Source organism: Cellulomonas marina (genome assembly GCF_900111925.1).
In the GTDB taxonomy this organism is placed as follows: Bacteria; Actinomycetota; Actinomycetes; order Actinomycetales; family Cellulomonadaceae; genus Cellulomonas; species Cellulomonas marina.
The window spans coordinates 115,343-172,117 of sequence record NZ_FOKA01000001.1 but is presented as its reverse complement, the minus strand read 5'-3'; the positions used below and the strand labels follow the sequence as shown (position 1 = coordinate 172,117).

Below are 56,775 nucleotides of genomic sequence, written 5' to 3'. Positions count from 1 at the left end.
CCCAGCGTCACCGGCGGGTCCCCGTCCTCGTCCACGACGACGTCCAGGTCGTCGTCCTCCAGCCGCTCGAGGTACGCGGCCGTCGCGCGCGCGACCTCCTCCGCGTAGCCGACCAGCAGGTCCGCCGGCGCGTGCACGCGCCCGACCTCCTCCGGCCCGTGCCCGTACCCCGTGTCGTCCGCGGGCAGGTCCAGCCCGAACCGCTCGGCCCAGCCCGCCGACGTCCACACCTCCTGCGTGCCGGCCAGCGGCGCCACCTGCGCGTCCTGGACGCGCGCGGCGTGCCAGACCAGCCACGCGACGGTGTTCGCCGCCGGGTCCGGCCGGTGCACCAGCTCCTCGTCGGACAGCCCGTCCACCGCCGCCCGCAGCAGCGGCAGCACCCGCCCGAACCCGTCCTGCAGCACCTCACCCGCGCGCATGGGACCTCCCGTCGTCGTGCCCTGACGCCCTCACGCTCGCACGCGCCCCCCGGCCGTGCATCCCGCCCGCCGCGAGGGGGCCCTGCCGGCCCACGTGCGTCAGCCCTGCACGACGAACCCGGTGACGCCCTGCTCCTCGTCGTCCTCCACCCGCAGGTCGTCGACCCGGGCGCCGGGCGGCCCGGTCCGCAGCCACGCGAGCATCTGCTGCACGGCACGCCCGTCGCCCTCGATCGACGCCTCGACGGAGCCGTCCGGGCGGTTGCGCACCCACCCGGCCAGCGCGAGCCGCTCGGCCTCGCGCGCCGTCGACCACCGGAAGCCCACGCCCTGCACGAGCCCCGAGGCGACGACGCGCCGCCGCACCACGCCGCCGCCCGCTCCCCCGCCGGCCCCTGCCCCCGCTGCCGTCCCGTCCACCGCGACCTCCTCGTCCGGCCCGTCGTGGGCACCCATCCTGGCAGCCCGTCCCCCGCCCCGGCAGGCATGCCGACAGGTACGGGGCTGGTGCGACGGCCGAACGGCTGCCACGATCTGGCCACGCCGTCCGAGGGCGGGCGCGAGAGACCGGGCCGGCGCGCCGCCGTCCTGGGGGCCGGGGGACCTGCGCGCGACGAGGCGGACGACGAGCGTGGGCAGCGCGACGCGGTGGAGGCCGCCTTCGACGTGAGCCCGGTCGGCATGTCGGTCTTCGGCGCCGTGCGCGACGCCGAGGGGACCGTCGGGCCTGTGGGACGCGCTCGTCGCCACCGTGACGTCCGGCCGGCAGCAGACCCTCCTGGTGCACGCCGACTCCGCCGCCGGCTGGCGGGGCGTGTTCGAGAACGTGCTGGTCCCGCTCGGCCAGGACCGCGTCCTGTGCGCCTTCCGCGACGTCACGTCCGCGCGGTCGGAGGAGCAGCAGCTCCTGCACGCCCCACGCACGACGCCCTCACCGGGCTGCCCAACCGCGCCCTGCTGCAGGACCGCCTCGAGCACGCCCTGGCCCGCGCGCGGCGGCACGACGAGGCGTTCACGGTCGCCTTCCTCGACCTCGACGGGTTCAAGGCGGTCAACGACACCTTGGGCACCTCGTCGGGGACGGGCTGCTGCGCGTCGTCGGGCAACGCCTGGGCGACGTCGTGCGCGGCGAGGACTGCGTCGCGCGCATCGGCGGCGACGAGTTCGTGCTCCTGCTCGAGGGCTGCGGCGACGAGGTCGAGTGGCGCGTCGTCGACGCCCGGCTGCGTGACGCGCTCGCGCGACCGGTCCGCGTGGACGGCCGCACCCTGCACGTGCGGTGCAGCATCGGCGTCGTCACCAGCGCGGGCGAGGAGGACGTGCCCACGCTCCTGCGCGACGTCGACATGGCCCTGCACGCCGCCAGGCGCCAGGGCCGCGGCGGCTACGCGATGCTGTCCGAGCCGCACCGACAGCAGATCCTGCAGGACCACGCCCTCGAGCTCGACCTGCCGCACGCGGTCGCGGCCGAGCAGTTCGTCCTGCACTACCAGCCCATCGTCGCCACGGCGACGGGCGAGGTGCTGGGGCACGAGGCGCTCGTGCGGTGGCAGCACCCCGAGCGCGGGCTGCTGGCGCCGGGCGCGTTCCTGCCCGCCGTGCAGGCCGGCGGACTCATGGTCGAGCTGGGGGCCTGGGTGCTGCGCACGGCCGTGCGGGCCGCGGCCCGGGGCTTCGGCGGGGCCGCCGGGCGGGACGACGCCGCCGTCAGCGTCAACGTCAGCGCGCAGCAGCTCGTCCGCGGCGACCTCGTCGCCACCGTCCGGGAGGCGCCGGCCGAGACGGGCCTGCCGCCCGCGCGCCTGCTGCTGGAGCTCACGGAGTCCGAGCTGCTGCCCGGCACCGTCGACGTGGCCGGCGTCCTGGCGGAGCTGCGCGGGCTCGGGGTGCGCCTGGCGGTCGACGACTTCGGCACGGGCTGGTCCAACCTGGCGCACCTCGCGCGGCTGCCGCTGGACGTGGTCACGGTGGACCGCAGCTTCCTGCTGGCGCTGCCCGACGAGCACCGCCGTGACGTCCTCGCGGCGACGGTGGCGATGACGTCGGCGCTCGGCGCGCGGTGCCTCATCGAGGGGGTCGAGACGCCCGAGCACCTCGCGCTCGCCCGCGCCGTCGGCAGCGACTACGCGCAGGGCTACCTGCTCGGCCGGCCGGTCCCGCTGCCCGACGAGGCCTGACGCGCACGGCGGGACCGCGACCCGGGACGCGTCACCGCGCGAGCCGCTCCACCGCCGCGGCGAAGACCGGCGGCAGCCGCACGGCCGCGGGCACGAGCGCGGGCCGCAGCGGCGACGTCGCCACCGCTACGAGCGTCCCCGTGAGCAGCCGGTAGTCCCGCGTCGCGGCGGCCCAGGCGCGCTCGTACCCGGCGGGGTCGCCGAGGTGCGCCACCGCGGCGGCGGCCTGGGCGAACCCCAGCCGCAGCCCCTCCCCCGTCAGCGCGTCGACGTACCCGGAGGCGTCCCCGACGAGGAGCACGCGCCCCGCCGTGCGCGCCCGCGTCCCCTGCCGCAGCGGCCCCGCCCCGCGGTCCGGCCCGTCGACCTCGGCGCCGGCGAGCCGGCCGGCCAGCGCGGGCATCGCGGCGAGCGCGCGGTCGAGGTCGAGCGGCGCGGGTCCGAGCAGCGCGACGCCGACGAGGTCGTCGGCGACGGGCGTCACGTACGCCTCGACGTCGTCGGCCCAGTGCACCTCGACGAGGTCGGTCCACGGCGCGCGGCGGTAGTGCCGGCGCACGCCGTAGCGCCGCCGGCTCCGGCGGGACCGGCCCGACGCGGCCGGCCCCTCCAGGCCCGTCAGCCGCCGCACGGTGGAGTGCAGCCCGTCGCAGGCGAGCAGCCACCGCGCCCGCACCCCCGCGGCGACGACCCCCGTCGCGTCCTGCTCGACGGCCGTGACCCGGCCGTCGCTCCGCTCGACGCCCATGTCGGCCGCCCGGGCGGCGAGGGCCGCGTGCAGGGTCGTCCGGCGCACGCCGCGTCCCGACGGCCCGCGGAACCGGTGCTCCGCGCGCAGGTCGCCGCGCACGTAGGCGATGCCGGCCAGCGGCCGCCCGGGCGGGTCGACGCCGAGCCGCGCCAGGGCGTCGACCGCTCCCGGCATGAGGCCCTCCCCGCACGCCTTGTCCACCGGCGTGCCCCGTGGCTCGACGACGAGGGCCGTCAGCCCGGCCGTCCGCGCCTCGACGGCGGCCGCCAGACCCACCGGTCCCCCGCCGACGACGAGGACGTCGACGTCGGCGCCGCCGGCGGTCACGGCGTCCTCGTGGCCCCGACCGCCGCGGCCAGCGCACGCTCCTCGGCGGGGATCCGGAACCGCAGCAGCAGCACCGCGTTCAGCACGGTGAACACCAGCGCCGTCACCCAGGCGGTGTGCACGAGCGGCAGCGCGATGCCCTCGACGACCACCGCGACGTAGTTGGGGTGCGGGATCCAGCGGTAGGGCCCACGGGAGACGAGCGGCAGGCCGGGCACGACGATGACGCGCGTGTTCCACCGCGGCCCGAGCGTCGCGATGCACCACCAGCGCAACGCCTGGCTCGCGATCACGAGCGCGAGCGCCGCCCACGCCAGCGGCGGCACGAACGGCCGGTCCGCCAGGTGCACCTCGAGCACGCAGGCCAGCAGCAGCCCCGTGTGCAGCGCGACCATCGGCGGGAAGTGCCCGCGCCCGGACTCGACGCCGCCCCGCTCGAAGGACCACCGCGCGTTGCGCGCCGAGACGACGAGCTCGGCCAGCCGCTCGAGGCCCGTGCCGAGCACCAGCAGGTCGAACCACAGCACGCTGCTCACGCGGCGACCGTCCTTCCGTCGTGCGAGTCGTCGTGCGGGCCGTCGTGCGGGCCGTCGTTCCGGGCGTCGTGCGGGCCCGACCGGTCCTCGTCGCCCCCGGGCCACCGCAGCGCCAGGAGCTCCGCGCTCACGCCCGGACCGTACGCGACGAGCGCGCCGAGCGCCCCGGCCGGCGGTGGCGGGCCCGCCAGCGTGCGCGCCAGCACGTGCAGCACGGCGGCCGACGAGAGGTTGCCGACGGCCGCGAGCGTCGCCCGGCTCGTGGCGACCTCCGCCTCGTCGAGCCCCACGGAGTCCCGCACGGCGTCGAGGATGCGCGGCCCGCCCGGGTGCACCACCCAGCGCGCCACGTCGGCGGCCGTGACGCCCAGCGGCGCGAGCAGGGCGGCGACGTCGTCGTCGGCGTGCGCGGCGACGGTCTCCGCCATCTCCCCGGACAGGACGATCCGGAACCCCGACCCGCCCACGTGCCACCCCAGGTCGCCCTCGGTCCCCGGGTACAGCACGCTGTGCGCCCCGACGACGGCGGGCCCGTCGAGCCCCAGCGCCGCCGCCCGGGCGTCGCCGACGAGCACCGCGGCGGCGGCCCCGTCGCCGAACAGCCCGCTCGCCACGAGGTTGGCCGTGGAGTCGTCGTCCTGCTGCAGCGTGAGGGAGCACAGCTCCACCGACAGCAGCACCGCCACCTCGTCGGGGTGCCCGACGAGGTGGTCGTGCACGCGCGCGAGCCCCGCGGCCCCCCCGGCGCACCCGAGCCCGAAGCTCGGCACGCGCCGCACGTCCGGCCGCAGCCCCAGGCGCCCGACGAGCAGCGCGTCCAGCGACGGCGCCGACACCCCGGTGACCGTCGTGAAGAACAGGTGGTCGACGTCCCGCGGACGCAGCCCGACGGCGTCCAGCGCCTCCTCGACCGCCCGCGCGCCGAGCTCGAGGCCCTCGCGCAGGAACAGGTCGTTCGTCTCGCCGAAGGACGACAGCCCCGCGTACTTCTCCAGCGGCAGCACCAGGTGCCGGGTGTCGATGCCGCTCGAGGCCTGCACGCGCCGCAGGAGCGCGAGCCGGCGCGGGTCCGTGGTCACGAGCCCGCCGATCTCGGCGGTGATCTCCGCCTGCGGGTAGGCGTGCGGCGGCAGCACCGGTGCGACCGCGACGATCCGTGACATGATCGGGATCGTCACACGCGGCCGCGCCCGACGCGACCCCCCGTCGGTGCGAACGCCTCGTCGGGCCCTCAGCCCGTCGCGACGAGCAGCACGACGACGAGCGTCGCCACCGCCATGGCGGCGCTGAAGGGGAACCGGCTGGACGGCCGCCGCAGGGCGACGACGGCGGCGGACCCGGCGAGCGCCGCCGCCCCGACCAGCGCCGCCGTCCCCGCCGTCCCGGGGCTCCCGGGCGGCCCGAGGACGACGACGAGCACCGCGACGAGCAGCACGAGCGCCGCCCCCACCGCCGTGACCCGCCGCCCCAGCCGGTGCGGCAGCCCCCGCACGCCGGTCGCCGCGTCGTCCTCGAGGTCGGGCAGGACGTTGGCCAGGTGCGCCCCGACGCCCAGCAGCGCGCCGCCGGCCGTCGCCCACACGGGCGCCCAGGCGCCTCCCGGCCCGGCGGGCGGACCCGGCACCGCGAGCGTCGCGACCGACGGCAGGATCCCGAACGCGACGGCGTACGGCAGCCAGGACCCGACGGTGGCCTTGAGGGGCCGGTTGTAGACCCATCCCGCGGCGACGAACACGGCGTGCGCGAGCGCGGCCCGCGCTCCGAGCGCCAGCGACAGCGGCACGCACGCGACGAGCGCGACGAGCGCCGCCGTCCGGAGGGCACCCGGCGTGACGGCCCCCGTGACGACGGGCTTGTCCCGGCGCCCCACCGCGCGGTCCCGGCCGGCGTCGAGCCAGTCGTTGGACCACCCGACCGAGAGCTGCCCGGCCAGCACGGCGAGCGTGACGAGCGCCGCGCGCGCCGCCCCCGTGCCCGCCGCCCCCGCCGCGTAGGCCCCGGCGAACAGCGTCACCGCCGCCGCGGGCGGCGCGTGCGCGGCCCGCACGAGCGCGAGCGCACGCCGCCCGGCCGACGGACGGACCGGCGCGGGGCCCGCGGACGGCACGCCGCTCACAGGACCGTGTACCCGGCGGGCAGCGGCCGACGGCCCGTCGCAGCGAGCAGCAGGGGTGCGGCGCGCCCCGTCGCGGCGGCCACCTGCCCGACGAGGGCCAGCGCGTGCGCCGCGGGCAGCGGCGGCACGTCCGCGCCCACCCCGAGCGCCGCCGCGAGGTCGGCCGTGTGGACGACGAGCTCGAACGTCCGGGTCGGCAGGTAGTCGGCCAGCCGCATCCCGCCGGCGATCGTCGTGAGCAGCTCCGACCCGTCGCAGGCCGCGACCAGCGGCACCACCCGCGCCGCGACCGCCGCCACCTCCGCGGCCGGACCCGCACCCAGGGCCGCCCCCGCCGCGCGCCCGCGCTCGCTCACGGCCGGCCCGGCGGCGATCGCGCTCGTCGCCACGAGGTACTCGGCCGCGGAGTCCACCTCGACGGCCGGCGCGGGGGCGGCCAGGTAGGCCTCGACCGTCAGCAGCGAGCGGCTCGTGTGCCCGACGAGGGCGCGCACGTCCCACTCCCCCAGCCCGGGCGACTCCCAGCGGCCGCCGACGCGCCCGACCACCGCGACGAACCAGGCCGCCGCCTGCGCGAACGCCTCCTTCTCGGCGGCGAACCCGCCCACCGGAGGGTCCGTCGACACGGCCGGCGCAGCCGTGCCGCCGTCGGGCTGCGGCGTCGGCGAGGTCCTCACGTCGGCACCGTACCGGCCGGCGCCGGCCCGTACGCGGCCCCGGGGTACGCGGCGACGCCTACGGTGGTGCTGCCCGTCGCGCCGACCCCGGAGGTCCCCCGTGCAGCTCACGCTCCCCCTCACCGAGGCCCTCGCCGTCGCGCGCGGATCCGGCCGGGTGCCGCCGTTCGTCGTCGACCTCGCGCCCACGGCGGACGGCGTCGCGGTCCGCGTCGACCTCAGCCGCATGCCGGAGGCGTCGTCGGCGCTGCGGTGGGCGGCGGCGCTCGCGGGGCCGGTCGACGTGGTGGTCCGCTACACCGGGCTCGTCGACGGCACGGCGACCTTCGCGGTGACGTCGCGCGCACGGGCCGTCCCGCTGCACGTGCTCGTCAACTCGCTGACCAGCACCGCGACGAGCGTGCTGCGCCAGCGGGGGCTCGGCGACCTCGTCGAGGTCCGGCGGGGCGAGGAGGAGCCCGTCGTCGCGGTGCGGGTCCAGCACGCGATCGACCAGCGCGCCCCGGGCGCCCGTCTCACCGCCCTGGAGCTCCGCGACGGCGTCGCCCACCTGACCCTGGACATCACGGGCCTGCGGGTGTCCTGACCGGCGGCCGTCCTGACCGGCGGCCGTCCTGACCGGCGGCCGTCCTGACCAGCGGCCGGGACCCGCACACGACGCCCGCCTCTCCCGCGCACGCCACGCGCCCTCCCCCGCCGGCAGGTGGCGCGTCGGTGCGGTGTACGCCACCGGCGCCCGCCGGTGACCGGCGTGTCGCCACGGACACGCCGGGCAGCGCGACCCACGCCGCACCGACGCGCCACCTCGCGGGCCGACCCGGCCGGAGCCGGCGCGGCGGCCGCCGGGCGGGCGCTCAGGCGACCCGCAGGACCCCCGAGTCGAGGGCCAGGCGCGTGTCGAGCGTGACGTACCCGTGCTCGTCGAACAGGACCGTCATGCGGTCCTCCTCGACGACGGTCACCGAGCCCGTGCCGAACTCGTCGTGCTCCACCTGCTGCCCCGGGTGCACCCGGGCGTCCTCCGTGACCTCCACCGAGGTCCCCCGGTCGCAGGAGTCGCAGCGGCCGCAGGGGTGCGGGTGCTCCTCGCCCAGCAGCTCGAGCAGCAGGCGCCGGCGGCAGTCCGTCGTATCGGTGTAGGTGCGCACGAGCTCGACCCGCGAGCGCTCCAGCTCCGCGGCGCGCTCGTGGTGCTCGGCGACCGCCCGCAGCACCGCCTCGACCCCGCGCTCGTCCGTGCGCACGTAGCCGGCGCCCTCCGCCCGCGCCGCGTCGACCTGGAGCAGCACCGTCAGCGCCCGCCCCGCCGTGCGGTCGGTGAGACCCGACGCCTCCACAAGCGCCGGCCGGTCGACCGGCTCCGCGTCCGCGGCCGGCAGCGCCTTCAGCACCGCGCGCAGCGTCGCGGGCTTCGGCCCGGCCCCGCCGCGCAGGTAGTGGTTGAGCCCGTAGTCGTCGGGCCGGTGCACGACGATCGCCCGGGCCGGCTCCTCGTCGCGCCCCGCCCGGCCGACCTCCTGGTAGTAGGCGTCCAGCGACGGCGGCGGCCCGGCGTGCACGACCCAGCGGACGTCGAGCCGGTCGACCCCCATGCCGAATGCGCTCGTCGCGACGACGAGGTCCGCGTCGCCGCCGAGGAAGGCGTCCTGGACCTCCGAGCGCCGCTTCGCGGACAACCCCGCGTGGTAGACGAGCGCCGGCCGCCCCTCGCGCTCGAGCACCTCCGCCAGCGCCTCGACGTGCGAGCGGGTGCGGGCGTAGACGATGCCCGCACCCTGCGACGCCAGCACCTCCTCCACGACGGCGCGGTCGCGGTCGTCGGCCTCGGCGGTCGGCCGGGCGCCGAGCCAGATGTTGGGGCGGTCCGCGTCGTGCACGAGCACGTACGGGTCGGACATGCCCAGGCGCTCGCTGATCTCCTCGCGCACGCGCGGCGACGCGGTCGCCGTCAGCGCCAGCACCCGCGGCGACCCCATGCGCTGCACCGCCGGCGCGAGCAGCAGGTAGTCCGGCCGGAAGTCGTGCCCCCACTCCGACAGGCAGTGCGCCTCGTCGACGACGACGAGGCCCACGTCGGCGCCCTCGAGCACCTCGAGGACCCGTTCCTTCTGGAGCTGCTCGGGTGCCAGGAGCACGACGTCCAGCTCGCCCGCCGCCGCCGCGGCCAGCGCGTCCTTCTGCTGGCGCGGGGTGAGCGCCGAGCTGACCGAGGCCGCCCGCAGCCCCGCCTCCTCCAGCGCCCGGACCTGGTCGCGCTGCAGGGCCACCAGCGGGGACACCACGACGGTCAGCCGTCCCGCGACGAGGGTCGCGACCGCGTAGACCGCCGTCTTGCCCGCGCCCGACCGGGCGACCAGGAGCGTGTCGCGGTCCGCGATCGACGCGAGGGCGTCCTCCTGGGCGTCCCGCAGGTGCGCGTCCGGCCCGAGGACCTGCGCGACGGCGGAGGCCACGTCGTGGCGCGCGCCGCGGGAGGCGGCCGGCGGGACGGCGTGGTCCGTGACGTCCGGGGCGTCGGTCACCTCGGACGCAGGGGTCGGCGGGGTCATGGCTCTCCTGACGGTGCCCGACGGCGGCGGGGCCGGCGGCACGACCGGACCACCCGGGACGGCGGTGGGGGGCTCCGCCGTTCTCTGGGCGGTCGACCGACGCTACGACGGCGCTCCCGGGGGCGCACGGGCAGCCTCGGACGCACGCTCAGCGGCCCGGGTCGGGCAGGGGCTACGGTGCGCGCGTGCCCGCACCCGTCACGCCCGACCCCGTCCGCCCCGGCCAGGAGTCCGTCTGGGACTACCCCCGCCCGCCGCGCGTCGAGGAGTGCCGCCGCCCGCTGACGGTCGAGCTCGGCGGCGTCGTCGTCGCGCGCACGGACCGGTCGTGGCGCGTGCTGGAGACCGGCCACCCGCCGACGTACTACCTGCCCGTCGGGGCGTTCGTGCCCGGCGCGCTGCGCGACGCCCCCGGCTCGTCCGTGTGCGAGTGGAAGGGCCGCGCGCGCTACCACGACGTGGTCGGCGGCGGGCTCGTCGCCGAGCGGGCCGCCTGGTCCTACCCCGAGACCAGCCCCGGCTTCGAGGTGATCGCGGGCGCGGTGGCGGTGATGGCCGGGCAGGTCGACCGCTGCACCGTCGACGGCGAGACCGTCGTGCCGCAGCCAGGAGGGTTCTACGGCGGGTGGATCACCGCGGACGTCGTCGGGCCGTTCAAGGGCGTGCCGGGCTCCTGGGGCTGGTGACCGCGGCCACCGCGGCGCCCGACGGCTGTCAGCGCGCGAGCTGCGCGGTCAGCTCGGCCGGATCCGTCGTGGGGCGGTCGCAGACGAAGCCCCGGCACACGTAGGCGGCGGGCCGGCCGTCCAGGAGCGGCCGGTCGGCGAGCAGCGGGACGGCGGGCGCCGCGTCGGCGCCGTCGCCGCCGTCCCCCCACGCCAGCACGACACCCGGCGCCCGCGCGGCCCGTGCCGCGGCGAGCAGCGCGCGCGTGGCGGGGTCGTCGGGCGGACCGACGACGGCCACCTCGCGCGGCCCGTCGACGAGCGCCTCCGTCACCGCCAGCGCCCAACCGGCCGCGCGCGGGTGGCGCTCGGCCAGCAGCAGCGGCTCGACGAGGGCCCGCTCGGCGGCGACCCGGTGGGCCGTGGACCCCGTCAGCGCGGCCAGGGTCAGCAGCGCCCCGGCCGCGGCCGCCTGCCCGGACGGCGTCGGCCCGTCGACGACCTCGCGCGGTCGGCGGATCGTCGCCAGCACCGGGTCGGTCGCGTCGTCGCCCGTGTCGTGGAAGCCGCCCGCGCCGTCGGCGAACCGGGTGAGCACCGCGTCGAGCAGGTCGCCCGCCGCGCCCACCCACCGCGCCTCCCCGGTGGCCGCGTGCAGCGCCAGCAGGCCCTCGGCCAGGTCGGCGTAGTCCTCGAGCACCCCCGGCGCACCGCCGACGACCCCGTCCCGCGACGCACGGGTCAGGCGCACGCCGCGCCCGTCGTCGCCGGTCGTCACGTGCAGCCGCAGCAGCAGGTCCGCCGCCGCCCGCGCCGCGTCCACCCAGTCCGGGCGCCCGAGCAGCGCCCCCGCGTCCGCCAGCCCGGCGACCGCGAGCCCGTTCCAGGCGGCGACGACCTTGTCGTCCCGGGCCGGGCGCGCCCGGCCGGCCCGCACCTCCAGCAGGCGCGCCCGCACCCGGTCCCAGCGCGCGGCGTCGTCGGGCCCGGCGGGCTCGTCGGGCAGCTGGAGCACCGAGGCCCCGTGCTCGAACGTCCCCTCCGCCGTCACGACGAGCAGGTCCGCCGCCCACGCCGCGTCCGTCTCGCCCAGCGCCGCGACGAGTTCGGCGCGCGACCAGGCGTAGAAGGCCCCCTCGTGCGGGTGGCCGTCGGGCCCGGGGCTGTCCGCGTCGAGCGACGCCGCGAACCCGCCCTCGGGCGTGCGCAGCTCGGCCAGCAGGAAGTCGGCGGTCCGCTCGACCGTCCGCCGCCACAGCGGGTCCCCCGTCAGCCGCCACGCGTCCGCGTACACGCGCAGCAGGAGCGCGTTGTCGGACAGCATCTTCTCGAAGTGCGGCACCACCCAGGCGGCGTCGACGGAGTACCGCGCGAAGCCGCCGCCGAGCTGGTCGTGGATCCCCCCGCGCGCCATGGCCCGCAGCGTCCCCTCCGCCAGCCGCAGCGCCTCGTCGTCGCCGGTGCGGCCGTGGTGTCGCAGCAGCCATGCGAGCAGCATCGCCGGCGGGAACTTCGGCGCCCCGCCGAACCCGCCGTGCGCCTCGTCGTACGTGCGGGCGGTGTCACCGACGAGAGGCGCCAACCCCTCGGGCGCCAGCGCGGTCCCCGGCGGCACGACGAGCGGCTCCGGCGCGGCGAGGGCGTCCCGCACGCGCCCGGCCTGCGCGACGACGTCGTCGCGCCGCTCCGCCCAGGTGGCCGCGACGGCCGCGAGCACCTGCGGGAAGGACGCCATGCCCTGCACGGGCACCGGCGGCAGGTAGGTGCCGCACCAGAAGGGCACCCCGTCGGGCGTGGTGAGCACCGTCATGGGCCACCCGCCCTGGCCCGTCATCGCCTGCGTGGCGCTCATGTACACCGCGTCGACGTCCGGCCGCTCCTCGCGGTCGACCTTGACGTTGACGAAGTGCTCGTTCATGAAGGCCGCGGTCCGCCCGTCCTCGAACGACTCGTGCGCCATGACGTGGCACCAGTGGCAGGCGGCGTACCCGACGGAGACGAGGACCGGCACGTCGCGTCGCCGCGCCTCGGCGAAGGCCTCGTCGCCCCACTCCCACCAGTCGACCGGGTTGTCGGCGTGCTGCAGCAGGTACGGGCTGGTGCTCGCGGCCAGGCGGTTGGGCATGCCCCCAGCGTCACCCGGTCGGAGGACGGGGGCGACCGGACGCGGGTGACGTCGGGCGGTCCCGTGCACCTGCGGCCGGGTCCGCCGATAGGACCGGCATGGGCATGGCGGCGGCCTGGGGGCCGGGGTGGACGACGTTCTGGCGACGCCACACCCGGATGGGCGTGGCCCTGACGTTCCTCGTCGCCGCCGGCGTCGGCCTGCGCTCGCTCGCCCGGCCCGAGACGGTCGACGCCGCCCAGCTCGCGGTGCTGGTGGTCGTCCCCGCCGCCACGTGCCTGGTGCTGCTCGTGCCCGTCGACCGGCTCGTGCAGCACCCCCGCGGCTGGGCCTTCTTCGTGTCCTGGGAGGTGGCCGGGATGCTGCTCGTCGGCTGGCTGGTGTGGCGGGACGGGGGGCTGGCCAGCCCGCTCGTGCTGTTCTGGTACGTGCTGCTCACGCACGCCGTCTCGGCGTACCCGCCCGTCTGGACCGCGCTGGCCGGGGCGCCCGTGCTGGCGGTGCACGCCGCGCTGCTCATCGGCGCGTCCCCCGCCGGACGGCTGCACGGGCTGGAGCACCTCCTGGCCGCGGCGGGGGCGGTCGGGGTGGCGGTGTGGGCCTCGCGCAACCGCTACGCCTACCTGCGCCGCGTGGCCGACCAGGCGCAGCGCGACGACCTGACGGGCTGCGCGAACCGCCGCACGTTCCACGAGCGGCTCGCCGTCGAGCAGGGACGCACCGACCCGGACCGTCCGCTGGGGGTCGTCCTGCTGGACCTCGACCACTTCAAGGCGGTCAACGACGGTCACGGCCACGCCGCCGGCGACGCCGTGCTGATGACCGTCGGGCGCACGCTCGGGCGGGTCGCCGCCGACGACGGCGGGCCGTCGGGACGCGTGGCCGGGCGGCTCGGCGGTGACGAGTTCGGGCTCGTCCTGCCCGGTGCGGACGCAGGCGCCACCGCCCGGACCGCGGAGGCGCTGGCCGCCGCCCTGGCGGACGCCCTGGCGCCCACGGGGGTGACCGCGAGCATCGGCACGGCGACGGCCCGCACGCCGGCCGAGGCGACCCGGCTGCTCGCCGACGCCGATGCGGCCCTGTACCGCGCCAAGCACGCCGGGCGGAACCGGGTCGTCCCGCACGGCGCCTGACGCCGGGACCCGCCGCTACCCTGTGCCGGTGCTCGAGGTCATCGGCTGGCTGGGGACCGTCCTCGTCGTGGCGTCCCTGACGGTCGCGGGCGTGTGGCGGTTCCGCGTGATGAACCTCGTGGGCGCGGTCCTGGCCACGGCGTACAACGCGGCGATCGGCGTCTGGCCCGTCGTCGCGATGAACGGGGCGATCGCGCTCATCGACGTCTACTGGCTCGTGCGGCTGCAGCGGGAGCGGCACGACGCCGCCGCGTACGAGGTCCTCGACGTGGACGCCGACGACGCCTGGCTCGGCCACCTCCTGCGCGTGCACGGCGACGACGTGCGCCGGTTCCACCCCGGCGTGGACCTCGCCCCGGCCCCGGGGCGCTCGGCCCACCTCGTCGTGCGCGGCGACGAGACCGTCGGCGTCGTGCTGGTCCGCGACGTCGGGGGCGGCACCGGCCTCATCGAGGTCGACTACGTGACGCCGCGCTTCCGCGACTTCACCCCGGGCGAGTTCGTGTACCGGCGGTCGGGGCTGTTCGTCGAGCGCGGGCTCCGGCGGCTCGAGGTGCACGCCGTCCCGCACGCGGGCACCACGTACCTCGAGCGCATGGGCTTCCGCCCCACCGGCACCGGCGGCTGGGAGCGGCCCGTGGAGCCCGTCGCCGCCTGAGGCCGCCCGAGCGCCGGACGCGCGGTCACACCGGCGTCGTCGCGACCTCCTCCGGCCCGCCGACCCCCGACCTCGCCCGGGCGATCCCACGCCTCGCACGCCGAAGAACGCCACCACCCCGCGCTCCCGGTGTCCGGTCCGGCCCCGGGCGAGCCCGGCGAGCCCGGCGAGCCCGGCGAGGGGCCGCACCAGGAGCAGGACCACCGCCGCGAACAGCGGCTCCCGCCACGTGATGCCGGCGAGGACCCCGCGGGCCAGCGCTCCGCCGAGCAGCAGCAGGACCGCGACGGTGAGCAGCCGCTCGACCTGCTCGACGAAGGTGTGCAGCACCCGGTGGTACTCGTGCCCGCGCTCCGCCGCCCGCAGGGTCACCGCCGCGACGAAGACCGCCACGAACCCGTACCCCTCCACCAGCTCGACGAGCCCGTAGGTGAGGAAGGTGGCGGCGAGCGCCACGAACCCCTGAGCGTGCTCGGTCAGCTGCGTCCGCTCGCCGAACGAGGAGAAGAACAGCCGGCCGAGCAGCCAGCCGACGACGAGACCGCCGACGACCTCGGCGGACAGGCGCCACAGCACGTCGACCAGCACCCAGTCCGCCAGCCAGCCGCCGGGCGCGACGCCCGCGAGGCTGACGGCGATCGCGGCGTACGTGAACGGGAAGGCGAGGCCGTCGTTGAGGCCGGCCTCGGAGGTCAGCGCGAAGCGGGCCTCGTCGTCGACCACACCCGGTTCGTCGACCGGTTCGCTCACCTGCACCTCGGTGGCGAGCACGGGGTCGGTCGGCGCGAGCGCGGCCGCCAGGAGCACGGCGGCGGCGGCACCGAGCCCCAGCAGGGTCCCACCCAGCAGCCCGACGGCGAGCATCGTCAGCGGCATGGTCACGCCGAGGAGCCGCCACGTCGAGCCCCAGCCGCGCAGGGTGGGCCGCCGGTTGATCGCGAGCCCCGCGCCCATGAGCGAGACGATCACGCACACCCCCGTGAGGTGGAGGGCGACCTGCGGGTGCGCCAGGGGGTCGGGGTCCGGCAGCCCGGGGAGGAGGGCGAACACCAGGGCCCCCGCCGCGACGATCACCGTGGGCATGGACAACGGCCGCCCGCGCAGCGCACGTGGCAGCACGGCGGCGGCCAGCGTCGCCGCGCCCGCGGCGGCGAAGACCGCGGAGGGGCTCTCGAGGTCGATCACGGGCGCACGCTGGACGGGCGGTCCCGCGCCCGCCGGTCCAACCGGGTGCGGAGCACGGGGAGGCCCACAGCAACCCGGCGCACGCGTCCGCGCGGTCACGGGTGACGCCCCCGCGCACCACGGGGGCGCCGTCAGGAGGTGGGCAGGTGCTGGCGCTCGGGCGAGCCGGCGCCCGCGGGGGCCGCCCAGACGCCGTCCGGCAGCTCGCGCGGCAGGTCGAGGTTGGCGTCCGTGCGGAACACGGGGTCCAGGCCCGCCCGGCGCTGGCGCTCGAAGTCGCGCAGCGCCCCCAGCGCCCACGGGGCCAGCAGCACGAGGGCGACGAGGTTCACCAGCGCCATCAGGCCCATGGCCACGTCCGCCAGCGCCCACACGGCCACGAGGTCCGCCACCGCCCCGAACCCGACGCAGGCGACCACGACGACCCGGAACACGGTGAGCACCGCCGGCCGCGCCCGCAGGAAGCCCATGTTCACCTCGGCGTAGGAGTAGTTGCCGAGCACCGAGGAGAACGCGAAGACGAACACGAGCACCGTCATGACCGGCGTGAACACCGACCCGAGCTGGTCCACGACGGCGGCCTGCGTGAGCGAGGCCCCCTCGGTGGTCTCCCCCGGCACGTACACGCCCGACCCGGCGAACAGGATGATGAAGGCGGTCGCGGAGCACACGACGATCGTGTCGACGAACACCCCGAGCGACTGGATGAGGCCCTGCTTGACGGGGTGGGTGGTGGTCGCCGTCGCGGCGGCGTTGGGCGCGCTGCCCATGCCGGCCTCGTTGGAGAACAGGCCGCGCCGGGCGCCGTTGAGCAGCGCGGCCGCCACGCCCCCGGTGATGCCCGCGGCCGCCTCGCCCACCCCGAACGCGGACTGCACGATCGTGCCGAGCACGCTGCCCACCGCCGTGACGTTCATGGCGATGATGACGAGGGCGAGCAGGACGTAGGCCAGGGCCATCGCGGGCAGGAGGACCTCGGCGACGCGGGCGATGCGTCGGACCCCGCCGAAGACCACGGGCGCGGTCAGCACCATGAGCCCCAGCGCGGACAGCGCGGGTGCCACCCCGTGCCCGCCGTCCAGCACGTCGGCGATCGTGTTGGCCTGGACCATGTTGAACGCGATGCCGAAGGTGAAGATGAGCAGGACCGCGAAGAGGATGCCGCCGCGCCGGGAGCGCAGCCCGCGCTCGATGTAGAAGGCCGGCCCGCCGCGGAAGCTGCCGTCGCCGGCCGGCACCTTGAAGATCTGCGCCAGCGTCGCCTCCACCAGCGCCGTCGCCATGCCGACGAGCGCCACGACCCACATCCAGAAGATGGCGCCCGGTCCGCCCAGCGTCAGCGCGATCGCCACCCCGGCGATGTTGCCCGTCCCCACGCGGGAGGCGAGCCCGACGCAGAAGGCCTGGAACGACGAGATGCCGTCGGCGGAGCCGGACCGCGACGAGGCGACCTCCCGCATCATCGTGCCGAACATGCGCACCTGCACGAACCGCGTCCGCACGCCGAGGTAGAGCCCGACGCCCAGCAGCACGTACACGAGCACGTACGTCCACAGGACGGTCGAGACCGGGTCGATCAGGGTCTGCTGGATCCAGTCCATGCCGTCCTCCGGGGGGCTGTGCCGGCCTGCGTGTTCGCACAGTGTTCACCTAGGAGGGGGACGGGGGCACGCCGGGGCGGCGGGCGGCGCCCGGCGTGCCTCGACCCGGCGCGCTCAGCCGACGCGGAACCGCTCGACGAGCTCGTCCATGAGCCGGTCGTGGTGCGGGTCGACCGTGCGACGGGAGGCGTCCTCGTCGTGCCACGCGACGATCTCCCGCGCCCCCTGCTCGAAGGGGATCGTCGCGACGTAGTCCGGCACGAGCGAGCGGACCTTGCTGTTGTCGAACACGCTCGAGTGCGTCTTGTCGCCCAGGAGCGAGGCGCCCCACTGCTCGTCGACCGCGGCGATGGCGTCGGACGGCACGTGCACGATCCGCGCCTCGGACCCCGCGGCCCGCGCCAGCGCCTGCGCGATCTGGTCCCAGGTGAGCACGTCGTCGGAGGTGAGGTGGAAGGCCTCGCCGATCGTCCTCGGGTGCCCCAGCAGCGGCACGAAGCCCTTCGCGAAGTCCTCGTGGTGCGTCAGCGTCCACAGGCTCGACCCGTCGCCGTGCACGACGACCTCCTTGCCGGCGCGCATCCGCTCGACGAACGTCCAGCCCGCGTCGAAGGGCACGGACGTGCGGTCGTAGGTGTGGGAGGGCCGCACGATCGTCACCGGTGCCCCGCGATCACGGTAGGCGGCGACGAGCAGGTCCTCGCACGCGATCTTGTCCCGGCTGTACTGCCAGTGCGGGTTGCGCAGCGGCGTCGACTCCAGGATCGGCAGCCGCGCGGCGGGCGTCTGGTACGCCGACGCCGAGCTGATGAACACGTACTGGCCGGTCCGGTGCTCGAACAGGTCGAGCCCCGTGCGGACGTGCTCGGGGGTGAAGGCGACCCAGTCGACGACCGCGTCGAACTCGCGGTCGCCGAGCGCCGCGCGGACGGACCCGGGGTCGCGGACGTCGGCGACGAGCTGCTCCACCCCCTCGGGCACGGGCCGCCGGCCGGTGCCGCGGTTGAGGAGCGTCAGCTCGATCCCCCGCTCCACGGCGAGACGGGTGCTGGCGGAGCTGATGGTGCCGCTCCCGCCGACGAACAGGACGCGCAGTGCCGACACGGGTGGTCTCCCTCGGTGCAGTGGTGCCGGACGCCCGGCCGGGCACCCGCGCGCGACCACCCTCGTCTCACGCGACGCGGACCGCCACCTCGTGCCAGCCCGTGGCGCCGTCGGGCACCGCGCCGACCCGGTCCCCGGTCTGCGGCCCGTCCGGGTCGGAGGCGCGGACCCGCAGGAGGTGGTCGCCCGGGGCGGCGTGCCACGCGAAGGACCACTGGCGCCACGTGTCGACGGAGATCTCGCCCGCGAGGGTGGCCGGCTGCCACGGCCCGTCGTCCACCTGCACCTCGACGCCCGTGATGCCGCGGTGCTGCGCCCAGGCCGTGCCGCCGACGGCGACCGTCCCGGCCGGCAGCGTCGCCCCCTGCCGCGGCACCTCGATCCGCGAGGCCGTCTTGACCGGCCCGCGCTCGGACCAGCCGCGCTGGGTCCAGTAGGCGGAGCGCTCCGCGAACCGCGTCACCTCGAGGTCGACGACCCACTTCGTCGCGGAGACGTACCCGTACAGCCCCGGCACGACCATGCGCACCGGGAAGCCGTGCGCCGGCGGCAGGGGCTCGCCGTTCATCCCGACGGCCAGGAGGGCGTCGCGGTCGTCGGTCAGCGCCTCGAGCGGCGTCGACGCGGTGAACCCGTCGGAGCTGGTGGACAGGACCATGTCGGCGCCCGGCAGCGGCCGCGCGCGGGCCAGCACCTCGCGGACCGGCAGCCCGAGCCAGCGCGCGTTGCCGGCCAGGTCCCCGCCGACCGTGTTCGACACGCAGGTCAGCGTCACCCACGCCTCGACGAGCTCGGAGGCCAGCAGCTCGTCCCACGTGAGCCGCACCTCCTGCTCGACGAGCCCGTGCACCCGCAGCTCCCACCCGGCGGGGTCGACGTCGGGCACGACGAAGGCGGTGTCGATCCGGTAGAAGGTCTCGTTCGGCGTCACGACCGGGACCACCCCGTCGACCGGTGCCGCCGCCTCCGGCGGCAGCGCGACCGCGGCCTGGGCCGGGGCAGGGAGGCGGACGAGGGCCCGCGCCGCGGCCGCCCCGCCGCGGGCGGCTCCCGCCCCCACGCCGCCCAGGGCGGTGATCGCCGCGAGCCCGCCGACGACGAGCGCGCCGCCGAGGAACGACCGCCGGTCGACGCCCCCGGCACCCGGGCGGCCCGCGGAGGTCCGCCCGGTGGTGCCTGCGGGTGCCGCCGCGCGCGGGGCGAGCCGGCCCAGCGCCACGACACCCGCCGCCGCGCCGAGCAGCGCGGGCAGCGGCGCCAGCGGCCCGGCGTCCGCCCGCGTCGCGGCGGCCACCGCGCCCACGGCCCCGAGGGCGACGACGGCGAGGGTCCCGAGCCGCGGGCGCCGCACGGCGACGACCCCGACCAGCGCGGCGAGCACCGCCAGGACCAGCACCGCGCCGACGAGGAGTGCCGTCTTGTCGTGCACCCCGAACACCGCGATGGCGACGTCCTTCAGCCAGGCGGGGGTCAGGTCGATGAAGGCGTCGCCGACCGCGGACAGGGGCGCCGACGACGCGTCGGTCAGCCCGGCGAGGAGCTGCGCGACCCCGAGGGTCAGCGCCGCCGCGAGCACGCCCGCCAGCGCACCGCGCCACCGCTCGGCGCGGGACGGGTCCGCGGCGCGCCGTCCCCGGTCCGCGCCGGGACCGGCCGGCGGCGGCGACGCCGGGCCCCGGCGCTCGGGGAGGTCGTCGGCCACCCCCCGAGCGTGGACCACGCACGGGCGTCCGTCACCTGCCGGCGCGGGTCCCCCGGGTGGGAGGGCGCGGGCTACCTCTCAGGAGGGTCGCGCCACCCGCGGCGACGGCACGGCCGCCGCCCGCTCGGCGAGCCGGGAGCGCAGCCGGCTGGCCGGGGTCACGCGGTAGCGGGCCCGCAGCGCGTCGACGTCGAGGACCGGGGGCTCGGCGGGGAGCGGGAGGGCACGCGCCGGCTCGGCCGGACGGGTGACGGTGGGGGTCGTCATGCCCCCGCCATCGGCGGTCGTCGGTGCCGGTCCGAGGTCACGGCGGGGTGATCTCCATCACCCGCTCGGGTGGTCTTCCGCGTCCCACCCGTCCGGCGGGCGCGCGGCTCCGGACGATCGTGCGACGGGCCCGACCCCCCGAGGCCCCTCCCCGACGCCGACGCGGACGGCGACGGCCTCATCTCGCTGGAGGAGGCCGCGCCGTACTACGGCCCGATCGACGTCTCGCTGACGACCACCGGCGACACGAGCCCTGCCAGCGGCCTGGCCCTCGAGCGCTTCCCCGTCGCGGACGCGAACGGCGTCATCGACTACCACCGCACGGTGACGGTCCCCAAGGACGTCTCGAAGCGGCTCGGCGAGCTGCACCTGGTCCTGCACGGCGCCGACGTCGACGGCGACGGCACCTCGCAGACCACCCTCATGGAGGCGGTCCTCCCCGTCGCCTGCGGCGAGATCGACCGCGCCCAGGGCGGCGGCCACCGACACTGACGGCACCGGTGCCCGGTGACCGGCCCCGCTCGGGCTTCCCGCCGAGCACGGGCGGGGCCGTCCTGCGCCGCGGGGAAAGGGCTGGACGGCACGCGCCAGGTCTGCCTACGGTCGGGCGTCGCGGCGGTGCCCCGGAGGTCACGGCCGCGCGACGGACGCAGCACGAGGAGCGAGCATGACGGGTGGACCCGCGGGGGGCGAGGTGGCCGTGACGGCCTGCTCGGGCGACCCCGGCAGCCGCGCCCGTCGTCGTCCCCGTCGCACGCACCGCCCCTGAGGGCGTCGCCCCGGCGACGACGGCGGTGCGGACCGACCTGTCCGTCCACCCACCGCCGCCGGAGGCTCCCCCGTGCATGCCCTCACCGAGCAGCAGGTCCGCGCCTGCTTCGTCAACGCCAGCCGTCGCGAGGCGGCGAGCGCCACCCTGCCCGACCTGACGGCCCAGCGCTGGGACGCCCTGGACCTGCTGGGCTGGCGGGACCGGAAGGCGCCGCTGCTCGCCTACGTCGTCGTGCCCGTGGACGACGAGCCCGTCGGCGTCCTGCTGCGGGCCGCCGACCCCGGCACGGGCCGGGCCCGCCGCCGCGGTGTGTGCGCCTGGTGCGCCGACGTCGTGGCGACGGAGGACGTGTCGCTCTACGTCGCGAGGCGGGCCGGCGCCCCGGGCCGCCGCGGCGACACCGTCGGGACGCTCGTGTGCACCGACCTCGCGTGCTCGCGGCACGTGCGGCGCACGCCGCTGCTGTCCGAGGTCGGCACCGCCTCCGGGCCGGAGCTGCCCGCCGCGCGGACGGCCGTCGTCGCCCGCCGCACCGCCGGGCTGCGCGAGCGGTCCGCCCGGTTCGTCGAGGAGGTCCGCCGCACGGCGTGAGGGGACCTCAGCCCGGCGCGCGCCTCTCGAGCGCGCGCCGGACGACCTCCGCCGTCGCCCGCCCGCCCCGGGCGCCCGGCGCGCCGACCGCGACAGCCCCGGCGACGAGCCCTCAGGCGACCGCGCCGTCGAGGTCCTCGCCCGCGGCCAGCCCCGCCGCCAGCGCCCCGACGAACGCGTCGCCCGCCCCGGTGGTGTCGACGACCTGCGCCGCGGGCACGGGTGCCGCCCGCCGGACGCCCCCCGAGGACGCGACGACGGCGCCGGCGGCACCCGCCGTGACGACGACCGCGGCGCCGGTGCGCCGGCACAGGCGCTCGGCCCGGTCCGCGGCCTCGCGCCCGGACGGGTCGAGGAGGGCCGCCTCGCGCTCGTTGAGCACGAGCACGGCCGGCGCGGCGGCGGCGAGGTCGACGTCGACGACCGGCGCGAGGTTGAGGACGAGCAGCGCGCCGGCGTCGGCGGCGCAGCGGCCCGCCTCCTCCACCGCGGCCGGCGGCACCTCGCCCTGCGCCACCACGACGTCCCCGGGGGCGAGCGCGCCCAGCGACGCCCGCACGTGCGCGGCGCCCAGCGACGCGTTGGCCCCCGCAACCACGACGATGCGGTTCTCGCCGTCGTCGTCGAGGGTGATGAGCGCCAGGCCGGTCGTCGACCCGACCCGCTGCACGCAGGACGTGTCGACACCCTCGTCGACGAGCCCCGCGAGCAGGCGCGTGCCCGCGTCGTCCCGGCCGACCGCGCCGACCATGACCGTCCGGGCGCCGGCGCGCGCGGCCGCCACCGCCTGGTTCCCGCCCTTGCCCCCGGCGCCCCGTGCCACGTCCCGGCCGAGGACCGTCTCCCCGGGCCCGGGCGCCCGGTGCGTGGTCACGGTGAGGTCCTCGTTGAGCGACCCGACCACCCGCACGACGCCGCCGCCGCCACCGTCCACCGGTGCTCCCCGCACGGGCCGCCCTCCGCCCTACCCCTGGGCCAGGCGGTCGAGGGCGAGGCCGGCCAGCACCGCGGCCGAGACGGGCAGCGCGGAGTCGTCGAAGCGGGCCTGCGGCGCGTGGTTGTAGGGCGCGGTCGCCGGGTCGAGGCCGGGAGCGGTGGCGCCGACGAACGCGAACACGCCCGGGACCTGCTCGAGCACGTAGGAGAAGTCCTCCGAGCCCGAGACGGGGTGCGGGGCCCGGGCGAAGGGCTGCTCGCCCAGCGCGGCGGCGACCCGCTCGAGCCGGTCGACCTCCGCGGCGTCGTTCACCGTCACCGGGTAGCCGCGCCGGTAGTCGACGTCGGCGGTGAGGCCGTGCGCGAGCGCGACGTGCTCGACGACGCGCGTCAGCCGCTCGGCGACGACGGCGCGGTGGTGCGGGGAGAACGTCCGGACGGTGGCCTCGAGGTGCGCCTGCGCGGGGATGACGTTGTCGGTGGTCCCGGCGGCGATGCGCCCGACGGAGACGACGACCGGGTCGTGCGCGTCGAACTGCCGGGTCACCGCGGTCTGCAGCGCCAGCACGATCTCGGCGGCGACCGTCACGGGGTCGGCGGCCCGGTGCGGCGCCGAGCCGTGCCCGCCGCGGCCCTGCACGGTCACGACCATCTCGTCGGCCGCCGCCATGGCGGTCCCCGCCCGGGCGGTGACGACCTGCAGCGGCACCATCGACGCGACGACGTGCACGGCGTAGGCGGCCACCACCCGCTCGCCGGCCGCGTCGAGCACGCCCTCCTCGAGCATGACGCGCGCGCCGTGCGGCCCCTCCTCCCCCGGCTGGAACATGAGGACCACGGAGCCCGGGAGCTCCTCGTGCCGTTCCGCCAGCAGCCGTGCGGCGCCCAGGAGCCCGGCGACGTGCAGGTCGTGCCCGCAGGCGTGCATCGCGCCCGGGTGCTCGCTGGTGAACGGCTCGCCCGTGTCCTCGGTGACGGGCAGGGCGTCCATGTCCCCGCGCAGCAGGACCGCCGGGCCCGGGCGGCCGCCGCGCAGCACGGCGACGACGGAGGACAGCGCCGTGCCGGTGGTCACCTCGAGGGTCGCGCCCGTCGCCGCGCGCAGCTCGTCGAGCGCGGCCAGCACGCGCGCCTGGGTGAGCGGCAGGTCGAGCCCGATCTCCGGGATGCGGTGCAGGTCGTGCCGCAGCGCCGCCAAATCCGGCAGCAGGGCCTCCGCCCGGGCGCGCAGGTCGGTGTCGGGGACGAGGGCGTCGCTCACGGGGGTCCTCACGGTGGTGCGGTCGGTGCGTGCCGACGCTACCCCGCGGCCCCGGCCGTCAGAGCCGCCGGGCGCTGCTCAGCGCCGCTGCAGCAGGACGAGGACCTCGTCGTGGTGGGTCTGCGGGAACATGTCGAGCAGCCGCGCCCGGGTGGGCCGCAGGGACGGCATGGCCTCGAGGTCGCGGGCCAGCGAGACGACGTTGCAGCTCGAGTAGACGACCGTGCCGACGCCCGACCGCTCGAGCCAGCCTGCCAGCGCGTCGCCGATCCCGCGCCGCGGCGGGTTGACGACGACGAGGTCCGGCACGTCCGTGGCCGCGAGCGCGAAGGCCGTCGCGTCGCCCGCGAGGAACCGCGCCCGGTCCAGGCCCCGCTCGGCCGCGCTGGTCCGCGCGCTGGCGACGGCCTCGGCGCTCACCTCGATGCCGGTGACCTCGCGGCGCCCGTCCGGCGGGCCCGCGACGTGGAGCGCGAAACCGCCCACGCCGCAGTACAGGTCCCACACGGTGGCGGGCGCGGCCTCGTCGACCCACGCCGCCGCCTGCCGGTACAGAGCGGCGGCCACGGCGGTGTTCGTCTGGAAGAAGCTCTGCGGCCGCAGGTGCAGCGTCACGTCGTCCAGCCGCATGCGCAGCGTGGCCTGCGGCGTGAGGACGACCTCCTCGTCCCCCTCGACGACCGCCCGGTGCTCGGGCAGCAGGTTCACGGACACCACCCGCAGCTCCGGCAGCTCGTCGAGCAGCCACGGCAGGTGCTTGCGCACGCGCGGCAGCGCCTCGGTGGACCGCAGCACGAACCGGACCATGAGCTCGCCGTCCGGGGAGACCGTCGCCAGCACGTTCTTCAGCTCCCCGCGGCGGGCGGGCACGTCGTAGGGCGTGAGGCCGGCGCGGGAGACGAACGAGGCCAGCACGGGGAACGCCGCCGACAGCCCCTCGGGGTAGAGCCCGCAGCCCTGCAGGTCCACGCCGCGGCCGGCGTCGTCGAGGATCCCCAGCGTCGGCGCCGCCACCGTGCCGCCGACGACCATCTTGGCCTTCGTGCGGAAGCCGGACTCCCGCCCGGCGACCGGCGGCAGCCACGTCAGGCCGGTGTGGTGGGCGAGGAGCTGCCGCGCGCGCTGCTCCTTGCCGGCCAGCTGCACGGCGTAGGGCTGCTCGATGAGCGTGCAGGAGCGGCACCGACCCGCGTCGTAGTAGTCGCACCGCACCGCACGAGGCTACGGTGCGACGAGGGCGTGGACGGCACCGGCGAGGGGGACGGCGATGGACACGACGACGACGGGCACGACCGGCACGACCGGCACGACGACGCAGCCCCCGCGGCCCCGGACCGTCACGTGGTGGGAGCTGCCCGTCGACGACCTGGACCGGGCGCAGGCGTTCTACGGGCCCGTGCTGGGCTGGACGTTCTCCCCCTTCGGCGACGAGGCCGGCGACTACCTCGGCGTCTCCTCCGGGGGCGAGCTCGTCGGCGCGGTGTTCCGCGCCCCGGACGCGCCGCGGGAGGTCGGCGTGCGCGTGTACGTGCTGGTCGACGACCTCGAGGCCGTCCTCGCCGCGACCGTCGAGCACGGCGGCACGGTGAAGGTGCCGCGCTCGGAGGTCGGCGGGGACATGGGCTGGTGGGCGGAGGTCCTGGACCCCGACGGCCGCTGGCTCGGTCTCTGCACCGACGACGCCCCGAGCGCCGCCTGACCGCCCCGCCACCACGTCGGCGACGGCGCACGTCGGCATCGCACACCCCGCCGGACGACGAGGACTGCACCCGTGCCCGACCGTCCCCCCGCCCGCGTCCGCGGGGCCGTCGACCTGCTGGCGCCGGCCCTCGTCGAGCGCCCTCACGCCCGCGTCCTCGAGGTCGGATGCGGCGTCGGGCACGGCCTGGCCCTGCTGTGCGCACTCCTGCCCGACGGCCACGTCACCGGGCTGGACCGCTCGTCGAGCGCCCTGGCCCACGCCGAGCGCCGCCTGGCCCGGCCCCTCGACGAAGGCCGCGCCGACCTGCAGCACCGCGACCTGACGGCCTTCCGCCCGGACCGCCCCTACGACGCCGTCCTGGCGGTCGACGTCAACGCCTTCTGGACGGACCAAGCCGGTCCGGCCGCGCCGGCCGTGCGCGACCTCCTGGCCCCCGGCGGCGTCGTGCTGCTGGCGTTCTCGTCGCCGGCCGGGGCGCCCGACGAGCGCAGCGCCGACGCGGTGGCCGCCGCCGCCGAAGCGCTCCTGCGGACCGGGCTCGACGTCACCACGGGGACGGGCGACGCCATCGGCTGGGTGCGCGGCGTCAGAACGCGTAGCGCACCCGGCAGGACGGCAGCCGCTCGGCGATGAGATCGGTCAGCGCGGTGACGTACCGGCCCTTCTGCCCGGTGCGGTACCGGACGTTGAGGCCGCCGGTCTCCGAGCGCTTGGGCTGCTGCAGGTCGGGGCGCCACAGCACCTCCTCGGCCTTCGGGTGCCAGCCGAGGTTGACCTCGTGGAGCCGGTCGTTGTGCGTGAGCATGATGACCTCGCACGCGAGCTGCGCCTTGGCCCTCGCGCCGATGCCCGCCTCCACCTGGTCGAGGAGCTCCGCCCACTGCTCGAGCCAGCCGTCCTCGACGATGACGGGGCTGAAGTTGAGGTGGACCTCGTACCCGGCCTCGACGAAGTCGTCGATCGCCGCGATGCGGTCGGCGATGCGCGACGTGCGCACGTCGACGAGGCGCGCCATGCGGTCGGGCATGAGCGAGAAGCGGATACGCGTGCGGCCCTGCGGGTCCCAGTCGAGCAGGTCGCGGTTGACGTGCTTCGTCGCGAACGACGCCTTCGCCGTCGGCAGGCCGCGGAACAGCTCGACGAGGTCGCGCACGTTGTCGCTGACGGTCGCGTCGACCGAGCAGTCGCTGCTCTCGCCGATGTCGTAGACCCAGGCGTGCGGGTCGCACTGGTTGGGCTCGGTCTTGACGCCCTGCCGGCCGACGTGCCGGGCCAGGTACCCGGAGATCTTGTCGATGTTGGCGAACACCGTGATCGGGTTGGAGTAGCCCTTGCGGCGCGGGACGTAGCAGTACGCGCAGGCCATGGCGCAGCCGTTGGCCGTCGAGGGCGCCACGAAGTCCGACGAGCGCCCGTTGGGGCGGGCGGTCAGCGACTTCTTCACGCCGAGCACGAGCGCCTCGGTCTTGATGCGCACCCAGCGGTCGACGTTGCCCTCGTCGCCGTGCAGCTCGGGGATGTTCCAGTGCGAGGCGACCTCGACGCGCTCGGCGTCGGGCCAGCGGGCGAGCACCTCCTGACCGCGCGGGAGGGCGGCGGCCTCGGGCTCGAGGTAGATCTTGCGGACGTCGAGGAGGGGGCGGACGGGACGCGTGGCGGGCACGTCCTCCTCAACGTCGGGGCGCCCCCCGGGCGTCCCCCGGGGACCCCCGCGACCACGTGAGGTGGACCACATCAACCAGTCGCGCCGCAGGTCAGGGCAGGATCGCGTCGACGTAGCCGCCGTCCACGCGCAGGGCCCCGCCCGTCGTCGCGGACGCCTGCTCCGAGGCCAGGTACACGACCATGTGCGCGATCTCCGCCGGCCGGATGAGCCGCCGGACGAGGCTGGCCGGCCGGTGCTCGGCCATGAACCGCGGCTCGACCTCCTCCCACGGCAGGTCCTGCCCGACGAGGCTGCGGGCGAAGTCCTCGACGCCGCCGGTCAGCGTCGGTCCGGCCACCACGGTGTTCACGGTGACGCCCGTCCCCGCGACCGCCTTGGCGTACCCGCGCGAGACCCCCAGCAGCGCCGTCTTCGTGACGCCGTAGTGCACCATCTCGGTCGGGATGACGACGGCGGAGTCGCTCGCGACGAACTGCACGCGCCCCCACCCCCGCTCGACCATGCCGGGCAGGTACGACCGGGTGAGCCGGACGCCCGAGAGCACGTTGACCTCGAAGAACCGGCGCCACTCGTCGTCGTCGACCTCCAGCACCGGCCGCGCCTCGAAGATGCCGAGGTTGTTGACGAGCACGTCGACGTGCGGGACGGCCGCCAGCACCTGCGCCGCGCCCTCGGCCGTCGCCACGTCCGCCGCGACCCCCTGCAGCGTCGCGTCCGGCAGCGCCGCCCGGAGCCCGGCCAGCGCCTCGTCGACGCGCTCCTGGCTGCGCCCGTTGATCACGGTCGTCGCCCCGGCCCGCGCCAGGCCCTCGGCGATCGCGAGACCGATGCCCTGCGTGGAGCCCGTCACGAGCGCCGTCCTGCCGGTGAGGTCGATGTGCATGGTCCTCATCCTGGCCTCGACGCGCCGACCCGTCGCGACCGCAGAGGCGCGGCCGTCCCGTCGGCCCTCCTGGCGCGCCACGGCCGAGCCCCTAGGGTGGCGCTCGTGAGTGCGACGACGCCCGCCACCGGTGCCGGACCGGACCTGCCCGACGTCCAGCCCGACGTCCTGCCCGCCCCGCTGGTCGCGGCCGCGGCCGCCGCGCGCCGGGCCGGCACGTCCGACGAGGTGTGGGCCGCGTTCGAGGCGCGCGTCGCGCGCGAGCTGCCGCGCCTCGTCGACCTCTTCCACCATGTGTACGGCGAGGGCCCCCGTGTCGACGAGGAGCTCGCCCTCCTCGTCGGGCAGCTGGCGACGAGCTGGCAGGGCCGGTCCGAGCCCCTGCGCACGCTGGACGCGCAGCGCGAGGCCGACCCGGAGTGGTTCTCCTCCGAGCGGGCGCTGGGCGGGGTGCTCTACGTCGACCGCTGGGCGGGGTCGCTGGCCGCGCTGCGCGAGCGGATCGGCTACCTGCGCGAGCTCGGCCTGACGTACCTGCACCTCATGCCGTTGTTCGCGGCGCCGGAGGGCAACTCCGACGGCGGGTACGCGGTGTCGAGCTACCGGGACGTCGACCCGCGCATCGGGACGATGGACGAGCTCGCGGCGCTGGCCGCCGAGCTGCGGGAGAACGGCATCGCGCTCGTCGTCGACTTCATCTTCAACCACACCTCCGACGAGCACGTGTGGGCGCAGCGGGCGCTGGCCGGCGACCCCGAGCACCGCGACTTCTACTGGGTCTTCCCGGACCGGACCATGCCGGACGCGTACGAGCGCACGGTCCGCGAGATCTTCCCCGACAACCACCCGGGGTCGTTCGTCCCGTTCCCCGACGGCCCGCCCGGACCCGACGGCCGGCCGACGTCCACGGGGTCCTGGGTCTGGGCGACGTTCCACGACTTCCAGTGGGACCTCAACTACGGCAACCCGGCCGTCTTCCGCGCGATGGCCGGCGAGATGCTGTTCCTGGCCAACCAGGGCGTCGACGTGCTCCGCATGGACGCCGTGGCGTTCATCTGGAAGCGGCTCGGCACGTCCTGCGAGTCGCTGCCGGAGGCGCACCTGCTGCTGCAGGCGTTCAACGCGGTGTGCCGCATCGCCGCGCCGGCCGTGGTCTTCAAGTCCGAGGCGATCGTCCACCCGGACGAGGTGATCGGGTACATCTCCCCCGGCGAGTGCCAGATCTCCTACAACCCGCTCCAGATGGCGCTCATCTGGAGCTCGCTGGCCACCCGCGACGGGCGCCTGCTGGCGCAGGCGCTGGAGCGCCGGCACGCCCTGCCGCCGGGCACCGCGTGGGTGAACTACGTCCGCAGCCACGACGACATCGGCTGGACCTTCGCCGACGAGGACGCCGCCGAGCTCGGCATCGACGCCGCCGCGCACCGGCGCTTCCTCAACGCCTTCTTCGTCGACCGGTTCCCCGGGTCGTTCGCGCGCGGCGTGCCCTTCCAGGACAACCCGCGCACCGGCGACTGCCGCATCTCCGGCACCACCGCGTCGCTCGCCGGCCTCGAGGCGGGCGACGCCGGGGCCGTCGACCGCATCCTGCTCGCGCACGCCGTCGTGCTGTCGACGGGCGGCCTGCCGCTGCTCTTCCTCGGCGACGAGGTCGGCCAGCTCAACGACTACGCCGCGCTGGAGGAGCCGGGTCACGCGGAGGACAGCCGCTGGGTGAACCGGCCCCGCTACCCCGCGCAGCGCTACGCCGAGCGCGAGGACCCGACCACCGACGCCGGCCGCGTCTTCGCCGGCCTGCGGCTGCTCCTCGAGACGCGTCGGCGCACGCCGGAGCTCGCCGGCAACAGGCTCGTGCCCTTCGACGCGCACGACCCCGCGCTCGTCGCCTACCAGCGGCCCGGGTGGGACGAGCGCGGCGCGACGACCGTGCTCGTCGTCGTCAACGTGGCCGACGAGCCGCGGGCGGTCGCCCCCACGACCCTGTCGGGCCTGCCCGACGATGCCGAGGACCTGCTCGACGGCGGGACGCGGTCCTTGGCCCGCGGCCTCACGCTCCCCGCGCACGGGGTGGTGTGGCTGCGCCTGGCGCACGACTGCCTCGGCTGAACCGCCGGACCCGTCCCCAGGTCCCGCCGGCGCGGGCCCGCAGCGCGAGCAGCCCGGTGACGGACGCCGGCACGGCCATGACCGCCTGCAGCACGGAGGGCCCGACCACCGGCACCTGCACGACGAGCTCGACGACGAGCAGCCCCGCCGCCACGAACACCGCGGCCGGCGTGCGGGGGTCGCGCCGCGCCGCGAGCACCGCCGCCGCGCCCGACGGCACCGCCACGCTCGCGGCGAGCCACAGGCCCGGCAGCACCCACGAGTGCAGCCCGAGCGGTGCGAGGAGCGCCACGTCCGGCGTCCCGACCCCGGCGACGAGCGCCGCCGCCCCGCCGGCCGCGGTCAGCGCGACGAGACCGTCGACGACGACGAACGTCCGTCGGTGCTCGGGACCGCGCTCCACGACCCGCGGGCCGCGCGGCACCGCGTCGTCGGCGGACGACGCCGCGGGTCCCGTCGACCACGGCGTGCCCGGCGGCCGGTGCTGCCTCATCGCCCTCACCCCCTCGGCCCAGCCCACCGCTCCCCGCGCACGGGCACCAGGGACCTCCGTCCCTGGTGCCCGACGACCGCTCCGGCGGACACGCCGGTGCCCGCTCCCGGCGAGGACGAGCCGCATGCTGGCCCGGTGACAGCCGACGACGCCCACCCCCGCGACACCGCACCGGACGGGCACGGGCACGGTGGAGCCGTGCCGGGACCGGTCGGCCGCGCGGCCGCCCGGCGCGTGCGGCGCCTGCTGCTGGCGGTGCTGGTGCCGCTGGTGCTCCTCACGGCGAGCGGCGTCGTCGCCCTGTGGCCTGACGCGGACCGGCTGCCGGAGACGATCCGGACGCAGGCGCCCGGCAGCACGACGGACGAGGCCGTGCTGACCGCCGACCCCGCGCCGGGCGCCGACGGCGGGCTCGAGGCCGCTGCGCGCACCGACGCCGGCCTGGACGTGACGGTCCTGCTGCCGCCGGAACGCGCCGGCACGCTGTCGGCCGGCGACCGGGTGGTCGTCAGCACGCTCGTCACCGGGTCCGTGACGGGTGACCTGACGGGTGACGCGACGGGTGACGCGACCGGGGACGGGGCTGGGGACGGGGCCGGGGACGGGGCTGGAGACGGGGCCGGCGGCGGCGTCGAGGTGGTGACGCTCTTCGTCGACGTCGTGCGGGGACCGCCGATGGCGGTGCTGCTCGGGGTGCTGGCGGTGCTCGTCGTGCTCGTCGCCCGGTGGCGGGGGCTCGCCGCGCTGCTCGGCGTCGCGCTCTCCCTGGCCGGCCTGCTGGTCTTCACCATCCCCGCGCTGCTGACCGGCCGCCCGGCGGTCCCCGTCGCGCTGGTCAGCGGCGTCGCCATCATGACCGTCGTCCTCTACCTGACTCACGGCGTGAGCGTCCGCACCTCGACCGCCCTGCTGGGCACCGTCGCCGGGCTGCTGGTGACCGCGGCCGTGGCGGTGTGGGCGACCGGCGCGACGCACCTCGACGGCCTGTCCGGCGAGGAGTCGCTGGAGCTGCTGTCGGCGGCACCCGAGGTCCGGCTCCGCGCGGTGCTCGTCTGCGGGATGGTGCTGGCTGGCCTCGGCGTGCTCAACGACGTCACCATCACCCAGGCCTCCGCGGTGTGGGAGATCCACGGAGCCCGGCCGGGTGCGTCGTTCCGTGCGCTGTTCTCGGCCGGCATGCGCATCGGGCGCGACCACATCGCCTCGACCGTCTACACCATCGTCTTCGCCTACGTCGGCGCCTCGCTCACCCTGGTCCTGCTCGTGAGCCTCACCGACCGCTCGTTCCTGGGCGTCGTCACGAGCGGGCAGGTCGCCGAGGAGGTCGTCCGCACGCTCGTCGGCTCCGTCGGCCTCGTGCTCGCCATCCCCCTCACCACGGCCCTCGGCGCCTGGCTCGTCCGCGCCGCCGCGCGCCCTGACGCCCCGGCCACCGCGCCCTCCACCACGCGCACGCCCCCCACCACTCCCTCGGTCGGGTAGCGCCTCGTCGTCCACTGGTCGGAGCAGCCGGACGCTCCCCTGCGCGTCAGCCCTGGCCGTCCAGCAGGACGAGCTCGACGCGGCGGTGGAGCTGGCGGGCAGCGGGGTCGTCGGCCCCGTCGGGACTCGTCTCGGGCCCGAGCGGGCGGGTCTCGCCCCACCCCACCGCCTCCAGCGACCCGCCGGCGACCCCGCTGCCGAGCAACGCGTCGCGCACCGCGGTCGCCCGGCGCTCCGACAGCGCCTGGTTGTCGTCGGCGTCCCCGATGCCGTCCGTGTGCCCCTCCACCCGCGCCGCTGGCGAGCCAAGTGCGACGAGCAGCGCCGCGACCCGGCCGAGCTGCTCGTTCGCCTCGGGACGCACCTCGGCGCTGCCGAAGTCGAACAGCACGTTCGCGTCGAGGCGGATGACGGTGCCGCACACCTCGCCGACCGGCTCGACGTCCGCGATCCGCGGGACGGGGGCGAACGGCGGCAGCCCGTCGGCGAGCACCGCCTCGACCGCGGCGACGAGCGCCGGGTCCCCCTCGGTGAACAGCTCCCCGTCGGCCGCGCGGGACACCCGCACGTCGTCGTCCTCGTACCCGCCCGACCCGTCCGGCCCGACCCAGAAGCGCCAGCCAGGCCCCTCGGCCGACCCCGAGCCGTCCGCGCGCACGCTGGTGCGGCGCTCGCCGTCGGACCAGGTGCCCGACCCGTCGGCACCGACCGACACGCGCAGGGCCCCGTCGTCGTACACGCCGGCGCCGTCGGGCAGCACCGCCACGTGCAGGTCGGCGGTGTCGTACACGCCCGTGCCGTCCCCGGCGACGGACACGCTCACGCCGTCGGCCTCGTGGTGCGCGGCGCGCCCTGGTACGGCGGTCCCGGAGTCGGCAGCCGCCGCCTCGCCCGGCGCCGAGCAGCGGGCGTCCAGCACCGCGATGCCCTCGTACAGCCCGGCCGGCAGGTCCAGCGCCGCCGCGGCCTCCCGCGCGCCGGCGGAGGTCAGGAGGTCGGTCGGCACGGTGAACGACGGCACCGCCGGCGGCTCGAGCCGCCGCCGCAGGGCGGCCTCGAACGCCGCAGCGCTGATGCCGCCGCCGTCCTCGCCCGGCTCCTGCGACGAGCCCGGCGACCTGCTGGGGACGGCGGACGACGTCGAGCCAGGCCCTGTCGCACCGCCGCCGGTACCGCTGCCGGACCCGCCCTCGCCGAGCGCGTCGGGCGAGCACCCTGCGAGCACGGCGACGAGCACCGCGACGAGCACCGCGACGAGCACCGCGACGAGGCCGACCGCCCCCGCTGCCCTGTGCCGGTTCCCGGACCCGTGCCGGTGCCGGTGCACGTGCCGTGTCGGCACGACCGCCGACCCCACCGCTCGACGCACCTCGTCCACCCCTCGCCCGGTCCGGCATCCGCGGCCCGGTCATCCTCACCGCCGCCGCCCGTGGTGTCCAGGACCGCGGTCACCCTCCCCTGCGTCCTCCCGGGTCCGCCCATCCCTCCGGGCACCCGTCCGGCAGCCGCGCCGACGGTGCTGTGGCGACTCCCCCCTGCGCGCGACGACACGAACGGACCCGTCCGGCGCGGGGTGCGCCGGACGGGTCCGTGGTCGGGTCGTCCTCATCGGTGGTGCGCCGGGGTGCGCCCCGCTCTCAGAGAGCTCCGCCGCACGAGCTGCAGAAGCGCTGACCGCTCGTGGTGCCCGCACCGCAGGCGGAGCAGGTGGCCCCGGCCGCTGGCGCCGGGACGAAGCCCGTCGTCCGCGGCGCCGCCGGCGGCACGCCCCCGACCTGCGCGGCCGGCTCCGACACCCAGCCCGTGCCGCGGGACTGTGCGGTCGGCTCCGACACCCACCCCGTGCCATGGCTCGGCGCGGGCGGCACGGGCGCGAGCACGGCCGTCGCACCGACCGGTCGGACGTCCGACCGTCCGGCACCGGGCGCCTCGGGAGCCAGCTCCGCCGACCCGCCGCCCTCGTCGACCGGCGCCATCCCGCCGGCGACGTACGGGGCCGGCGCCGGGGCACCCGCGAACGCGGGCGCCGGCGGGGTGGCGTACGCGGTCGCCGGCGCGGTCGCCGGTGCAGCCCCGGCGGGGACGGGTGCGCCTCCGACGAGCGCCGTGTGCTGCGGCGTGAACTCCGCCGTGGGCTCGACGACCGACGGTCCCGACGGCAGGGTCAGCGTCGCGGCGCCCGGCAGGGCGACGGCCGACGCGGGCCGGCGACGGCCGGCCAGGACCACCGCCAGCACGATCCCGCCGACGAGCACCAGCAGCCCGGAGCCCCCGGCGGCGAGCACCCACGTCGCGAGGCCCTCGTCCTCCGTCGGCTCCGCGGGCTGCGGGGCGACGACGGGCTCGGCGGTGGGCTCGGGCGCCGGCACGGCCAGCGGCGCGAGTGCCACCCCGTGGGCGGTGAGCCAGCCGTGCAGGTCGCTCGCATCGGTGATGAAGTTGAAGGCCTGGTCGCCGTTGATCTTCGAGGAGTTGACGCCGACGACGTTGCCCAGCGCGTCGACGGTCGGCCCGCCCGACATCCCACCGGACAGGTCGGCGTTGATCTCGGTCCGCGGCACGCCCAGCTCGCTGATCTGCTGGCTGCTGACGGAGCCGGTCTTGAAGCTCGCCCGCACCCGGCTGGCGTCCACGACGCTCTGCACGGACCCGGGGAAGCCGATGGACGTGACCGCCATGCCGCTGGCCGGGTCCGCCTCCGCGACGGGCAGCGGCGTCGTGCCGGTGACGTCCGCCTTGAGGAGCGCGACGTCACCCTCCTCGAAGGCCCGGAAGTCGACGACCTGCACGGCGAGCGGGTCCTCGATCGCGATGCCGTCGACCGCCTCCGGCTGCAGCGCGTAGACGATCCGCTGCGGGTCGGAGCCCGCGTCGAGCCCCTCCACCGCCCAGTTCGCGTAGGCGGTGCCGATCCAGCCGGCGGCCTCGTCGGGAGTCATCCAGCCCTCGTCGACCATGCTGCCGAGGAAGGCGTCGATGAGGGCGTGGCGGCCCTCGACGGGGTCGACGCAGTGGCCGGCGGTGGCGATCTGGCCGACGTCCGACACGAAGAAGCCGGTGCAGATCATGGGCACGGTGATCTCGTCGCTCCATTCGGAGCCCTCGTCCGTCGGGAAGGCCACGTAGCCCTTCCACTCGATGTAGAGCTGCACGACGCTCGGCTCGAGCCGCGCGTTGAGCTGCTCCACGGTCTCCTCCCCGGGCGCCGCCGTGGGCGACGTCCCGGCCGAGGCCGACGAGGAGGGCGCCGGCTCGGTGGCGGCGACCGCCGCGGGGGCGAGCGAGAGGGCGCCGGCCGCGAGCGCGACGGAGGCACCGATGGTCCGGAGAGGACGGCGCGTGCGGCGGCGTCCGGCGATGGCGGTCATGACAGGTCCTTCGGGTCGTGGTGGGAGCGGGTGCTGATCGGAACGGGTCCTGATCGGAGCGGGTCCCGGTGCGGTCCGCGCCGGGGCATGTCCCTACCGTGGCCGCCGACCCCACCCCTCCACGTCGGGGTACCCCCCCCTACCCCGACCCCAACACCGCCTCGCGCCGCCGGGCGCACGCCGACGAGGGCGCGCACCGACCTCCGGGTCGGACGACGACGTCCGCCGCCGCCGGCCGCGATGCTCCCGCACTCCCCGCCGGACGCAGGTCTTCCGCCGCCCCCTGAGCGGTGCCAGGCTCGGAGGATGCAGCTGACCGGGCAGACCATCGTCTTCGACACCGCCGACCTGGCCTCCTCCAGCGCGTTCTGGGCCGACCTGCTCGACGGGACGGTCACGCGCCAGGACGAGGACTGGCACGAGGTCACCGTCGAGGGGCGCACGACGCTGGCGTTCCAGCTCGCGCCCGACCACGTCCCGCCGCAGTGGCCCGACGGCCAGCCGCAGCAGATCCACCTGGACCTGTACGTGCAGGACATCACCGCGGCGCACGCGGAGGCGCTCGCCAAGGGCGCCCGGCTGCTGCAGGACGCCGACCTGTCCGCGCCCGAGGGCTTCGTCGTCTACGCCGACCCGGCCGGCCACCCGTTCTGCCTCTGCTGGGGCTGACGCCCGGGACCCGCCCTCACGAACCGGCGCTCAGTCGTCGACGAGCAGCCGCACGACGACCTCGTCGCCGAGCTCCACCCCCTCGGCCCGCCGCACGGCGTCCTTGAGCGGGACCACGTACCCACCGGCACGTGGCCACAGCGACGTCGTGAACCGCGTCGCGCCGAGCACGCCGGTGACCGGCACCATCCCCCAGCCGTAGCTGACCCGTTCGGCGGCCTCCCGCAGCGCCGCGCACTGCGGCTCGGGCACGACGAGGAAGTGGTACGGCGCCGGCCCGCGCCAGTGAACGACCTCGCCGGCGACCTCGAGCTCCACGCCCCCACCGTACGAGGGGCCCCTCCGCGGCACCACGGCCGGCGCCGTCGGGGCTCACCCCTCGTCCCACCACCCCTCAGGCGCACCCCGCCCCTCCCGCCCGGCGCGCCACTGCGGGACCGTCGGCGGGCCCCGACCGCCCGGCGGGCAGCATGCGCAGCGATCCCGCGGTGGACGCCTCCCGCCGCAGCCGCGCCAGCGCCGCCTCGTACCGCGACGTCATGCGCGCCGGGACGCCGCTCGCGTGCCGCCACTCGAAGAGCGCGGCGGCCGTGAAGACCGGGTGGCACGTCGTGCACGACATCGGCGCCGACGGCCGCCGCTGCCGGCGCATCTCGTGCCCCGCCGGGCAGCGCCCGATCCACGGCCGCGCCACCTGGATCGGCTCGCGCATGCGCGCCCGCGGCGTCGCGCCGATGCGCTGCGCGGTCGCCTTCCACACCGCGTCGTGCGCGTGCCGCGGCCCGACCAGCGCGTGCGCGATCTCGTGCAGGACCGTGTCCCGCACGTGCGCCTCGTCGAGCTGCAGCGTCACCGGCCGGCTGAGGCTGATCCGCCGGTCGGTGAACCGGCACATGCCCGCCCGTGTCGACGCGCGGTCGAAGGCGAACGTCCACCCGACCAGCCCGTGCGCGCGCATCAGCTCCTGCGCCAGCCTCCGTGCCCTGTCCAGCTCCACCTGTTCCGCCTCCCTCGTCGTGACAGGGGCAGGACGCTACGCAGCCGCAGCTCCCGGCCCGAACCGGGGGCCCGCCCCCGGGACGGGCACCCGCGGACCGGGGCTGGGGACGGCTCGCCGCCGCCGGACCTGCCTAGGCTGCGGGCGTGACCCGTTACGTCGTGATCGGGGCGGGGGCCGTCGGCCTCGCGCTCGCCGCCCGCCTGCACCTCGCCGAGATCCCGGTCGCGCTCGTCGCGCGCGGGGCATCCCTGGACGTCGTCGCCCGGGACGGAGTGCGCTACACCGACCCCACCGGCACGCGCGCGGTCGCCGTCCCCGTCGCGGACCGTGCGGGCACGCGCCTGGCACCCGACGACGTGCTCGTCCTCACCGTCAAGGCGCAGCAGGCCGACGACGCCCTCGGGGAGTGGGCCTGGCAGCCCGTGCACGACCCGGCCGACCCGCATGCCCTCGCCGCCGACCTGCCGGTCCTCGTCCTGCAGAACGGCCTGGCCACCGAGGCGCAGGCGCTGCGCCGCTTCGCCACGGTGCTGTCGGCGTCGATCCTCGTGCCCGCCCAGTCCCTGGAGCCCGGCGCGGTCGCGGTCGCCGCGGCAGACCCCGCCGCGGTCCTCAGCATCGGCCTCGCCCCCGACGGCACGGACGCTCGCGTCGACGCCCTCGTCGCCGACCTGCAGCGGGCCGGCATCGCCGCGCACAGCACCGACGACGTCCTGCCGTGGAAGGCCCTCAAGCTCCTGGGCAACGTCAACAACGCTGTCGAGCTGCTCGGCGGCAGCGACGAGGAGCGCAAGGCCCTGTCGAGGGAGCTCACGGCGGAGGCGCGCACGGTGCTCGAGGAGGCGGGGCTGGAGCCGGCCGACGGCGCGGAGCGCGACGAGGCCGTCGGACGCATCCGCATCCAGCCGACGGAGGGGTGGGAGCCCGGCCGGGCGTCGACGTTCCAGTCGGTCGCCCGCGGCGCGAGCAGCGTCGAGACCGACTACCTCAACGGCGAGATCGTGCTGCTCGGCCGCCTGCACGAGGTGCCGACGCCCCTCAACGCCGCCCTGCAACGCGTGGTCGGCGCGTCCTTCGCCCGCGGGGAGGCCCCCGGCACGGTGACGGTCGCGGACGTCCGGGCGGTCGCCGCCCGTTGATAGGCATCGCTTCCCACGTGCCGTTCGGTGCATCGATCACGGCGACCCTGGCTGCCGGATCTCGGCCACCACCCGCTCGATATCGCTGACGAGGCGCTGCCACGAGGGCAACTGCTGAACCGGACCATCGACATCAAGTCGCTCTAGGAGGATCCGCCGCCGATTGCTCCACTCCTGCTCTGCTCGCTTGCGACGCCGCCCGGTGGTTCCGGAAGCCGCGATCAGGGCGTTCCTCAGCACAGCCTTCGGATCGTGTGTGGTCTCGACGCTTCGAAGCGGTGGGAGATCGAGCGCCTCTCTGCCTGACGGCCTCCCAACCGCGGCTCGGATGGCCCGTTCATCGACGATGAACCACGCCTCCGTCATCTGCACCGGCACGACCGGGCAACCGGCCACCCCGACCGACTCGAGCGCTCGGTGCACCTCTGCCCGCCGTGTCGACCCGTCACGAGAATCGGCATCCCGGTGCACTGCGACGAAGTCGAACGTCGCACCTTCGTCGACCAGAGCCTGGACCTTATCCTGCACAGAGCCGCCACCTGAGCGGGAGATTCCGATGACCTCCGCCACGCCCTGCCTGACGACGAGCGTCTCGATATGACCCACAAGCGCTTCGTCCGAGGTGCCTTCGCACAGCAGGAAAAAGGTGATCGCCCGACTCATCCGGCCTTCTGCGGGAGGAGATCGAGGACGAGCTGCGTGTCGTCGCTTGTCTCGAGAAAGACCTGAATATCTCGCTGCGTGAGCACGGCGCGCATGCCCGTGTCCCGCCACGTCCCTTTGAGCGGTAGCAGCCGCATCGTCGAAGCTTGCCGTCCATCCCGAATCACCGTGGCATGCTCCGCGAAAAGGAGGTCCGCGGCGCGCTGGGCCCTTACGAATCGCGGTGAGTGCGTATTGACGATCACCTGGCGCATTGGATTGTCCCGGCCCGGCGACTCGGAAGGGTCGACTGCGATGTTCCTGACGAGATCCGCCATGACTTCGACCCGCGCCGGGTGGATACCGTTCTCGGGCTCCTCCATGCAGACCAGACCCGTATAATCAGGATCATTAGCGATGATGGAGAGAGCCAGGAACCGCAATGTGCCGTCCGACAGGTTTCGCGCGGGAAGATGCGGTCCCGATCGAACGGACGCGCGAAGCGTTAAGGTCTGTCGTTGCGGGTCGACATCGACGGCCACAGAGCGGACGTCCGTCAGGGCGGCCGCCGTAGCGGTGACAGCTGCCAGAGCATCGGAGCCTTGGGTGGCGATGATGCGCCTGAGCGCTGCGGGCATGTGCATGCCTGTCTCGGTAACGACGTCCGGCTCGGTCAGCCCGTCCGGGCGACGCAGTGCGGACGGCTCGAGTGCGAGGATTCGCCAGTTCTGCATCTCGCGACGGGCGGCCAGCACCGTGGGATCGTCACTGGTCGCTGTCGTGCTGACGACAGTTCGAGGCGCTCTATTGGCAGCAGACTTCCTCGTCTGCCCCCTGCTGCCGCCGTCCTGATGGACGTTGATGATGACGGTACCGTCCTCGCCGACCGTGGTGGAGATATAGGCAGGGCCCCTCCGGCGGTTCATTAGCACGCGATCGCGGAACGCCGCCTTGCTGTTGTCCCAGCGTAGACGTTGCGGTGCGTCCCTCTGCGTGATGTACGTTAACTCCTCCTCGATGAGGCGTATGCGTTCGCCGCTCGCCGTCGACTCGCTCGGGGCGACGTACTCGAGGACCAGGACGTACCGCAGGAACGTAGCAGTGGGTTCGGCATCGCGACCGAAGTCGTCTTGAACGCGCTGATCCACGATGAATTCCGCGGCGAAGCGCATCCGCGCCCCGTCGTACGCGCCCGCCCAGAACAGACTGCTGAGGTCCGCAGCCGGCGTTCCGGGCGTACGAAGCTCCGCAGCCGCCTCGACAAAACTCTTATCGGCAAGGAGGGAGAGGAATTGAATAGCGTCGAAGACGTTCGATTTTCCTATGGCATTCGGCCCCGCAATGCAGGTAAACGGTCCGAACTCGACGGCGAAGTCGAGCAAATTTTTGAAACCGTCGACTTCCAGCCGTGTGAGCATGCTGCCTCCGCAACCAACGTCGAACCGGTGCGAGCCGATACAGCTCCGGATGATCGCATCATGCCGCACGCAGCCCCTTCTCCACGCCAGTGCGACCATGCCCCCCGCGCATACGCGGCACACGGCACCTAGCGTGGCGGCATGCCCGCACCTCGCATCGCCGTCGTCGGCACCGGCTGGTGGTCGGCGAACCACCACGTCCCCTCCCTCGCCGCGGCGCCGGACGTCGAGCTCGTGGCGCTCTGCGACCCCGACGTCGAGCGCGCCCGTGAGGTGGCGGCGCAGCACGGCGGCGTCCCCGTGGTGGCCGACCTCGACGCGCTGCTGGAGCTGCGACCCGACGGCGTCGTCATCGCCACGCCGCACACCACCCACCACGACCTCGCCGCGGCGGCGCTCGACGCCGGCGTCGGGGTGCTGCTGGAGAAGCCGATGGCGACGACGGCTGCCGACGCGTTCGACCTCCTGGCCCGCGCCCGCCGCAGCGGCGCCGTGCTGAGCATCGGTTACACCGACCAGTTCGTCGAGGTCGCCGCCCGCGTGCGCCGCGCGGTGCAGGAGGACATCGGCGGCCTCGTCCAGGTGACGGGCGAGTTCACCTCCGCGACCCTCTCGCTCTTCGCGGCCGCCGACGCCGGCGACGAGGGCGGTGACGCCGCCGACACGCACCCGCAGACGTACGGCGCCGACGCCGGTGGCGGCCAGGCGCACACCCAGCTCACCCACCTGCTCGGGATGATCTGCTGGGTCACGGACCGGGAGATCCGCGACGTCGCCGCCTTCACCGACCACCGCGGCCGCGGCGTCGACGTCGACGACGCCGCGGCGCTGCGGTTCGCCGGCGGCGGCACGGGCGTCGTCACCTCGTCGGGCATGGCCGGCACCGCCGACCGCGAGCGCCGCTGGGTCCGCTACGTCGGCACGCACGGCGTCGTCGAGCAGGACCTGACCGCCGGCAGCGCCACCGTCCGCCTCGCCGACGGCGCACGCGTCGACCTGCGCACCCCCGCCGACGAGGACCCGCCGCGCACCTGGCTCCCCGCCCGCCGGCTGGCCGCGCTCGTCGCCGGCGCCGACGTGCTCGACCCGGCACCCGGTTGGGTGGGCGCCGCCGCCGCGGCGGCGGTCGAGGCGGTCCTGCGCTCCGCCGACGAGCGCGCGGTCGTCGCCGTCCCGCAGCTCCCCGCACGCTGACGTCGCAGTGGCACCGGGGTGACGCCGGGGTGGCACCGTCCTCGCCGTCACGAGCGGTGACGGTCCGGTCACGATCCGGCCACACCGCACCTGCGCGGCCCCGCCCGGCCCTAGCGTCCGGACATGGTCACGACCACGACTCCCGCACAGGTCACCGGAGGCCGCCGGACGTTGCGCCGCACCCGCTGGTCCGCCGTGGCGGGAGTCGCCCTGGCCGGGCTGCTCGTGCTCACCGCCTGCAGCGCGACGAGCGGCGACAGCGCGTCTGCCGGGGGCGGGAGCGAGATGGCGGAGGCGGCCCCGCCGGCCGGTGACGGGAGCGGCGCGGCTCCCGCCGCCGACGAGGCCGCCCCCGGGACCGATACCCAGGAGTCGCGGCAGGTCGTCCAGACCGGCGAGGTCCGCATGACCGCGGAGGACCCGGTGGCCGCCGCCGACGACGTCGCCGCGCTCGTCGAGGGCACCGGCGGCCGCGTCGACGACCGGTACGTCGTCACCGACCGCGGCGAGGAGGCGCCGGCCTCCGCGGCGCTGACCGTCCGCGTCCCCGCCGAGGACCTCACCGCGGTGCTCACCCGCCTCGACGAGGTGGGTGAGGTCGTCGAGCAGCAGGTCCAGGCGCGCGACGTGACGGGCACGGCGCAGGACCTGGACGCCCGGATCCGCGCCCTCGAGGTCTCGGTCGCCCGCATGGAGGACCTCCTGGCCCGCGCGACGACGAGCACCGACCTCGTCACCGCGGAGGACGCGCTGACGGACCGCCAGAGCCGCCTGGAGGAGCTACGGGCGCAGCGCGCACGGCTGGCGGAGGAGGTCGCGCTGTCGACGCTGGTCGTGGCCATCGACATCCCCGGTGGGGTGGCGGTGACCGCCGAGCCGCAGGGCTTCCTCGACGGCCTGTCCTCGGGCTGGGGCGCTCTCGTGACGACGCTCGGCGTGGCCCTCGTCGTCGTCGGCGTGGTCCTGCCGTGGGCCCTGGCCGCTGGCGCACTCCTCGGTCTGGTCGTGCTCGTGCAGCGCGGGTGGGGCCGCCGCGGGCGGCACACCACCGGGTCCGATGCACCCGTCGCCCCGACGGAGCCGGGACGCGAGCGCGTCGACGCCTGACGGCACACCGCCGGACATACGGAAAGGCGCCCGTCCAGCCTGGACGGGCGCCTTCTCGGTGCTGCTGGTGGAGGTGGCGGGAATCGAACCCGCGTCCGATGGCGAGAACCCAGGGCTTCTCCGGGCGCATTCTGCTGCGCTTTTCTCAGCCCCCACGATCACGCAGACGAGTCGTGGACGGGCTCAGTCGGCTGAGAGTCCCCGCAGCCGCACCGACGACGACTGCGAGCAGTGGCTCTCTAGATGACGCCAGCTACCGGGACGAGAGCATTCTCGGGCTGACGGACTTCAGAGCTCGCTCAGGCGGCGAGGGTGAAGTCGGTGCGCGATGTATTGGCACCTATGGTTTTGCACGGATCGTTGACGAGATGACCGTGCGTCCTCGGCCCGCTTCCCCTGGATCGGCGACCACCGTCGAAACCGATCACCCCCTGTGCAGTTGTCAAGCAGCCGGACCGGGGTCCGGCGGCGCTCAGACTACTCCCCCAACCGCCCCGCGGTCGCGTCCATTCCCGCGCAGGACGGCGAGTGGGCCCGGGGAGCGGACCGCGGCGCGAGGGGGACGCGCCGCGGCCCGCGACCGGTGGGCCGCCCGTCAGGCGGCCGGGCCCTCCGCCAGGGTGACGGTGGCCGTCTGCGAGGCACCCGTGGTGCTCGAGGTCCACATGACGTCGACCTGGTCACCCGGCTCCAGCGCGGCCAGCGCGGCCGTGAGCTCGTCCGCCGACGCCACCGGCTGACCGCCGAGGGCCGTGATCGTGTCGCCGGCCACCAGGCCCGCGGCCTCCGCCGGGGTGCCCTCGAGGACGCCGGCGATCGTCGCGCCGCCCTCGGTGCTCGTCGAGCCGCCGGGCGCGCCGCCCGCACCCGTTGAGCTGCCCGCGACCTCGACGCCCAGGAACGCCGGGAGACCGATGGTCACCGTGCCGGACTCGTCGCCGGACTCGATCTGCTGGACGACGACCAGCGCGTCCTCGATGTCGACGGCGTAGGCGACGACCGTCGCGCTCCCGCTCGACGCGGCCGTCGTCATGCCGACGACCTCGCCCTCGGCGTCGAGCAGCGGGCCGCCGGAGTCGCCGGAGACGACGCCGGCCGAGAACTCGACCAGCCCGTCGAGGGTCTCCCCCGCGGTCAGGCCCTCGCTGCTCGTCGTGATCGTCTCGTCGAGCCCCGTCACGGTGCCCGGCGCGGCGACGAGGTCCCCCGTGCCCCCCGCGTTGCCGATCGCGGTGACCGCGCTGTCGACGGCGAGGTCGCCCTCGTCGTCGAGCGTGACGGTGGCCAGGCCGCTCGCGCCGGACAGCTGCAGGACCGCCACGTCGTGCGTCGCGTCCGTGCCGACGACCGTCGCCGCATAGGTCTCGCCCGTCGACTCGACCGTCACCTCGATCGCCGTCGCACCCTCGACGACGTGGTTGTTGGTGAGGACCAGCCCGTCCGCCGTGAGCACCATGCCCGTGCCTGCCGACGCCGCCCCGGCGTAGCCGAGCGTGCTCGCGATGGTCACCACGCCCGTCTCCTGCGCGGCCGTCGGGTCGGTCGTCGTCTGCGTGCTGCCCGACGAGGAGCCCGAGCCGTCCTGCCACGGCAGGCCACGCCCTCCGGGCACCTGCGGCAGCGTGCCCGCCCACGGGTCGACGCCGTCCGTGCTGCCGTCCGTGCTGCCGTCCGTGCTGCCGTCCGTGCTGCCGTCCGTGCCCGACGAGGAGGAGCCCGACGAGGAGCCCGTCGACGGCGTGGCGTCGACCGCGACGGTCGACGCCGACCGGTCGAGGACGCCGAGCGCGGCCGCGGTCCCGCCGCCGCCGACCACGACGCCGAGCGCGAGCGCCGACGCGAGCCCGACGACCACGCGCCGCCGGCCGGGACGCGGCTGCCGCCCCGGGACCGCCGCCGCCAGCGGCTGCCCCGGCCACCACACCGGGTGCGCGACCTGAGCGTCCTGCTCGACCTTCCGGTCCTGCTGCTCCTGCTCGACCTGCTGGTCCTGCTCGACCTGCCCGTCCTGCTCGGCCTGCCGGTCCTGCCCGGCCGCCGCCGTCCCGTCGACCCCCTGCTCGTCCTGCTCGCCCTGCTCGGCCCGCGCGCCGCTCTGCTCGTCCATGGTCCTGGCTCCTCCGTCTCGTCCTCGTGCTGGGACCACTCCACCCCCGCCGACGGAGCGCGACCTGGAGCCCGCCTGGGCCCGACCTGTGGACGTCGGTCGAGGCTCATGCCCTCCCTCCGGAGGGCCGCGGACACAGGTCGAGGACCACCCGTCCGGCCCTCGTGTCCGGCGGGCGTGCGCGCCGGGCAGTGCGTACGGTGGTCCCGGCGCCGGTGGCGCCGTCGCGGGGTGCGCGTCCAGATCTCGGGCGACCTCGCGGGCGCATGGCGGCCGAGCGGCCGACGACGACCGTGACCGACCAGGACAGCGAGCGACCAGACGTGGCAAGCATGGTGAACTCGGCCGAGCTGCCGCCCTCCTTCTCGGAGGTGCGGCGCTGGGCGATCGCCTCCACCGAGGACCTCGCGCGGCTCCGCGCCCTCCTCCACCACGCGCTGACCGGCACGGACACTCCCCCGCAGCGCGGCATCGGCGAGGTGCCGGAGAAGGCCGTCCTCGTCGCCAGCGAGCTCGCCACCAACGCCCTGCGCCACGGCGAGCCGCCGACGGTCGTCCGCCTGCTCACGGACGGCGAGCGGTTCGCCATCGACGTCATCGACCGCGCCCCTGGCAGCGCCCCGCTGGTCGCGGGCGACCGCGCGCCGGGGGACGGCGGCTTCGGCCTCATCCTCGCCCAGCGCGTCTCGCTCGACGTGGGCTGGTACGCCGAGGGCGACCTCAAGCACGTGTGGGCGACCTTCGACGCGCCGCCCGGGCTCCTCGTCGACCTCGACGGGCACGCCCCGGACGACGGCACCCGATGACCACCGGCGCGGCGAGCCGGGGTCGGGTTCACCGATGAGGCTGCCCGTCATGCCGCCCGTCGCGCCGATGCTGGCGCGCTCGGTCCCGCAGATCCCCGACACGGGTCACGTGGAGCCCAAGTGGGACGGCTTCCGCACGCTCGTCTTCCGCGACGGCGACGAGGTGGTCCTCGGCAGCCGCAACGAGAAGCCGATGACCCGCTACTTCCCCGAGGTCGTCGAGGCCGTGCTGGCGCAGACGCCGCCCCGGTGCGTCCTCGACGGGGAGATCGTCGTCGTCACCGGGGACCGGCTGGACTTCGAGGCCCTCCAGCAGCGCATCCACCCCGCCGCCTCCCGCGTGACCCTCCTGTCCCGCACCACGCCCGCGTCCTACGTCGCCTTCGACCTGCTCGCGCTCGACGACGAGGACCTCACCGGCCGGCCGTTCGCGGAGCGGCGGGCCCGCCTCGTCGAGGCCCTCGCCGACGCGCGGCACCCCGTCCACGTCACCCCCGCCACCGCCGACCTGGCCGAGGCGCAGGCGTGGTTCACCCAGTTCGAGGGGGCTGGCCTCGACGGCGTCGTCGCCAAGCCGCTCGACGGCACGTACCAGCCCGACAAGCGCACGATGTTCAAGATCAAGCACGAGCGCACCGCGGACTGCGTCGTCGCCGGGTACCGCCCGCACAAGTCCGGCGACGACCTCGTCGGCTCGCTGCTGCTCGGGATCTGGACCGCGGACGGCCGGCTGCAACACGTCGGCGTCGCGGCGTCCTTCCCCATGGCCCGGCGCCGGACGCTGCTCGACGAGCTGCGCCCCTACACCGACGTCGCCCTCGGCGAGCACCCGTGGGGCGACTGGGCCGACCAGTCCGCGCACGGCGAGAAGCGCATGCCCGGCGCGGTCAGCCGGTGGAACGCCACGAAGGACCTGTCGTTCGTGCCGCTGCGGCCCGAGCTCGTGGTCGAGGTCGCGTACGACCACATGGAGGGCGACCGGTTCCGCCACACGGCCCAGTTCCGGCGGTGGCGCCCCGACCGCGAGCCGCGCTCGTGCACGTACGACCAGCTCGAGGAGCCCGTGTCCTACCGGCTGTCGGACATCCTGCCGGGCTCGACGACGGCCTGACCGGGCACGCCCGGGCCCCCCGCTACAGGTCCCGCTTCTCCCGCATCGCGCGCTGCGCCTCGAGGTTGTCCTGCCGCTCGCGCAGCGCCTGCCGCTTGTCCCAGTCCTTCTTGCCGCGCGCGACGGCGATCTCGAGCTTGGCGCGCCCTTCGAGGAAGTACAGCGACAGGGGCACGATGGTGTGGCCCTTCTCGCGGGTGTCCTGGGCCATCGACTCGATCTCGTGCTTGTGCAGCAGGAGCTTGCGCTTGCGGCGCGGGGCGTGGTTGGTCCACGTGCCCTGGGAGTACTCGGGGATGTGGACGCCGTGCAGCCACGCCTCCCCGCCGTCGATCTCGCACCAGCCGTCGACGAGGCTCGCGCGCCCGGCCCGCAGCGCCTTGACCTCGGTGCCGGTCAGCATGACGCCGGCCTCGAAGACGTCCTCGATCGTGTAGTCGTGCCGGGCCTTGCGGTTGGCGGCGACGAGCTTGCGCCCCTGCTCCTTCGGCATCGCGGCCACCTCCCCGTCGTCCGGCGTGTGCGGCCCCATCTGGGCCGCCGTCGAGGGTACCGCCCCGCGGCCGCGGCAGCCCGGTCAGCCGTGGCCGCCCGGCAGCCGCGCCCCGCGCCGGTCGACCTCTACAGGCCGAGGAGCGGGCGCGGGTTGACCGTGGCGCCGTTGACGTAGACCTCGAAGTGGAGGTGGCAGGCGGCGGACGTGCCGGTGTTGCCGGAGTAGCCCAGGAGCTGCCCGCGGTCGACGTGCTGGCCGCCGGCGACGACGAACCGCGTCATGTGGTTGTAGCTCGTCATGAGCGAGTTCCCGTCGACGTAGCCGTGGTCGACCATGACCTGGTTGCCGAAGCCCGACCGCAGTCTCGCCCACAGCACCGTGCCCTCCCGGCCCGCGTAGATCGGCGTGCCGCAGTAGGTGCGCAGGTCGATCCCGGCGTGCAGCCGCACGTACCCGAGCGTCGGGTGCAGGCGCATGCCGTACTCGCTCGTGACGTAGATCGGGTCGATGCTCGTCGGGTTGCCGAACACCGCCCCGCTGACCCGCCCCGACGGGACCCGCACGGTCGTGTCCCGCGCGCGCTGCTCGGCGATGATCGCCGACAGCTCCTGCTCCAGGGAGGCCCGCTGCGCGTCGAGGGCCTGCAGCTGGCGCTCGAGGTCGCCCTTCTGCACCTCGAGCGCGGCGGCCCGCGCCTGCTGCTCGGCCAGCAGGGCGTCCAGCGCCTCCTTGGCCTCCTGCGCCTCGGCGCGCGCCCGGTCCGCCTCGACGACCTTGGCGTCGGCGTCCGCCTTGAGCTCGGTGATGCGCTCGCGCACCGCCACGAGGCGGGCCTGGCTGCTGCGGGCGGCCGCCTGCGCGGTGGAGAGCTGCTCCAGCACCTGCGACTGCGTGCGCAGGGCCGTGGAGGCCAGGCCGTAACGCTGGGCGAAGTCCTCGACGCTCTCGGCCCCGAGGACCACGTCGAGGCTCGAGCTCGTCGTGCCGGTCCGGTACGCCTGGCGGGCCAGCTCGCCGATCGCCGCGCGCAGCTCCGTCACGCGGGCGTCGCCCTCGGCGATCGTGGCGCCGAGGCTCGTCTCCTGCGCCTCGGCGTCCGCGAGCCGGCCGGCGATGGCGGTCTGCTCGCGCTGCGCGGTGTCGAGCGCCACCTGCGCGTCCGTCAGCCGCTGCTGCGCGGCCGGCACCTGGTTCTGCACGGCGACGAGCGCGGCGGCGGCCGCCGCGAGGTCCCCCTCCAGCCCTTCGAGGGCCGCCTCGGCCTCCTCCTTCGCACCGGCTGCCGCCCGGGCCCGCGCCTCGGCGGCGGCGCGCCGGTCGTCGAGGTCGTCGGCGACGGCGGGCAGCACGTGCGGGACCGCGACGACCGCGGCCAGTCCCAGCGCGGCGACGGCGGCGAGCAGGCGGGATCGTCGCCGGCGCACGGCGGACGAGCCGGCAGTGCCGGGGGACGAACCGGCCACCGGGGCGGCGGCACTGCCGGCGGTCGTGCGGGACGGGCGGCGCATCGGCTCAGACCTTCGTGTAGCGGCTCAGGGTCACGACGGACGAGATGCCCGCCAGGAGGATGGCGACGACCACGAGCAACGGCGCCACGGTCCACACCTCCCGGCTGCTCACGTACGGGATCCACGTCAAGGATGCGCCCAGCCAGTCCTGGACCACCACGTCCACCCCGAACCAGAGCCCCGCCACGGCCAGGACCGCGCCCACGGTCGCCGCGATCGCCCCCTCGAGCATGAACGGCAGCTGGATGAACAGCGTGGAGGCCCCGACGAGACGCATGATCCCCGTCTCCCGCCGCCGCGACAGCGCCGAGAGCCGGATGGTCGTCGTGATGAGGAGCACCGCGGCCAGCAGCATGACCGCCGCCAGCCCCGCGGCCAGCAGCGTCGCCCGGTTGAGCACGAGGAAGACCTGGTCGAACAGCTCGCGCTGGTTCTCCACGGTCTCCACGCCGGGCCGGCCCGCGACGACGTCCGCCACCACGTCGTACCGCGTGGGGTCGGTGAGCTTGATGCGCAGGGAGGAGTTCATGTCGTCGACCGTCACGACCGAGGCCCAGAACTGGTCCTGGAACTGGTCCTGGAACGAGGCGAAGGCCTGCTCCTGGGTCTCGTAGAAGACCTCCTCGATCGCCGGTGCCACCTCCGGCGCGTCCAGCGCGGCGCGGATGTCGGCGAGCTGGGCGTCGGTCACCACGCCGCCGGCGCAGGTCGGCGCGGACGAGGTCGCCGGGCAGAGGAAGATCGAGACCTCGACCCGGTCGTACCACTGGTCCTTCATCTTGCCGATCTGCAGCTGCAGCAGGCCGGCCGCGCCGACGAAGGTGAGGGACACGAAGGTCACGAGGACCACCGAGATGGTCATCGACAGGTTGCGGCGCAGGCCGATGCCGATCTCCGACAGGATGAAGCGCAGACGCACGGTGCTCGTCCCCTCCCCGGCTCAGCGGTCCGAGCCGTAGACGCCGCGCGACTGGTCGCGCACCATCTCGCCGCCGGACAGCTCCACGACGCGCTTGCGCATCTGGTCGACGATCTCGTCGTCGTGCGTGGCCATGACCACGGTCGTCCCCGTGCGGTTGATCCGGTCCAGCAGGCGCATGATCCCCAGGCTCGTCGTCGGGTCGAGGTTCCCCGTGGGCTCGTCACACAGGAGGATCGGCGGGCGGTTGACGAAGGCGCGCGCGATCGCCACGCGCTGCTGCTCCCCGCCGGAGAGCTCACCCGGCTTGCGCTTCTCCTTGCCGGCCAGCCCGACGACCTCGAGGACGTCCGGCACGGTCGTGAGGATGTGGTGGCGCGGCTTGCCGATGACCTGGAGCGCGAACGCCACGTTCTCGAAGACCGTCTTGTTCGGCAGCAGGCGGAAGTCCTGGAACACCGTCCCGATCTGGCGGCGCAGCTGCGGCACCTTCCACGACGAGAGCGTGCCGAGCTCCTTGCCGGCGACGAACACCTTGCCGGCGCTCGCGCGCTCCTCGCGCAGGACGAGCCGCAGGAACGTCGACTTGCCGGAGCCGGAGGCCCCGACGAGGAACACGAACTCCCCGCGCTCGACGTCCAGGGTCACCCGGTCCAGCGCGGGCCTCGAGCCGCGCGCGTAGACCTTGGTGACGTTCTCGAATCGGATCACGGGTTCTGCCAGACGGGTCGGGGACGTCGGTCGGGGTGCGCACGCGCGCCGGGACGCGCCGCACCCGTGCCCGTCCCATCGGCCGGCGGCCGCGCACCGCGAGGGCTGTGCCGCCCCTCCCGGACGGGTGGGCGTTCGAGGTTAGGCACGCGCGCCCGCGACACGGCTGCCGACACGCCGCGCCGGCCCCGAGCCTGGGACCGGGCTGGGAGGGTGCGTCAGTCCTCGGCCTGACCGTTGCGGCGCCAGCGGATCCCGGCCTCGACGAACCCGTCGATGTCGCCGTCGAACACCGCCGCCGGGTTGCCGACCTCGTGCTCGGTCCGCAGGTCCTTGACCATCTGGTACGGCTGCAGCACGTAGGAGCGCATCTGGTCGCCCCACGACGCCTTCACGTCGCCCGCGAGCTCCTTCTTCTTCGCCGCGTCCTCCTGCTGGCGGGCCAGCAGCAGGCGCGACTGGAGCACGCGCATGGCCGCCGCGCGGTTCTGGATCTGCGACTTCTCGTCCTGCATCGACACGACGATGCCCGTGGGCAGGTGGGTGATGCGCACGGCCGAGTCGGTCGTGTTGACGGACTGCCCGCCGGGGCCCGACGAGCGGAAGACGTCGATGCGGATGTCCGACTCCGGCACGTCGACGTGGTCCGTCTGCTCGATGAGCGGGATGACCTCGACGGCGGCGAAGGACGTCTGACGCCGGCCCTGGTTGTCGAAGGGCGAGATGCGCACGAGGCGGTGGGTGCCGGCCTCGACGGACAGCGTGCCGTAGGCGTAGGGCGCCTTGACCTCGAACGTCGCCGACTTCAGGCCCGCCTCCTCCGCGTAGGAGGTGTCGAGGACCTTCGTCGGGTAGCCGTGGCGCTCCGCCCAGCGCAGGTACATGCGCATGAGCATCTCCGCGAAGTCCGCGGCGTCGACGCCGCCGGCCCCCGCGCGGATGGTGACGACGGCGTCGCGCTGGTCGTACTCCCCCGCCAGCAGCGTCCGGACCTCGAGCTCGCCCAGGTCCTTGCGGATGCCCTCGAGCTCGGACTCGGCCTCGGCCAGGGTGTCCGCGTCGTCCTCCTCCGCGGCCAGCTCGACGAGGGCCTCGAGGTCGTCGATCCGCGCGCCGAGCCGGGCCGTGCGGTCGAGCTCGGCCTGCGCCGCGGACAGCGCGCTCGTGACGCCCTGCGCCTTCTCGGGGTCGTCCCACAGGTCCGGGGCCGACGCCTGCGCCGAGAGCTGCTCGATCTTCGCGCGCAGGGCCGTCGGGTCGCTCACCGCCCGGATGGACTCGAGGGTGCCGCGCAGCGTGCGGATCTCGGCGGGGAAGTCGGTGGCAGCCACGGCCGTCCAGGTTACCGGGTGGCCGGTGCGTCCCCGGACCGCCCGGTGGACGACGGGGTGGGCGAGGGGGCGGACGACGCCCCTCCGGGCAGCGTGACCTCCGAGCGCCGCGGGGCCGTGCCCAGCAGCTCGCGGACGTCGGCGAGGACCGCGTCCGTGCCGACCTCGGCGACGAAGGACGGGTCGTGCGGGCAGCGCACGGCCGTCCAGCCGACCTGCGTGACGTCCGCGCCGCACACCGGGCACGCCCGCGTGAACGACATGAGGACCCGGTGGCGCCCCCGACCGAAGGGAGCCGCGTTGACGACGTTGCCGAACCAGAAGATGCCCACCGTGGCGGCGCCGACGGCCTGTCCCAGGTGCCGGGGCCCGCTGTCGTTGCCCAGCACCACGTCCGCCGTCGCGAGCACCCCGGTGAGGGCCGAGAGGGAGAGCTGGTCCACGAGCGAGCCGACGAGCGCGCGGGCCGGTCCGGTGACCCTCTCGTCGACCACGGCGAGGATCTGCTCGGCGGCCGGCAGGTCCGTCGCGTCGCCGACGAGCAGCACGCCGACGCCGTCCTCCGCCAGGGCGGCCGCGACCTCGCCGTAGCGCTCGGCCGGCCACCGGCGGCGGGGGTCCGTGGCGCCGGGGTGCACGACGACGAGGCGGTCCGCACCGGGCGGGCGGTGCGAGAGGCCGACGGCGCGCTCGTCGTCGGTCACCGCGACCCGAGGGTCGAGCGTCACCGCGGGGGCGCCGGCGAGCGCGGCCACCTCGAGGTCCCGCAGCACCTCGTGCTGGTAGTAGACGTACGGGACGGTCCGCTCGAGCGGCGGCGCGTCGGGCGTGGCGAGGCCGACGGTGTGCCGGGCGCCCAGCCGGAGCACGAAGGGGTTGGAGTTCCGCCCGCCGCCGTGCACCTGGACGGCCAGGTCGAAGCCGCGCGGGGCGAGGCCGGCGAAGAAGGCGTCGACCGCGGCCGGGTCGTGCTCGGCACCGGCCGCGTCCCGGATGCCGGGTGCGACGGGCAGCACCTCCACGTGCCGGACCGGCCCCGGGCGGTCCGCGAACAGCGCCCGGTGCAGCGGCGTGCCGAGCAGCGTGATCTCCGCCTCGGGGTACGCGGCCGCGAGCGCCTCGACGGCGGGCAGCGCGAACACGACGTCGCCGAGCCCGCCGCCACGCAGCACCGCGATGCGCCGGACGTCCGTGAACCGCTCCCCCAGGGTCCCGACGACCGGCAGGGCGGGCGCGGCGGTCGCCGGCGGGACGGCCGGCGGGACGGACGGCTGGGCGGACGGCTGGGCGGACGGCTGGGCGGCGGGCGGGACGGGGGCGGTCGAGGTGGGCACGCGGTACTTCTACCCGACCGCCCCGGGCGCCGCCCGTGCTCGTCGGCGGCGAGAGGTGGTCAGAGGTCGACCGTGCCGCGGATCACGGTGCGGCACGCGCCGCCGACCCAGGTGCCGTCGGCGCCCACCTCGACGTGCACGCGGCCCGCGCGGTCGAGGACCGTGCCCTGCGCGGCGACGTACCGCGGCGGCACGACGCCGGTGGCCACGAGCCACGGCGCGAGCGCCGCGTTCAGGCTGCCCGTGACGGGGTCCTCCGGCACGCCCAGCTCCGGGCAGAAGGCCCGCACCTCCAGGTGCGCCGGGCCGCCCGCTGCGTGCACGCCCACGACGCCCACCTCGAACCCGACGAGGGCCGCCATGTCGGGACGCAACGCGAGCACCTCGGCGGCGGTGCGCAGCCGGACCGCCGCCCAGCCCGGACCGTTGTCGGCCCAGGCGTGGTCGACGACGGCGTCGCGCCCGACGCCCAGGCCCGCCACGATGCGGTCGAGCAGGGCGTCGTCGAGCGGGCCCTCGCGCAGCAGCGGCGGGGCGGCGAAGGCGAGGGTGCCCGCGTCTCCCCTGAACTCGCCACCGATGTCGCCACCCGCGTGGCCACCGACGTCGCCACCCGCGTCGGCGCCCTCGTCGGCCCGTCGGCCAGTGGTCCGCAGCGGGACGATCCCGGCGGCGCACTCCTGCACCGGCCCGGTCGTCGCCCGCGGGACACCGCCCACCTCCCGCCAGGCGTGCGCGCTGCCGAGCGTCGGGTGCCCGGCGAAGGGCAGCTCGCCGCCCGGCGTGAAGATGCGCAGCCGGTAGTCGGCACCGGCGGCGGCCCCGGCGGCGGTCGGCGGGAGGACGAACGTCGTCTCCGACAGGTTCGTCCAGCGCGCGAAGCGGGCCATGGCGGCGTCGTCGAGCCCGTCGGCGTCGAGCACGACGGCGACCGGGTTGCCGCGCAGCGGCTCGGCGGAGAAGACGTCGACCTGGGCGAAGCGGCGCGTGGTCACGGACCGATCCTGGCACCGGCCGCGCCGGGCACCCCGGACGTCGTCGCTCGTCGCTCGTCGTCGCTCGTCGTCGCACGTCGTCGCACGTCACAGCGCGCTGACGGGCACCTCACCGCGCGGAGCAGCCGCGGAGGTGCTTCTCTGGCCCCGCCCCTGGCAGCCGACGCCCTCACCGGAGGTGAGCCGTGCCCGCGAGACCCGCGACCCCCGTGACCCCCGAGCTCGTGCAGGAGGTGCTCGGCGTCGCACCCCACGTGACCGTGGTGGGCGACCTCGCGCTCGACGGCTGGTGGTCCGGGCCGGCGCGGCGGATGACGCGCGAGGCCCCGGCACCGGTGGTGGAGGTGTCGCAGCGCTCGCACGCGCCCGGGCAGGCGGCCAACACGGCGGCGAACCTCGCCGCGCTGGGGGCGCACGTACGCCTCGTCGGGCTCGTCGGCGACGACCCCGACGGGCACAGGCTGCTCGACCTGCTGCGCGAGGCGGGCGTCGACGTGTCGATGGTCGTCGTCGACGGTGGCCGCACGCCGGCGAAGAAGCGCATCCTCGCGGGCGACCAGGTGCTGGTGCGGATCGACGAGGGGCCGGACGAGCCGTGGTCGGCCGCCACCCTGGAGGCGCTCGCCGACGGCGTGGCCGTCGCGGCCGCCGGCGCCGACGCGCTGCTGGTCTGCGACTACGGCGGTGGCAGCCTGGACGGGCCGGTGCACGCGGCGCTCGCGGCCGCCCGGCCGGGCGTGCGGGTGGTGGCCGTCGACGCGCACGACCTGCGCCCGTGGGCCGACCTGTCCCCCGACCTCGTGACGCCCAACGCCGCCGAGGCCGCGGTGCTCCTCGGCGGGCCGCTCGGCGGGCCCCAGGGGGAGGACCGCCCCGGTGAGGCGGAGCGCCGCGCTCCCGACCTGCTCGCGGCCGCGGGCGCGCGCGCCGCCGTCGTCACGCTGGACCGCGAGGGCACCGTCACGCTCGAGCCGGGACAGGAGCCGCACCGCACGTGGGCCGAGCCCGCGGACGAGAGCCAGGCGTCGGGCGCGGGCGACACCTTCGTCGCCGCGCTCACCCTCGCCCGCGCCGCCGGCCTGCCGCTGACCGTGGCCGCCGACCTCGCGCAGGCCGCCGCCGACGTCGTCGTCCGCTCGCCCGGCACGTCCGTCTGCACCGCGCGCCAGCTCCTGGCCCGGTGGGAGGCCCGGCACGGCGCACTGCCCGCGCACGAGCTCGTCGCCCGCCTCGCCGGGGAGCGGGCCGCCGGCCGACGGATCGTGTTCACCAACGGCTGCTTCGACGTGCTGCACCGCGGGCACACCACCTCGCTCGAGCAGGCCGGGCGCCTCGGCGACGTGCTCGTCGTCGCGGTCAACGGCGACGACTCCGTGCGCCGGCTCAAGGGTCCCGGGCGGCCGATCAACACCGCCGAGGACCGGGCCGCCGTGCTGGCGGCGCTGGCGTGCGTGGACTACGTGACGGTCTTCGACACCGACACCCCCATCCCGCTGCTGGAGCAGATCCGGCCCGACGTCTACGCCAAGGGCGGGGACTACACGCCGGAGATGCTGGCCGAGGCGGCGGTCGTGCAGGCCTACGGCGGCGAGGTGCGGATGCTCGACTACGTCGCCGACCGCTCGACGACCGCGGTCGTCGAGCGGATCCGGGTGACCGGGTCGGGCGGCGCGCAGGCCGCGCTGGCACCGGCCGCGGCGGACGCCGGCGAGGTCGCGCGGTGACCGCCCGCGGGGAGGGCGCCGGGGACGCGCGGGACCGGGCGCCGCGCGCGCGGAGCCGGCGCTGGTCGGGGGCCTGGGGCGGACCCGCGGAGCCGGGTCCGCAGCCGCTCGTCGACGTGCTCGTGCCGACGTGCGGCCGCGAGGCCGAGCTCGCGGTGACGCTGGCCGGCCTCGCGGCGCAGGACGACCCGCCGTTCCGCGTGATCGTCTCCGACCAGTCCGACGACGGCGCGAGCCTGGCCGCCCCGGCCGTGCAGGCGATGGTCAGGGTCCTGACGGCGCAGGGGCGGCCGGTCGAGCTGCACCGGCACCTGCCGCGCCGGGGGCTGGCCGAGCACCGGCAGTCGTTGCTCGAGCGTGCGACGGCGCCGGCCGTGCTGTTCCTCGACGACGACGTCTGGCTCGAGCCCGGCCAGCTCGCGCGCATGCACGCCGCGCTGCGGGAGCTGGGGTGCGGCTTCGTCGGGTCCGCCGTCCAGGGGCTGTCGTACCTCGACGACGACCGCCCGCACGAGCGCACCGCCTTCGAGGCGTGGGACGGCCCGGTCGAGCCCGAGCGCGTCCGCCGCGGGACCGCCGCCTTCGAGCGGTGGCGCCTGCACAACGCCGCGAACCTCGCGCACGTCGCCGCGGAGGTGCCGGTGCCCGTCGACGGGTACCTGCCCTACAGGGTCGCCTGGGTGGGCGCCTGCGTGCTGTACGACCGCGAGGCGCTGGTCGGCACGGGCGGGTACGACTTCTGGGACCGGCTGCCGAGCACGCACGCCGGGGAGGATGTGGCGGTGCAGTGGCGGGTGATGGAGCGGCACGGCGGTGCCGGCCTGCTGCCGAGCGGCGCGGTGCACCTGGAGGCCCCGACCACCGTCCCGGTGCGGGACGTGGACGCCTTCGACGTCCTGTTCGCCGCCGAGGACGAGGCGGCGGCCCGGCCGTAGCCGGTCCGCCGCCTCGTCGTCCGGTCCTGCTCCGGGTCGGGCGCCTCGGCCTCAGCCGTCCTCGCGGTCGGGGCTCTCCAGGCGGAAGAACGAGCTCGTCGTGCCGTCCTTCTTCTCCTCCTGGTAGATGAAGTTCAGGCGGCGGGTGTCGAAGGTGTCGAACCACTCGTCCCAGGTGACGTGGACGAGGCGGTCGTCGTCGCCGCCGAAGTCCAGGCGCAGCACGCCGAGGTGGTCGCCGTGCTCCGTGCCCTCGACCGTGGCCGGCACGCCGTCGCGGGCCTCCGCCCACTGCCGGATGACGTCGTGGTTGGTCGTCACCAGGCTGCGGCCCGGGCGCTCCGGGTCGTCGTCGGTCGAGGCGATCTCCTGGG

At 76.1% G+C, this 56,775-nt stretch carries 53 protein-coding genes, 1 other RNA gene and 2 pseudogenes (2 of these 56 only partly in view); 20 read left to right on the top strand and 36 right to left on the bottom strand.

Annotation, left to right across the window (positions count from 1 at the left end; translation table 11 throughout):
• Both BM048_RS00750 and BM048_RS00745 read right to left on the bottom strand, forming a co-directional pair.
• On the bottom strand, positions 1–422 hold the 5' portion of the coding sequence (locus BM048_RS00750) for a mycothiol transferase (protein WP_090029851.1). 94 nt of this gene lie to the left of the window's left edge; only the first 422 of its 516 coding nucleotides appear in the window; the start codon lies at positions 420–422; its stop codon lies off the left edge, out of view.
• 99 nt (positions 423–521) lie between these two features.
• Positions 522–878 (bottom strand): acylphosphatase, encoded by a 357-nt coding sequence (locus BM048_RS00745; protein ID WP_090029850.1) that lies wholly within the window; start codon positions 876–878, stop codon positions 522–524.
• 30 nt (positions 879–908) lie between these two features.
• Between BM048_RS00745 and BM048_RS19105 the strand changes: the two are divergent.
• Both BM048_RS19105 and BM048_RS00735 read left to right on the top strand, forming a co-directional pair.
• Positions 909–1,756: pseudogene (locus BM048_RS19105) on the top strand (diguanylate cyclase domain-containing protein); the annotation flags it as partial.
• Between the two features lie 12 nt (positions 1,757–1,768).
• Positions 1,769–2,599: an EAL domain-containing protein gene (locus BM048_RS00735; RefSeq protein WP_373308402.1), complete on the top strand. Its 831-nt coding sequence runs from the start codon at positions 1,769–1,771 to the stop codon at positions 2,597–2,599.
• Positions 2,600–2,630: 31 nt separating this feature from the next.
• Here BM048_RS00735 and BM048_RS00730 read toward each other — a convergent pair whose 3' ends face one another.
• The 5 genes from BM048_RS00730 to BM048_RS00710 all read right to left on the bottom strand — a co-directional run bounded on the left by BM048_RS00730 (position 2,631) and on the right by BM048_RS00710 (position 7,006).
• Complete coding sequence (locus tag BM048_RS00730) at positions 2,631–3,677, bottom strand: NAD(P)/FAD-dependent oxidoreductase (protein WP_090029847.1); 1,047 nt, start codon at positions 3,675–3,677, stop codon at positions 2,631–2,633.
• Complete coding sequence (locus BM048_RS00725) at positions 3,674–4,213, bottom strand: isoprenylcysteine carboxyl methyltransferase family protein (protein WP_373308400.1); 540 nt, start codon at positions 4,211–4,213, stop codon at positions 3,674–3,676. The genes BM048_RS00730 and BM048_RS00725 overlap by 4 nt, the downstream gene beginning before the upstream one ends.
• The gene (locus tag BM048_RS00720; protein WP_090030392.1) at positions 4,210–5,376 is read right to left on the bottom strand and encodes a type III polyketide synthase; all 1,167 of its coding nucleotides are present in this window, start codon (positions 5,374–5,376) and stop codon (positions 4,210–4,212) included. The genes BM048_RS00725 and BM048_RS00720 overlap by 4 nt, the downstream gene beginning before the upstream one ends.
• A 68-nt stretch (positions 5,377–5,444) precedes the next feature.
• Positions 5,445–6,329 carry a UbiA family prenyltransferase gene (locus BM048_RS00715; protein ID WP_308439488.1) on the bottom strand — a complete coding sequence of 295 codons (885 nt, stop codon included), beginning with the start codon at positions 6,327–6,329 and terminating at the stop codon, positions 5,445–5,447.
• Positions 6,326–7,006: a maleylpyruvate isomerase N-terminal domain-containing protein gene (locus BM048_RS00710; protein ID WP_239078700.1), complete on the bottom strand. Its 681-nt coding sequence runs from the start codon at positions 7,004–7,006 to the stop codon at positions 6,326–6,328. Before BM048_RS00710 ends, BM048_RS00715 begins: the two co-directional genes overlap by 4 nt.
• Positions 7,007–7,106: 100 nt before the next feature.
• Here BM048_RS00710 and BM048_RS00705 point away from each other — a divergent pair, with 100 nt between their 5' ends.
• On the top strand, positions 7,107–7,592 hold the full coding sequence (locus BM048_RS00705; protein ID WP_239078699.1) for a hypothetical protein: 486 nt from the start codon (positions 7,107–7,109) through the stop codon (positions 7,590–7,592).
• Between the two features lie 268 nt (positions 7,593–7,860).
• Here BM048_RS00705 and BM048_RS00700 read toward each other — a convergent pair whose 3' ends face one another.
• Positions 7,861–9,555: a RecQ family ATP-dependent DNA helicase gene (locus BM048_RS00700; protein WP_090029842.1), complete on the bottom strand. Its 1,695-nt coding sequence runs from the start codon at positions 9,553–9,555 to the stop codon at positions 7,861–7,863.
• A 185-nt stretch (positions 9,556–9,740) separates the two neighbouring features.
• On the opposite strand from BM048_RS00700, the gene BM048_RS00695 reads away from it, so the two are divergent.
• A complete protein-coding gene (locus BM048_RS00695; protein WP_090029840.1) occupies positions 9,741–10,241 on the top strand; it encodes a DUF427 domain-containing protein in 501 nt (166 codons plus the stop codon).
• A gap of 28 nt (positions 10,242–10,269) precedes the next feature.
• On the opposite strand, the gene BM048_RS00690 is transcribed toward BM048_RS00695, so the two are convergent.
• Positions 10,270–12,345 carry a thioredoxin domain-containing protein gene (locus BM048_RS00690; protein ID WP_090029839.1) on the bottom strand — a complete coding sequence of 692 codons (2,076 nt, stop codon included), beginning with the start codon at positions 12,343–12,345 and terminating at the stop codon, positions 10,270–10,272.
• Between the two features lie 98 nt (positions 12,346–12,443).
• On the opposite strand from BM048_RS00690, the gene BM048_RS00685 reads away from it, so the two are divergent.
• Positions 12,444–13,478: a GGDEF domain-containing protein gene (locus BM048_RS00685; protein ID WP_090029837.1), complete on the top strand. Its 1,035-nt coding sequence runs from the start codon at positions 12,444–12,446 to the stop codon at positions 13,476–13,478.
• Between the two features lie 28 nt (positions 13,479–13,506).
• Entirely contained in the window at positions 13,507–14,136 is a 630-nt protein-coding gene (locus BM048_RS00680; RefSeq protein ID WP_308439487.1) for a hypothetical protein, read from the top strand.
• A gap of 81 nt (positions 14,137–14,217) precedes the next feature.
• On the opposite strand, the pseudogene BM048_RS00675 reads toward BM048_RS00680, so the two are convergent.
• The 5 genes and pseudogenes from BM048_RS00675 to BM048_RS00655 all read right to left on the bottom strand — a co-directional run.
• Positions 14,218–15,219 (bottom strand): annotated as a pseudogene (locus BM048_RS00675) (cation:proton antiporter domain-containing protein); the annotation flags it as partial.
• A gap of 233 nt (positions 15,220–15,452) precedes the next feature.
• The gene (locus BM048_RS00670) at positions 15,453–16,922 is read right to left on the bottom strand and encodes an alanine/glycine:cation symporter family protein (protein WP_090029834.1); all 1,470 of its coding nucleotides are present in this window, start codon (positions 16,920–16,922) and stop codon (positions 15,453–15,455) included.
• Between the two features lie 114 nt (positions 16,923–17,036).
• Complete coding sequence (locus tag BM048_RS00665; protein WP_090029832.1) at positions 17,037–18,026, bottom strand: SDR family oxidoreductase; 990 nt, start codon at positions 18,024–18,026, stop codon at positions 17,037–17,039.
• A gap of 67 nt (positions 18,027–18,093) precedes the next feature.
• The gene (locus BM048_RS00660; protein WP_090029831.1) at positions 18,094–19,728 is read right to left on the bottom strand and encodes a molybdopterin-dependent oxidoreductase; all 1,635 of its coding nucleotides are present in this window, start codon (positions 19,726–19,728) and stop codon (positions 18,094–18,096) included.
• Between the two features lie 78 nt (positions 19,729–19,806).
• The gene (locus BM048_RS00655) at positions 19,807–19,995 is read right to left on the bottom strand and encodes a hypothetical protein (RefSeq protein ID WP_090029829.1); all 189 of its coding nucleotides are present in this window, start codon (positions 19,993–19,995) and stop codon (positions 19,807–19,809) included.
• 69 nt (positions 19,996–20,064) lie between these two features.
• Between BM048_RS00655 and BM048_RS00650 the strand changes: the two genes are divergently transcribed.
• Together BM048_RS00650 and BM048_RS00645 are read left to right on the top strand one after the other, a co-directional pair.
• Complete coding sequence (locus BM048_RS00650; protein ID WP_090029827.1) at positions 20,065–20,487, top strand: hypothetical protein; 423 nt, start codon at positions 20,065–20,067, stop codon at positions 20,485–20,487.
• Positions 20,488–20,836: 349 nt separating this feature from the next.
• On the top strand, positions 20,837–21,358 hold the full coding sequence (locus BM048_RS00645) for an FBP domain-containing protein (RefSeq protein WP_090029825.1): 522 nt from the start codon (positions 20,837–20,839) through the stop codon (positions 21,356–21,358).
• A 112-nt stretch (positions 21,359–21,470) separates the two neighbouring features.
• Here BM048_RS00645 and BM048_RS00640 read toward each other — a convergent pair whose 3' ends face one another.
• From BM048_RS00640 to rlmC, 3 genes are all read right to left on the bottom strand, one after another.
• Complete coding sequence (locus tag BM048_RS00640; RefSeq protein WP_090029823.1) at positions 21,471–22,307, bottom strand: PfkB family carbohydrate kinase; 837 nt, start codon at positions 22,305–22,307, stop codon at positions 21,471–21,473.
• A 15-nt stretch (positions 22,308–22,322) separates the two neighbouring features.
• Positions 22,323–23,555, bottom strand: a complete 1,233-nt coding sequence (locus BM048_RS00635) for a M20 metallopeptidase family protein (protein WP_090029822.1) — start codon at positions 23,553–23,555, stop codon at positions 22,323–22,325.
• A 78-nt stretch (positions 23,556–23,633) separates the two neighbouring features.
• Positions 23,634–24,767: a 23S rRNA (uracil(747)-C(5))-methyltransferase RlmC gene (gene rlmC, locus BM048_RS00630; RefSeq protein WP_090029820.1), complete on the bottom strand. Its 1,134-nt coding sequence runs from the start codon at positions 24,765–24,767 to the stop codon at positions 23,634–23,636.
• 55 nt (positions 24,768–24,822) lie between these two features.
• On the opposite strand from rlmC, the gene BM048_RS00625 reads away from it, so the two are divergent.
• Together BM048_RS00625 and BM048_RS00620 are read left to right on the top strand one after the other, a co-directional pair.
• Positions 24,823–25,254 (top strand): VOC family protein, encoded by a 432-nt coding sequence (locus BM048_RS00625; protein WP_090029818.1) that lies wholly within the window; start codon positions 24,823–24,825, stop codon positions 25,252–25,254.
• Between the two features lie 72 nt (positions 25,255–25,326).
• Positions 25,327–25,890 carry an SAM-dependent methyltransferase gene (locus BM048_RS00620; RefSeq protein WP_090029817.1) on the top strand — a complete coding sequence of 188 codons (564 nt, stop codon included), beginning with the start codon at positions 25,327–25,329 and terminating at the stop codon, positions 25,888–25,890.
• Here the strand turns inward: BM048_RS00620 and BM048_RS00615 are convergent.
• Together BM048_RS00615 and BM048_RS00610 are read right to left on the bottom strand one after the other, a co-directional pair.
• Entirely contained in the window at positions 25,844–26,920 is a 1,077-nt protein-coding gene (locus BM048_RS00615) for a spore photoproduct lyase family protein (RefSeq protein ID WP_239078698.1), read from the bottom strand. The two genes, BM048_RS00620 and BM048_RS00615, sit on opposite strands and share 47 nt — an antisense overlap.
• 91 nt (positions 26,921–27,011) lie before the next feature.
• Positions 27,012–27,806, bottom strand: coding sequence for an SDR family NAD(P)-dependent oxidoreductase (locus BM048_RS00610; RefSeq protein ID WP_090029813.1), 795 nt, complete (start codon positions 27,804–27,806; stop codon positions 27,012–27,014).
• A gap of 180 nt (positions 27,807–27,986) precedes the next feature.
• Between BM048_RS00610 and BM048_RS00605 the strand changes: the two genes are divergently transcribed.
• Positions 27,987–29,912 carry an alpha-amylase family protein gene (locus BM048_RS00605; protein WP_373308401.1) on the top strand — a complete coding sequence of 642 codons (1,926 nt, stop codon included), beginning with the start codon at positions 27,987–27,989 and terminating at the stop codon, positions 29,910–29,912.
• Here the strand turns inward: BM048_RS00605 and BM048_RS18560 are convergent.
• A complete protein-coding gene (locus tag BM048_RS18560; RefSeq protein ID WP_139224257.1) occupies positions 29,854–30,405 on the bottom strand; it encodes a hypothetical protein in 552 nt (183 codons plus the stop codon). The genes BM048_RS00605 and BM048_RS18560 overlap by 59 nt on opposite strands.
• A gap of 198 nt (positions 30,406–30,603) precedes the next feature.
• On the opposite strand from BM048_RS18560, the gene BM048_RS18555 reads away from it, so the two are divergent.
• Positions 30,604–31,887 carry a YibE/F family protein gene (locus tag BM048_RS18555; RefSeq protein WP_090030387.1) on the top strand — a complete coding sequence of 428 codons (1,284 nt, stop codon included), beginning with the start codon at positions 30,604–30,606 and terminating at the stop codon, positions 31,885–31,887.
• Positions 31,888–31,933: 46 nt separating this feature from the next.
• Here the strand turns inward: BM048_RS18555 and BM048_RS00590 are convergent, their stop codons facing one another.
• Together BM048_RS00590 and BM048_RS00585 are read right to left on the bottom strand one after the other, a co-directional pair.
• Positions 31,934–33,229: an OmpA family protein gene (locus BM048_RS00590; RefSeq protein WP_139224256.1), complete on the bottom strand. Its 1,296-nt coding sequence runs from the start codon at positions 33,227–33,229 to the stop codon at positions 31,934–31,936.
• A gap of 295 nt (positions 33,230–33,524) precedes the next feature.
• Complete coding sequence (locus BM048_RS00585) at positions 33,525–35,255, bottom strand: S1 family peptidase (RefSeq protein WP_090029809.1); 1,731 nt, start codon at positions 35,253–35,255, stop codon at positions 33,525–33,527.
• Between the two features lie 306 nt (positions 35,256–35,561).
• Between BM048_RS00585 and BM048_RS00580 the strand changes: the two genes are divergently transcribed.
• Complete coding sequence (locus tag BM048_RS00580) at positions 35,562–35,924, top strand: VOC family protein (protein ID WP_090029807.1); 363 nt, start codon at positions 35,562–35,564, stop codon at positions 35,922–35,924.
• A 30-nt stretch (positions 35,925–35,954) separates the two neighbouring features.
• Here BM048_RS00580 and BM048_RS00575 read toward each other — a convergent pair whose 3' ends face one another.
• Together BM048_RS00575 and BM048_RS00570 are read right to left on the bottom strand one after the other, a co-directional pair.
• Positions 35,955–36,242, bottom strand: a complete 288-nt coding sequence (locus BM048_RS00575) for a DUF1905 domain-containing protein (protein WP_090029806.1) — start codon at positions 36,240–36,242, stop codon at positions 35,955–35,957.
• Positions 36,243–36,318: 76 nt separating this feature from the next.
• Entirely contained in the window at positions 36,319–36,921 is a 603-nt protein-coding gene (locus BM048_RS00570; RefSeq protein ID WP_090029804.1) for a SprT-like domain-containing protein, read from the bottom strand.
• Between the two features lie 146 nt (positions 36,922–37,067).
• Here BM048_RS00570 and BM048_RS00565 point away from each other — a divergent pair, with 146 nt between their 5' ends.
• Positions 37,068–38,063 carry a ketopantoate reductase family protein gene (locus BM048_RS00565; protein WP_090029802.1) on the top strand — a complete coding sequence of 332 codons (996 nt, stop codon included), beginning with the start codon at positions 37,068–37,070 and terminating at the stop codon, positions 38,061–38,063.
• 36 nt (positions 38,064–38,099) lie between these two features.
• Here the strand turns inward: BM048_RS00565 and BM048_RS00560 are convergent, their stop codons facing one another.
• Both BM048_RS00560 and BM048_RS00555 read right to left on the bottom strand, forming a co-directional pair.
• Positions 38,100–38,726: a hypothetical protein gene (locus tag BM048_RS00560; protein WP_203708746.1), complete on the bottom strand. Its 627-nt coding sequence runs from the start codon at positions 38,724–38,726 to the stop codon at positions 38,100–38,102.
• Positions 38,723–40,123 carry an AAA family ATPase gene (locus BM048_RS00555; RefSeq protein WP_090029801.1) on the bottom strand — a complete coding sequence of 467 codons (1,401 nt, stop codon included), beginning with the start codon at positions 40,121–40,123 and terminating at the stop codon, positions 38,723–38,725. The genes BM048_RS00560 and BM048_RS00555 overlap by 4 nt, the downstream gene beginning before the upstream one ends.
• A 141-nt stretch (positions 40,124–40,264) precedes the next feature.
• On the opposite strand from BM048_RS00555, the gene BM048_RS00550 reads away from it, so the two are divergent.
• Positions 40,265–41,317, top strand: coding sequence for a Gfo/Idh/MocA family protein (locus BM048_RS00550; RefSeq protein ID WP_090029799.1), 1,053 nt, complete (start codon positions 40,265–40,267; stop codon positions 41,315–41,317).
• A 123-nt stretch (positions 41,318–41,440) separates the two neighbouring features.
• The gene (locus tag BM048_RS00545; RefSeq protein WP_090029798.1) at positions 41,441–42,424 is read left to right on the top strand and encodes a DUF4349 domain-containing protein; all 984 of its coding nucleotides are present in this window, start codon (positions 41,441–41,443) and stop codon (positions 42,422–42,424) included.
• 65 nt (positions 42,425–42,489) lie between these two features.
• Here BM048_RS00545 and ssrA read toward each other — a convergent pair.
• Together ssrA and BM048_RS00535 are read right to left on the bottom strand one after the other, a co-directional pair.
• Positions 42,490–42,856: a transfer-messenger RNA gene (ssrA, locus tag BM048_RS00540) on the bottom strand.
• Between the two features lie 163 nt (positions 42,857–43,019).
• A complete protein-coding gene (locus BM048_RS00535) occupies positions 43,020–44,531 on the bottom strand; it encodes a S1C family serine protease (RefSeq protein WP_090029796.1) in 1,512 nt (503 codons plus the stop codon).
• A gap of 332 nt (positions 44,532–44,863) precedes the next feature.
• On the opposite strand from BM048_RS00535, the gene BM048_RS00530 reads away from it, so the two are divergent.
• Both BM048_RS00530 and BM048_RS00525 read left to right on the top strand, forming a co-directional pair.
• The gene (locus tag BM048_RS00530) at positions 44,864–45,337 is read left to right on the top strand and encodes an ATP-binding protein (RefSeq protein ID WP_175499159.1); all 474 of its coding nucleotides are present in this window, start codon (positions 44,864–44,866) and stop codon (positions 45,335–45,337) included.
• A 34-nt stretch (positions 45,338–45,371) separates the two neighbouring features.
• Entirely contained in the window at positions 45,372–46,448 is a 1,077-nt protein-coding gene (locus BM048_RS00525) for an ATP-dependent DNA ligase (protein WP_090029794.1), read from the top strand.
• Positions 46,449–46,470: 22 nt separating this feature from the next.
• On the opposite strand, the gene smpB is transcribed toward BM048_RS00525, so the two are convergent.
• The 7 genes from smpB to BM048_RS00490 form a co-directional block, all read right to left on the bottom strand.
• Positions 46,471–46,941 (bottom strand): SsrA-binding protein SmpB, encoded by a 471-nt coding sequence (gene smpB / locus BM048_RS00520; RefSeq protein WP_090030384.1) that lies wholly within the window; start codon positions 46,939–46,941, stop codon positions 46,471–46,473.
• Positions 46,942–47,069: 128 nt separating this feature from the next.
• Positions 47,070–48,452, bottom strand: a complete 1,383-nt coding sequence (locus BM048_RS00515) for a peptidoglycan DD-metalloendopeptidase family protein (RefSeq protein ID WP_090029792.1) — start codon at positions 48,450–48,452, stop codon at positions 47,070–47,072.
• Positions 48,453–48,456: 4 nt separating this feature from the next.
• Positions 48,457–49,371: a permease-like cell division protein FtsX gene (ftsX, locus tag BM048_RS00510; protein WP_090029791.1), complete on the bottom strand. Its 915-nt coding sequence runs from the start codon at positions 49,369–49,371 to the stop codon at positions 48,457–48,459.
• Between the two features lie 21 nt (positions 49,372–49,392).
• Positions 49,393–50,082 carry a cell division ATP-binding protein FtsE gene (ftsE, locus tag BM048_RS00505; RefSeq protein ID WP_090029789.1) on the bottom strand — a complete coding sequence of 230 codons (690 nt, stop codon included), beginning with the start codon at positions 50,080–50,082 and terminating at the stop codon, positions 49,393–49,395.
• 218 nt (positions 50,083–50,300) lie between these two features.
• Complete coding sequence (gene prfB, locus BM048_RS00500) at positions 50,301–51,413, bottom strand: peptide chain release factor 2 (protein ID WP_090029787.1); 1,113 nt, start codon at positions 51,411–51,413, stop codon at positions 50,301–50,303.
• Positions 51,414–51,424: 11 nt separating this feature from the next.
• Complete coding sequence (locus tag BM048_RS00495; RefSeq protein ID WP_308439486.1) at positions 51,425–52,747, bottom strand: glycosyltransferase family 9 protein; 1,323 nt, start codon at positions 52,745–52,747, stop codon at positions 51,425–51,427.
• Between the two features lie 59 nt (positions 52,748–52,806).
• Positions 52,807–53,742: a PhzF family phenazine biosynthesis protein gene (locus tag BM048_RS00490; RefSeq protein WP_090029786.1), complete on the bottom strand. Its 936-nt coding sequence runs from the start codon at positions 53,740–53,742 to the stop codon at positions 52,807–52,809.
• Between the two features lie 185 nt (positions 53,743–53,927).
• On the opposite strand from BM048_RS00490, the gene rfaE2 reads away from it, so the two are divergent.
• Together rfaE2 and BM048_RS00480 are read left to right on the top strand one after the other, a co-directional pair.
• Positions 53,928–55,466 (top strand): D-glycero-beta-D-manno-heptose 1-phosphate adenylyltransferase, encoded by a 1,539-nt coding sequence (gene rfaE2 / locus BM048_RS00485; protein WP_308439485.1) that lies wholly within the window; start codon positions 53,928–53,930, stop codon positions 55,464–55,466.
• Positions 55,463–56,401 (top strand): glycosyltransferase family 2 protein, encoded by a 939-nt coding sequence (locus BM048_RS00480; protein WP_090029782.1) that lies wholly within the window; start codon positions 55,463–55,465, stop codon positions 56,399–56,401. Before rfaE2 ends, BM048_RS00480 begins: the two co-directional genes overlap by 4 nt.
• A gap of 51 nt (positions 56,402–56,452) precedes the next feature.
• On the opposite strand, the gene BM048_RS00475 is transcribed toward BM048_RS00480, so the two are convergent.
• Positions 56,453–56,775: the 3' portion of a hypothetical protein gene (locus BM048_RS00475; protein ID WP_203708744.1), read on the bottom strand. The gene runs 115 nt beyond the window's last position; only the last 323 of its 438 coding nucleotides appear in the window; its start codon lies off the right edge, out of view; it ends in the stop codon at positions 56,453–56,455.

Coding starts and splice junctions, on each gene's coding strand:
- BM048_RS00580 (WP_090029807.1), top strand. CDS start 35,562: ATGCAGCTGACCGGGCAGACCATCGTCTTCGACACCGCCGACCTGGCC.
- BM048_RS00735 (WP_373308402.1), top strand. CDS start 1,769: ATGGCCCTGCACGCCGCCAGGCGCCAGGGCCGCGGCGGCTACGCGATG.
- BM048_RS00745 (WP_090029850.1), bottom strand. CDS start 878: ATGGGTGCCCACGACGGGCCGGACGAGGAGGTCGCGGTGGACGGGACG.
- BM048_RS00585 (WP_090029809.1), bottom strand. CDS start 35,255: ATGACCGCCATCGCCGGACGCCGCCGCACGCGCCGTCCTCTCCGGACC.
- BM048_RS00530 (WP_175499159.1), top strand. CDS start 44,864: ATGGTGAACTCGGCCGAGCTGCCGCCCTCCTTCTCGGAGGTGCGGCGC.
- BM048_RS00515 (WP_090029792.1), bottom strand. CDS start 48,452: ATGCGCCGCCCGTCCCGCACGACCGCCGGCAGTGCCGCCGCCCCGGTG.
- BM048_RS00525 (WP_090029794.1), top strand. CDS start 45,372: ATGAGGCTGCCCGTCATGCCGCCCGTCGCGCCGATGCTGGCGCGCTCG.
- BM048_RS00535 (WP_090029796.1), bottom strand. CDS start 44,531: ATGGACGAGCAGAGCGGCGCGCGGGCCGAGCAGGGCGAGCAGGACGAG.
- BM048_RS00690 (WP_090029839.1), bottom strand. CDS start 12,345: ATGCCCAACCGCCTGGCCGCGAGCACCAGCCCGTACCTGCTGCAGCAC.
- BM048_RS00625 (WP_090029818.1), top strand. CDS start 24,823: ATGGACACGACGACGACGGGCACGACCGGCACGACCGGCACGACGACG.
- BM048_RS00720 (WP_090030392.1), bottom strand. CDS start 5,376: ATGTCACGGATCGTCGCGGTCGCACCGGTGCTGCCGCCGCACGCCTAC.
- BM048_RS00610 (WP_090029813.1), bottom strand. CDS start 27,806: ATGCACATCGACCTCACCGGCAGGACGGCGCTCGTGACGGGCTCCACG.
- BM048_RS00545 (WP_090029798.1), top strand. CDS start 41,441: ATGGTCACGACCACGACTCCCGCACAGGTCACCGGAGGCCGCCGGACG.
- BM048_RS00655 (WP_090029829.1), bottom strand. CDS start 19,995: ATGACGACCCCCACCGTCACCCGTCCGGCCGAGCCGGCGCGTGCCCTC.
- BM048_RS00555 (WP_090029801.1), bottom strand. CDS start 40,123: ATGCTCACACGGCTGGAAGTCGACGGTTTCAAAAATTTGCTCGACTTC.
- BM048_RS00700 (WP_090029842.1), bottom strand. CDS start 9,555: ATGACCCCGCCGACCCCTGCGTCCGAGGTGACCGACGCCCCGGACGTC.
- BM048_RS18560 (WP_139224257.1), bottom strand. CDS start 30,405: ATGAGGCAGCACCGGCCGCCGGGCACGCCGTGGTCGACGGGACCCGCG.
- BM048_RS00560 (WP_203708746.1), bottom strand. CDS start 38,726: ATGAGTCGGGCGATCACCTTTTTCCTGCTGTGCGAAGGCACCTCGGAC.
- smpB (WP_090030384.1), bottom strand. CDS start 46,941: ATGCCGAAGGAGCAGGGGCGCAAGCTCGTCGCCGCCAACCGCAAGGCC.
- BM048_RS00670 (WP_090029834.1), bottom strand. CDS start 16,922: ATGGACTGGATCCAGCAGACCCTGATCGACCCGGTCTCGACCGTCCTG.
- BM048_RS00685 (WP_090029837.1), top strand. CDS start 12,444: ATGGGCATGGCGGCGGCCTGGGGGCCGGGGTGGACGACGTTCTGGCGA.
- BM048_RS00550 (WP_090029799.1), top strand. CDS start 40,265: ATGCCCGCACCTCGCATCGCCGTCGTCGGCACCGGCTGGTGGTCGGCG.